A 57,671-nucleotide genomic window follows, 5' to 3' on the forward strand; every position below is an offset into this window, starting at 1 on the left:
GCCACAGCTCCCAGCCCAAAGGCATGCTGGCCAAGGCCTAGAGACTCATTATCGCAACCTCATATGCAATCCGATATTGCGTCGCTGAGTTGCAGTTCGTCAGACGCTGGATCAGCACTTTAAAGGTGCTTCCTCACTGTCGAGTTCTTTGCCATCCCGCTTGCTTGAAGGTCTGGCTTAGCACACTATGCCTTTCACTTATAGCAAGTTGCCAAGGCCGAGGGGCTACTCAAATGAGCCCTTTAGGATTGTTTGCAGTCTTACGCGATGGTTCGATATGACACAGATGAGCGAGTGATCAAATGTCATAAGCGATGGCCAGCCAAAGCCTGCAAGGCATACTGCAGACGAATTCCTTACCGCGTCACTGCGGCGCAAAAGACGGCAGGATAGTTTAGGGCAGATAATCATTGCGTTCGCTGCAGCTGAACTCCGTGCATAGCAGATTGATGCAGCGCCACGTTGCTTTGAGTGCCTTAAGTCGGCAGAATTGCGGCAAACGCATGTACACATGACAGGAAGGACACATGCAACAGCTCTCCAAGTGGGCGCAGGTTTTTTTCGCCCTTGCGGTCCCAACCTTGGTTTGGGCTGAGACAACGGTGGGTGAAGTAGAGCGGCTTTCGGGCCGAGCGACTGTCGTCCGGCAGGCCAATACGGTAGATGCCATCACCGGATTGGCACTCTTTCAGGCTGACAAGCTTTCAACAGGCCCCGCGTCAACAATTTACGCCAGCTTGTTGGACGGCTCTAAGCTCGTACTAGGCGCAGACTCTGAATTAGTCCTTAGACAAGTCATCTACGATGCTGATCGCCCCCAAGATGGCCGTGTTTCCTTATTGCTACGACTCGGTGAGCTTGAGATGACTACCGGGGACGTTGCCGAATCGGGTGGACAAGTCATTCTTTCCACGCCCTTTGGAGATATTTACGCGAGCAATACCACCTTCCAAGTGTCTCTTAATGAGGGAAACGGTGGCCCTGTGCTAACAGTATCGAATGGGGCAGGCCAGCTGGAGATTCGGCGGGATGGGGTGGTGACCACGATCCCAAGTAATTCAACGCTAAGAGTCAATGATGGAGGACCAGTAAGGGTAGAGGCGGGTCCTGAGCCCAGAGATAACCTATTCTTTGATGCCGGCCCCGATACCTTAGATCGCATTGAGGCGGTGCCCACTCAGGCCCCAAGCCCTACAGACCCTCCCGGCCCCTCACTAACGCCCACACCCTCACCAACGGCATCGCCGTCACCGTCGGTTACGCCCACGCCTGCGCCAACTACATCACCGTCGCCTTCGCTCACGCCTACGCCTGCGCCAACGACATCACCGTCGCCTTCGCTCACGCCTACGCCTGCGCCAACGACGTCACCGTCGCCCTCACTCACCCCTACACCTGCACCAACGACATCACCGTCGCCTTCGCTCACGCCTACGCCTGCGCCAACGACATCACCGTCGCCATCGCTCACCCCTACACCTGCACCAACGACATCACCGTCGCCATCGCCATCGCCACCACCGCCGACAACAACCCCAACGCCACCAAGCCCGTTTTAAAAGGGCATTAGGTCTAAAAAGTTTGTTGGTTTGAATAAATTTAAAAACACGCCCGGAGGTTTACGTCGGTGATGCAACACTCTCGTATCGTTCATCTAGCAGTGGCAGTGTGGTGCTGCACACCGCTTACAGCCTTCTCTGCCCCGCCCGTAGATTTGGATGTAGCGCTGTCTTCTGTAGCGGTGGTCAACGACAACTTCTACAGCCGCGACATCAACTCTCAGAACGTAACAGGCGCGATCGTAACTCCGACTATTCGCTTACTACGCGCTGGCGCTCAGTTCAATAACTCTCTCCTGCTCAGTGCCAGCGGGGGAGCTTTCAATAGCTCGAGTGAAGACAGCTTTTTAGATTACTTGGCAAGTGCCAATTCTTTGTGGAGAGGCGGCTACCAATCAGTCGAAGTCAATGCGGCATATCAACGCGGTCACGACCCTTTTGGGGAGGTGCGCACAGAGGGAGATGATTCTGAGAACCGCCAGCTTGACCTTTGGACGGAGGCCAGGGGCCGGCTGAAATGGCGGCGAGACGGTCAAATCAGGGGAAGTGCATTTACTGAAGTCGATCTCAGTTTTTTTGAGAGAAACTACACCACAAACGAAGAGATAACGGCGTTTCTCAACCGCGAGGGTTACACCGCCGGAGCAATCATCGGTCTTAACTTAACGGCAAAAACAGGCGTCTTCACCAACCTGACCTATAGCGCTCTTGACTTCGAAAATGAAGTAGGTCAGTTTTTACGCTCGGGTGACACCACTGCCGGCCTACTCGGAGTTCGGTGGCAAGCGACCGCGCGGACTTCGGGAGATGTTCGCCTGGGGTATGCAGAACGTTCAGATGACTCTGGGTTTTCCCTAGAGGCGAGCTATTGGAGCGCAGAGATAACCATTCAACCCACGGCCACAGACTCGGTCCGTGTCGCTACGAATCGCACCTTCGATGCAAGCTACTTCTCTGGAACCGCATTTTTCGACTCCATGAACCATCAACTTTACTGGGAACGGAACTGGAACGAACGCTTTGTAGTCACTTTAGGTGGAGAGTTCAGAGAGCGTGAATTTATCCGTAGCGGAACCAGTGATGGAGACGATTTACTCCTTGCACAGTTCCGTGCTGAGTACACGCTGGATCGCGGCTTTTCCGTTTTCGGTCGGGTGCGGTATGTGGAACGTGAAGCGACTGCAGACACCCGCGATTTCGACGCCAGTCTTGTAGAACTGGGTTTCGACGTGAGCCTTAATTAAACTAACGCCGCCCAACACACAATAATGCAACTCGAGCATCCTATTGCGAGAGCACTCATGGCTTTGGCTCTTATAGCTTTGAGTGCCTGCGCAGACACACCCACTTTGCCGCAAGACACCGTACTTCGGTTGGCCACGCCATTCAGTGCTACCAATTACCTCATATCACCCACCGATACAGTACGAATTGACGTCTATCGGGAACCCGACCTCAGCGGCGAGTACTATGTAGACCCTTCGGGAACGATCAATTTTCCTCTGCTCGGGAGGGTTGGAGTTGCTGGCGAGACAGTCTCTGCGCTTGAAAATAAACTCAGGCTTTCATTGAGCCAAGGCTACCTTGTTGATCCCGATGTTCGGGCTTCAATAAGTAAGTTCAGGCCAATCTATATCACAGGGGCAGTAGCCAAACCTGGAGCCTACCCGTTCACACCAGGGATGACGGTCCAGCAGGCGATCGTACTCGCTGGCGGAGAAACTCGGTTTGCCGCCGACCGCTACTACCTCCAACGAAACAACGACTCCACGGACAAACAGCTCCGGATTAGTAATCGTAGCGTGCTATTCCCCGGGGACGTCATCATTATTGGCGAGCGTGTTTTTTGATTAACTCCGGACGACCTCCACGGCCAAGCGAAGATCTTGGAGGCTTCTCGGAAGACCTCCCAGGCACCGTCAGCTTATCTGACCTACTGGCGATGGTGCGGAGGAACCTCGTTCTGTTAGCGGGACTTCCTCTTCTTGGTGCATTTGCACTGACCTATCATGCGATCTCTCAACCAAAGCTTTATCAGGCCTCGGCCCTATTACAGCTTGACCCTCGTCCGGCGAAAGTACTCGCGCGTGATGATGAATTGTATGATCCAGGGTATGAGTCTATTAGTTACTACGGAACGCAGCGCAGGATATTAGAAAGCCGTAAACTGGCATCGCAACTAGCAAAACGGCTTGATTTGGCTGAGCTAGAGGAATTTGGTGGGCCAAAATTGCAAGAGCCTCCTAAGTGGTCAACATGGCTTAGCGCACTCCCAGGTCTCCCGGACCCGCCAGAGCCAGAGCCCGTTTCCGAGGACAAGCGCTGGGAAAGAACGGTTGCCAGGGTGCAAAATGCAATCTCGGCGCGGCTTGCCCCAACGACCACCTTATTTGAAGTCAACTTTAGCTCCCGTAGCCCTGAGCTTGCCGCACAAGCTGCGAATGCCCTGTGCGACCTCTATGTAGAAGAGCTCCTACAGGCTCGACTGGATATTTATGCCAAAGCGAATAGCTGGCTGAACAGCAAGCTAAACACGGTTCAGGGCGACCTTAGTGAGGCAGAACAAGCCTTACAAAGTTTCCGAGATGCCCGCGACATCGTCAATGTCGGAGGTAATCGTGGACTTATGGAAAGCGAAGTCACGGATGCTACCCGGCGACTTCGAGAGGCGGAACGAGAGCGTCAGAGACTTGAGAACCTTTACCGAGAGATTCAACGGCTTACCCAAGAGGGTGCAGACTTAGGGGGGGCAGAACCTCTGCTTGCAGACCCTGCCTTGCGGCAAGCAGGTCGAGCGTACCTGACTGCACGCGCACAACTCGATGAGCTTGAGTCCCGCTACGGCAAACGTCACCCACAATACCTTGCTGCTGAAACACGCTACGAGTCGCTTGAAACAACGTACAAAGAGCAGCTCGCCTCGAATGCCAGGGGCGTGCTCGCTGAGTTAGAGAGCGCCCGGAATACCGAAGCCCAGCTCCGACGTCAGAAGAGGGAGGTGGAGCAAAAGCTGCGCTCGCTCGACCGGTCGGAGTTTGAGCTCAATATGCTCGAACGAGAAGTTCGGAGCAACCGCCAGCTATACGATGCCTTCTTAACCCGTTTCCAGGAAACAGAGAGCAACTCCAGCTTTTCAGAAGCGAACGCACGAATCGCAGATCCTGCTGTACCACCGCGGGGGGCCTATGAGCCAAATGTACGCAAACAGGCCTTGACGGGCTTTGCTATTGGAGCCGCGATCGCCCTCTTACTAACACTGTTCCGTGAGACGCTTCGCTTTAAGATTGAGTCACCAGATGAGCTTGAACAACTCTCGACAGCGCCACTATTGGGTGTGGTCCCGCACTCCAGGGCTCGCCATTTGGATAAACATCTCGTGCAGCATATGCATGATGATGCGCGCTCACCTTTTGCGGACGCGGTGCGAAGTTTAAAAACAGCCATACTGATGAATAGAGAGGCCGGCGATAAATGTCTTTGTCTCGCCATCACCTCCACAGAACCCGCCGAGGGCAAATCAACGATCACCACGGCAATGGGCTGTGTATTCGCTGCTAATGCACGCGTTCTCCTCATCGACACGGATCTTCGCAGGCCGAGGTTGGCACGAATTTTCGGAACTAGCAGTTCGAAAAATCCCGGACTTGCTGACATCCTTCAAGGAAAGTCCAGCTTCGAAAGCGCTGTTCAAACTGACGAGCTGAGCGGTCTCAGCTTCTTACCCGCTGGGCAGCCCCCCCCGAACCCCGCGCTTCTGCTTGAGTCGACCGCGTTCAAATCTTTAGTGCAATACGTGCGTGAGAGGTATGACTTCGTATTCTTTGACACTCCTCCAGTCTTGGCGACGAGCGACGCACTCCACCTTGCTGACAGCGTGGACGGATATGTAGTAGTCGCAAGAGCAGAACGCACACATAGAAAAGCTTTCGCTGGAGCACTGAAGCGCTTAGATGGGTCAGCAGCTCTCGTACGAGGCACCATCTTGAACGATGCCTCGACCAAGAGAAGTGCTTATGGCCAAGGCTACTACTACTATGGGTCAAGTTATAGATATTAAGCTTGGTGCAACATTCGATGGTTTTCCGCCTCACTGAGCATGCTCTTAAAAATTTATGCCCTCACTATGGTGGCCGCTGCATGCTTTTGGAGCTACAGCGAGATTTTGGAAGCGCAGGAGATGCTTGCCTGGCGCCAGCCGGCAACCGCTCCTCATCCCATGCAGCTCTCGCCGCTACTAGATGGGCGCCGAATGGCAAATGTAAGCAGGGAAGCGCTTTACACCAGACTTGATCTTGCGGTTCAGGCGCTGGAAGTCGCGCTGCAATCGGACCCACTGAATCCAGACCTGTGGAGTCTACTCTCGCAAGGATATTTTTACTCCGGCCTGCTTGATCAAGGCAGTATGGCCAGCGAGCGGGCACTGCAACTCGCTGCGGGCAATAGGATTATCGCCTTGGAACAAGGCGTAGTCGCAGCCGACTTCTTCACAACGGTGAACTCCAGCACTCGGCGGCTATGGTCGCAGAATGTGAGCCGCTTGCAGGATGAAGTACCCAATCCATTCCTGCTGCGGCTGATTGGTACCAAAAGGCTAGGGAAGGCTTGTCAGCACTTTCCTCCGCACGCCAACTTTGCCAAGGCATGTGCAAGAGTACAACGAGAGCTTTCTAAATGAGTCGGCGTGTACAACACAGCTGGGCACTTGGAATGTTGGCACTGATCATCCTGAGCCTGTCCCGAGGGGGAATGACAGACGCCTCGCAATGTGGCGCAATGATCTTATGCGCTCTTAGCCTCCTGATATGCCCGCGGCCACAAAGGGGGTCAATCGACCCCTGGCTTACAATCGCCCACCTTTGCTGGGCCATATGGCTTGCTTGGCAGGTCACCACACTTGTCCCCCTTACAGACGCATGGCTTCGCACACTGTCACCGTTCAGTTATCAAGCCTGGCTTGACCTCGGCACACGGGTTACATCGGATAATCCATGGAACAGCATCAGCGTGCGACCCACTGAGAGCATGCGGTATTTGCTTTTGTCTGCCAGTTATTATTGCCTCTGGACATCATTCAACTGGCAGCTTAGACAAAGCCCGCAAGTTCTCAGGTGGACACTGACGGCAATATCCGTCTTGGGTTTGTTTCATGCCGTCTACGGCACTTTGGCGCATAGCGGGGTGGTTAGCTGGAATTTATTAGAGCCAGCAGGCTACGTCCACAGCCATTCCGCCCACGGTACATTCGCGAACCGCAACCACTACGCTGCATTTCTAACTCTCTGTGCCTCAGCAACGATCGCAGCGATGCTGGGCAACCGACGGCATGACCGCTCTAGCAGTCGGTCTCTAGTCCGCTCAGCCCTGGACTTTCTCAATCAACCCAGCTGGCTATTTCGAGTCGTGTTACTCACCATTGTCATTGGAATCGTCCTATCACGGTCCCGCATGGGGAATACGTCGTTCGCGATCGCAGCGGGCGTGTTCGGCCTCGCCTGGCTCTTACAAACCACGACCGTAAAAGAGTTTGTCCGCGTCGGCCTTATCTTCACCAGCATCATTGTCGTTGACATACTAATAATCAGTGACAAGTTCGGACTAGATGTTGTCGTACAGCGGCTGGAGTCCACGCAACTCGACTCCAGCAATCGTGCGCAAGTGCGAGAAGTCAATCGTGAACTCCTTGCCCGAGCTCCATGGACTGGCACCGGATTAGGCAGCTATTTTGTCCTCGAGCAAGCAGAACTCAAGCGCTTTGAAGACTGGTTATATATCTACGCTCATGACGACCACACCCAGCTCAGGCTTGAGGCCGGCTTGCCCGGATATGTGGTCTTAAATTTACTCGTCCTGTGCCATCTCGGCATGGCCGCACGCACATTACGCTCGCGAAGACGGGTCTACAGGGCATCGTCTGCGGCAACCTTCATGGTGGTCACTGCAGCAGCCATTCATTCCACTGTTGAGTTCAATGCATACATTCCCGCTTGGGCCGCACTGTTCGTTGTAATTCTTGCATTGACAACTGCGCCCCCGTCACGGAGAAGATCAAGACGGCCAAATAAAACCATAGACTATAGTGAGGGGGTCCAGCGGCGCGTAATGCCTAAGCCGGCTTTTGGAACACCAGGATAATGGTTCTCAAAAGAATCCTCATATCCAGCGCTATCGACCAATGTTCGATGTACCACAGGTCAAATTCAAGCCGCCGCTTCATCTGCTCTGAGCTCCGCACTGGCCCACGGTGACCATTGATTTGGGCGAGCCCGGTCATTCCCGGCAGCACGCGATGCCTGAGCCTGTAACTAGAATCCAAATCTGCAGCGGCCTGGTTCATACTCGACTCATGTGGCCGGGGTCCAACGAGGCTCATTTCTCCTCGGATGACGTTCAGTAGCTGCGGTAGCTCATCGAGCGACCAGCGACGAAGAAACTCCCCGACTCGCGTGAACCTCGGATCGTTTGGCCGAACCTGACGCATTCTCGTAGCCTCAGGAGCATACCTGAGGGTTCTGAATTTAATGATGGAGAAGATTCGGCCATTAACTCCATGGCGATTCTGGCGGAAGAATATTGGCCCAGGACTATCCAAACGAACGGCGATAGCAATCATGATCAGAATAGGAGAAAGCGCGATGACTCCTAGTGCGGCGCAACACCGATCAAAAACAAGCTTGAATAATCCTCTCAGGCCACGTGCGGGCTGAGGACTCAAGCCAATAACAACTTGAGTCCCGACATGCTGAATGGCATCGGATAGCACCGTGTAACCGTCTAAGTTGGGAATAAAGCAAACATCGAATAATTCCAAGTGGCTAGAGTAAAAAAGGTGCTGGAGAACAGTATCTGTAGAAGGTGATTGGAGCACCCAAACTTCGTCGACAGCGTCTACGAAGTCTTTGTTGAGTTTGGAAACCGCCTGCTCTGCTGTGCCTGAGGACGACAGTCCCGCGACTCGCGAAGCAGGCCCGAAATACGCCACAAAAACGACTTCTTCACCCACGCGTTCGCTAACTTGAGCGATGACGCTGCGAGCATGGGTAGCTTCGCCTATAAGAGCTACTCGGCGTACTCCCACGCCTTGGCTCAGCAGCCATCTACGGCAGTAAACCAGCAGTCCCCTAAGGCCCAAAAATCCGAAACATGCACTCAAATACCAAGTGCCCATCCAAAGACGGGAAAATTGAGCAGAGACCTTGAACATCACGGTTAGCACTAGGGCTGCCGCGAACAGAAGCGACCATCCCACAAGTGCGGTCGTAACTATTCGGTAATCTTGAGCCAAGCCACCAACGTGATATCCACCAAAAACGAAAATACACAGCGGGCTCGCCAACCCCACTAGCGTAATCAGTACGCTGTATTGATCGCGCCCAAGGAGAGCGTGGTCGTGTACAAACTGACCGAGTAGCCAGCTGCCCGCATAGCCCGTGGCGACCACCATGAGTACGTCCAAAGCGGCTAGGCCAAACATCATCCCTACAATGAACTGTTCGTAACCACTGCGGCTGTTGCGCCGCCCAAGCGTTTGCGAGCTACGCCCAAAGTTCTCAATTGCCTCTTTGTGGCTAGTCATTGCTATGACCCATTGACACTAAGGACAAATAGCCGAGAAAGTTTGGCGTGTCATAAGGGACCTTTACCTGCGGATTTGATATCAGGGTTGACTCGTGCACAAGAGGGGCGAGTCCTATCGGCGATAGCGCTATTTGCGTAGTTGGCGACCTCACAACACCGAGATAGACCCGTCCAAGTGAGCGGCACTCGACAAGAACGCTTTAGCGACCGAAGACCCAAGACACTCACGGGAAGAATGACGAAGAGACACGCATGTGATCCCTGTGCCTTGACTATGTCTATGCCTGCCTTAGTCACGAACGGAAACTTCTCCGCTGGCCTGGAAGTACCTAGACCAGACCCAATGTTCGGATGGGGCACCATGGCCATCTCCGACACCCCTCTCCCACTAGTTCAAAACTTTCACTTAAGTCTAGCTCTTTTGACAATGCAAGGGTGCATGCGCAATAGCGTGACCATCTTCCTGTGACTGGGCTATCCAGTGCTATGACAACAGTACTCGGGGGTTCGAGCACCTGCCTAACGTTTTTGACTTCAATGCTGAAGTGCATTTTTCCGGCGAGTACGCGAGCACTTTGCACTCAACACGCGGTGACAACCCACTCTGTTAAACAGCTTCCTCACCAGTGAGGATCAACGTAATCAACACCACGGCGAATATTGATGCTAAAGCGTCGCAGAATCAGCAATCAACTCGGTGAGTGGCGAAGTACGAAGAATACCTGTGAGTTAAGCACGCCATGAAACCATGGAAATGGTGAAAATTGAGTGTCGATCACCGAGAACCCGCTGGCTTCGAACTTTGGCCTTAAGCTCTTATGCGAAAACCCGATATGGCTCGGAATATAGCTACAGTTTGCAGGCCCTGGAAATCGCCCCACCGGCATATTGAGAGCGGACTTCAGTATATTCGGCCACGTCCCCCCGTGATGTGGTTTTCGGAGCATCTTTCGTATGCAGTTCTTCAGCAATCCACTCACGCCAGTTTCAATGGGTACCGAAATGATGAGGACACCCGTCGGCGATAACAAGGATTGTAGTTCTTCCAGTGACCGCAAAAGTATGCGCTCGGGCAAGTGCTCCAACACTTCTAAGCAGAAGATCAGGTCATACTTCGCCACGCCCAAGTTCGAGTATTGCCGCTCGGCGATGATCCTTCCGCCAGAGATCTCGTCGAGCGCATTTTGCCTGAGCTGTTCGTGCATGTGCCCCAATGGCTCATAAGCGGTGACTTGTGGGGCTTTGCTCAGTAAACGCTTAGCAAAATGTCCGTCACCAGCCCCGTAATCTAGCACCTCCAAACCCTTGTAGCGGGTTGCCAGTGCAAGAGCCGTCTCAAATCGAGTGTTGTGAGCATGCCGCTTGACCCAAGAGCCGCTCTGCGTTGTTATCTTGCTGTACATCCTGGCACCAAAGGTTTGTTCGCTCGAGGTTCACACGTTCCGCGAAAACGAAGTTGCCGCCAGCACGGTCAAAGACATAGACACGTGACCACCCAAGATGTTGTCTGCATCATGGCGCCTCCTTCCCCAACATTGTCGCGGCTCAAGCGCAACTATAAGACAATCAGCAATTTAGAACGCCGCCATAATCTGCAGACGTGGTCTTGTTCCCGAAGGAGCCACCACAGATGTCATGGGATTTTCATTCAACAGAGTGATCAGGAGTCTCAGCGTCTAGCATCGTTAAGGCTTAGACCAGCTCAGGTATGCCGGAAACCGTCAAAACAGTGAGCTCCTTCTACCGAGATTCTGGAGCATCGGTCGGCGCGTTCTACTAGTGGCGGAACCAGTTTGGGGGTCTACACGTCAACGCGGCCAAGCAGCCGCTTGCATTCCAGGCGATGAGTCTAGAGCTCAAGGTTTCGCCTTCCCCATTTCATGGGGCAGCGGCACTATGCATGCGTTTATCCGGCGAGCATCCATTCAAACTCGGTCCCCTTGAGGTAGCTAGCAACCTCGCCAAAATTCATGATCATTGACGACAGCGGAAAGGGATTGACTCTTCGCATGCGTAACTCATATCGCTCGGGCGAGATGCCCACATGCTCGCAGACCTTACGGTAAGCGCCTTCCACCCCTGGCTCTATGTCATTTTCAAAAACGAGCTGAAGCAATTGGCTTTGGGGGAGCGCCTCGATCATATTTCGCTGAAATTCGAGGTACCACCGGAGTACAAAAAGAAGGTCTCCATTCCCAGGCCCACTGGGTGCCTCAATATCTACCTTGACACTGCGCGGCAGCTCCAGGGCACCGTCATGCGAAAGCTCTTTCCGACCTTGGTGATACACAAATAGACCAGAAACCAAGGCGCGCAGGGCATTTCGACGAGTAAGTAGGATGTAGTGAGTGCAACCTAGTTTTTGCAAAAGCTGAACGTACTCTTGTGGCGTTTGAGGCACACAGCGAGAGCTGAAGTGCATGGCTTTTGTTTCAAACCCCATGACGCCGCTTGAGGCTGCGCAAACCGAACGCCGAATGACCTCTTCAACCCACGGCCGAGTTGGCTCAAAGCCAGGGCAATAGCTGCGAACTCCATCAAAGATCTCACCACTCCAGCGCACTTGTGAATGTTGCCGCAACACGTCGGCGAGAAGCGTACTTCCGCAGCGACCACTATGGAACATGGCCACCTGAGAAATCTTCGGCGTCCCCCAGAGTCGTTGACGACAATTATTCGCGAACCGCAGGCGACGTAGATCGGCGCCCAGCCATGGCCCTATGTGTTTGGACATTCGGTGTAATGGCACTAGTGCGTCGATTCCAATCTGGATGTTTTCGGTGGAGAAGAGATTCTCGAAGCAGAATAAGTTAAGGCGTCTGCAGTGACTTCAGGCTCATGAGAAAGTCGCCCAGAATCCTATCAATATTTAAGTTTTCCTCGGCGTACGCGCGCGCACGCGATCCAAGCCGTAACCGCAGGCTAGCCGAGGCGGCAAGGTCTTGGATGGCGCGCACCAAAGCTTGTTGATCTTCTGGGGGCACGCAAACGCCCCCACCAGACTTGGAGATAGTTTCCGCAAGGGCTGTGCCCGCTTCTGCAGTCACAATACTGGGTCTAGCCGCCGCAAAAATATTGGCCAGTTTGGATGGCATAACTAGATCTGCTGCGGCACGCTGCTGAAGAACAACATGTATGTCTGCAGCCGCTAGTATGGAAGGAAGCTGCTCTCTTGGCTGTAACGGGAAGAACTTAACATTGGTCACTCCGAGGTCACTGGCTTGCGCCTCGAGGCTTGCTCTCGCCGCGCCTTCACCAATCATCACGAAAGTAATGCGTGCATCGTTCTGTAGAGCCTGAGCAGCTTCTAGCAGCCCACCAAGGCCTTGCTTAAAACCCATATTCCCCGCGTACAGCACAAGTACTTGATCTGAACGGACCCCTAACCTACTGCGCACCTTGGTGCCATCCTCTTGCGAAGAGATTTCTTGCAGGTCCGCCCAGTTGGGAACCAACAAACATTGTTGTTGGCTCACGCCCTTTGCGACGATCTTATTGAGCATGGCTGGACTCACTGTTGACACCAGTGCAGCCCTCTGAAGCAGCTTCTCCTCCAGGAAAAACAGCAGTCGCCGTAGACGCCTACCGCTAAGCATACCGAGTTGAAGAGCGGCATCAGCCTGCAAATCTTGGACATGAGCCACTCGTGGAACATTCCGTAGCGCGCAGTACAGCCACGGCCAAATCATTGCTTGCAGAGGCGGAACAACGACGACCATAGCGTCTGGCTTAGCTCGAATAAACAGCCGCCGGAGCCAATACATTACGCCGCGCAAATTGAAGCTCGTTTCCAGGGCAATTCGGCCCTTTGCCCCAAGGTTATGCTCGCGAGGAATATAGTGCGGAATCCTTTCAACAGGAACACCGTCAACTGTCTCGCACAGGACTCTCCAGGGGGATACTCGCCCCTCATACGCCGGATCGAGGCGCCATGCCGGGTAATGGGGAAACCCACAAACAACGGTCACCTGCAACCCTCTTTGCACAAACCAACGGGCCATATCAGCGGTGAATTTCCCAATGCCGGTCGGCTCGGGGGCATAGTTCAAGCTGAGGATTTCAATCCGCATTCGCCCCTCAGTTTTCTTTGGTCTTCCGTCACCCAGAGAGCTGTCAGACATAGCCCAAGTAGCCATCTACGCCATTAGCTAACATCTGATATTTTTCAACCTGATCAAATGCGAGCCAGTTTCCAGTTTCCCGCATCCCAGGCGGCTGGAACACTAAGTGGCCAGGCTGGAAAAACCCAAAATGGGGTATGTTGAAGTAGTAGGCCAAATGCACGAAAAAACTATCCGGCCCGATATAAAGATCACCAGCAAGCAGTGCCTGCACGGCATCGGCTAGCTTAGGCTTGGCTAGGTATGTGTCGACTCGCCCGGAGTACTGCAAATACTGACCACAAGGGTCGATAAGAGTTATTTTCCAGCACCGCTCTTTAGCGAGAAGCACGACGTTATCAATGACTTTGGAGGACAACCATCGTTCGCGATAACGTGCACAGGGGTTGATGACGACTCGACGCACCGAATGCTGCGGTAACCGCAATGAAGGCCACGGGCACTGAACGCCCAGCAAACTCTCCAGCAGTATGCGGCGGTCTTCGTACACACTTCTCCCTGTGGGTGTGTAACAACCTTGACGCCCAGGCCAGACCAAGAGCCGATTACGAATACCATCACGTTCAAACACAAGCATATCGCCAGGATTGGTTTGACGCCCCAATCGCCACCACGCCAACCCTAAGTCCCTTACAGCCGCGAGCACCCCTCGCTCTTTAACGGTATTGAAAGCCGCCTTATCTGGAAGAATAGAGTGAATGGGCAATGGAAAACGCATCTGCTCAGAGACTTGCCGCGTCAGACCAGTTCCTATGATATTAAATTGAGCTCCCTGCTCACGCGCGCGCTCCAAGACTGACAATGTGATCAGTGCATCGCCAAAAGCCATGAGCGTAACGATGTGAATCATACTGATTCGCTAGCGTAGCGGCGGAATACGATAATTGTTTCAAAGCCATACAGCGACCAAATGAAGCTGTTGACACGCATAGCCCCCCCACAAAGTCTTCGCGGAAGTTGAATTACCCAGTGCGCCAGTCCCAGGCAAGCGTACACAGGATGCCTGTAGCGCAAATGAACCGACTCTGGAGTCAAGTGCGCCTGTTCCAATTCCCGATAAACTTCGGCGGCGCTGATCACATGACGATGTGTAGGATCATCGTAGAAATTCAAAGTGCCCTCGGCTGATGGAAAATGCACGCTCGCCTTGGTCGGGAATGATGCGTAGATCACGCCGTTCGTCGACAGGCATTCAGAAACCACTCGGAGCACACCCAGCGGATCATCGACATGCTCCAAGACATGCTGGAGGATGATCAGATCGAAGGTCCTCCCATCTAGGCTCTGCTTGAGTGCACTTGCGTAACGATCTTTAGGCAAGATAATGACCTCAGCAGCCATCTCGATATCGTGCGCGTTGAGGTGGAAATACTCTACGTCGACTCCGGTGTAGTGCACATCCGGCCTGAGTGACTTGACCCGCGTAGGTGAGTGATTCCCGCAACCAATATCAAGAACTGCTGCGCCCCGTGGTGCGTCGAACAGCCATCGACAATGCGCGGGCCGCAACGCACGCAGTAAAAAGCGTCGCAAAGATCGTTTAACCATGTGTTCGACTGTCCGGTTCAAAGGCGCCCGCAGTTCGAGCACGCACAGATCGAGCGAGATTGACATAGGCGACGAAGGCCCGTCTTCCAGCCCACGAAACCAACCAGTTCAACACACTGCGCGGATGCCCTGGCCTTGCGCTCCAAGCATGTTTGAACCACCGCCGCGCGGCCTTAGCACTACCCTCTTTGCATAGCGTCTGGCCGAGTAAGTTCGCGTAGTGAGAATACGCCATGGCCGAGGGACGGATAACTTCCGAATGACGAACAAGAATTCTCTGCAAGCTCGCCGCGTAACCGGCCTCGTCCGCCAAAAGGCTGTCAGCACTTTTGTGGTAGCGGACGAGGCGGGCAGGCAACCAAAGAACCTGACCCTTCTTCGCCAGCTTTATGATGAATTCCCAGTCTTCAAAACGACTTAAATCCTCAGAAAAGCCACCCACAGACATTGCTGTGTCTCGTCTGACCATCCAGCAAGACGCCCCCGGTACACGCCACGGAATCCACGGGCCTAAATCGATTGGCGTCATTTCACCATGAGCCCTTCCGTAAGAGCGTGACTCATCTTGAGGGCACTCGCAGCCGCAGGCGATGGCAACGGCCTCTGGCCGCAGCTCAAAAGCGTCGTAGGTAAGACTGAGACGTCCTGGCATCCACTCGTCATCGCTATCTAGAAAAACCAACACCTCTGAATTTGCCGCATGAATCCCCATGTTCCGCGCTTTTGCGGGCCCCTCTCGACATGTCGTTGACATATAGCGGATGCGAGCGTCTTTCACCCCACGCACCAGCTCGGATGTCTCATCCGTGGATTGGTCGTCGATGATGAGGACTTCGTCATCAACACTCAGCTGCGGCAATACACTCGCAAGCGCCCGACGCAAAGCACGTGCCCGATTGTAAGTTGGGATAATGACGCTCAATCGAGCCTGACCACTAGCGTCTTCCATCGGGATGTCTGGGCTACCTTTGCTGGCGATTCCGGCCAAGCCTGAAAATAAGATTCTCTAGCCGACGTTAGAAGTGTATGTCATGGGTCGGCGGTTATGGGATCGCAGCCTATCACCCGAGGTATTAGGCTCTAACTCGTGACCGCCAGCTCAGCACTGATCATTGCGCAAATGCAGCCATTACCATTGGCTACGGGTTAATGTCCACGGCATATCGACAACAAAGCCTCATCATCATTGAACCAGACTCACATGTTGACGACCGCAGTTTTCCACTCCAAAGCCCTCCGGGCTAGCGCTCGCTTGCTTCGCGATATTGCCAATCCCGGCCGGCTCGTGGCACATCGACATCGGCGCAATCAACCAATTGTTCTGGCCTGCTACCACAAGTCGGGAACGGAGCTGTTAAGCAAAATTTTCGCTGCTGTATCTCGGCGTTTTGGTTGGCGGTTTCGTACGCTGCATGGCTACAAAACAGGCCTTGCTCCAGACGCGGAGGTCATGCTGTATGCCCACTCATTAATTGCACTGGACCAAGTCACTGAACCTTATGTGGGCGTGCATCTCATTCGCGACCCCCGAGACATTATTGTTTCGGGCTACCTTTATCATCGGCAAACCCAAGAAGGATGGTGCACAAATGTTCCGCCATCTCCACCTTTTCCAGACGACATCGATTTTCCCTTAGTGCCCTACTCTCAGCGCCATCGCGATGAAGCGTGGAAGAAGTCATACCTTCGCACACTCGCCGGCCTTTCGTACCAGCAGACATTGTGTCAACTCAGCCGTGACGATGGCCTCATCTTTGAGATGGATCACTATGCAAGGTGGACTATCGAAAGCATGAGAGACTGGAACTACACCAACGAAAAGGTGTTAGAGGTACGCTTTGAAGACTTGAGAGACAATTTCGATCAGGGCTTCAATAGGATTTTTTCTCATGCAGGACTGAGGGACGACGAACAAACGGTTGCGATGCGCATTGCTCGTAAACATGACCTTAATCGAAAGAGCACCCGTGAGCTGCGTCGCATGACACATGTGACTGGTAATGAGCCTCAGAAGTGGCGGCGGTATTTCACCCCCGAGTTGAAAACAGCCTTCCTGAGCCGATTTGGCGACATACTTATTGACCTTGGTTACGAAGAAGACAACAGGTGGTAAGCCGAGGACCATCCAACGCTCAGTTGTATCCGTATCTCCTAAGTAGCGGTCTGCAGGTTGTCGCCAGCACCTGATTGGGCAAAGACGGCGTTCGTTGCGGCCACGGATCACTCACCTTAATTTCCGTTGGCCCGGTCTTGAAGGCGTCTGGGTTGCCCACTACTCCATGATAATTTTGGATATCCACAGTGCGGCTATCTTCTGCAAGAGGAGACGCATAACTGACACCCAGCCAGTCACATATACCTTCCAGACTAACGCCCGGGTTGTGTAGAAAGTCCTCAAACCGCATGAGCCGATAATGTAGCGCGCTGTGACCCAGCACCCGCTCCGCCAACACATTCGAGATGGCCCACTCCAACGCAATGCCCATCCACCCGCGCTGTTTTAGCCACTGCTTGTCGCTACGCCATGACATAGCGACTCCTCTGACATCACGGACCAAATGTAAAACCCACAGCTCGACATTTGGCAACATTGACAGCGCCGTACCATACGACGCCACTCTGGACGTCTCTACGATGATCTTGCCGCCAGTCTGCTCAGCAAGTCGGAGATACAGCTCGTCGAGTCGTCCGAGGTATTCATCGAAATCTGGCCTCGCGCGTGTGCGTCCGGAGTGGAACATCAACTCCGGACGTTGGGAGAATCGAAACTTCTGGCGCCACTCATGCATGGCCTCCGGCTTCCATCCATCAATCAAACAGCCATTGGGGTAAAAAACCCTCCCCCAGAACTCGCACTCCTGAAAACTATGTCGACACGCACAATGCCCACTTCGCAGGAAGTTCCTAGCCCAGGTGTCATGGAGCTCCCCAACGGGGAAAAAGTTCTTCATCTGACCTAGCACTCGGCCGATCAGGGTTCCACCACTACGGCCGGCTCCAGCAAGGTATAGAACCCGAGCTTTTTCCATTGTTAACTCACTTCACTCCAAAGGCGCCCCTCTTCCGCAGAACGCTGCAACACTAGCCTTATCGCCCCAAGTAGCGTCAGGCCAAACAATACACCTACGGTTCTACTGAACAAGCCTGAGTGCGCCCAAAACACGGACCAGTAGGCGACGTTGGCAGCTATCAAACCCATATAGAAAGTATCTGGTGCAGACATTTTTCGCCATGCAGAAATGACGATCAGATACATAAATGCCATTTGGAGGGCAAAACTGAAGCACATCACTAAACCACCGGCTTCTAAAAGCTCTAACAAGCGATGATGGGCTTGCCCTATGGTGTGGTATCCGTTGCCCAGTACAGGCCTTTCCCAAATATCCTCCCACGACTCGGCCTGACGAACTGCCCTTCGATAATCGGAAACTACAGATGAGGCTGCGCCGGAAAGACGGCTGTATGCAGACTGTGAATCTGGGGCGGGGCCTCCCCGAATGAGCACAGGAGCCAACGCTACGCAAGCGCTTACGAGGATTAGCTTATAGACATGGCTCCAGCGGAAATGACGGCTCCATAATGAGAAGCACACCACAAAAACTAGGCCGACCACTGGCGCCAAGAGGCTACTGCGCGACCCTGAAAGGTTTGCCGCTGAAAAATTCACGTATAGGACCAACAGCCACACCAAGCTACCCATCCAGCTTCTACTTCGAATGAAGAGTACCGATGTTGCCGCCAAAGCCATTGACACATTGAAGCCCAAGCTAGTCGAGTGCAGTGCCATCCCGGCGAATCTACGGCCTTCATCTTTCGCGTAAGCATCCAGAAGATCTGGCCATAAACCGTTGGCATCCATTACTGCAACAAGAGCACTCAAGGTGCTTCCAAGGATCCAGGCCGTCACTAACTGCGGTACCACTCGCGGACCACTTGAATACCATTGCACGATCACGAGCGGCACCACGATGTGGATATAGCTGTACACAATGTACTGAGTGACGTTTTGGCGGTAAGTCGATGAGTTGAGCTCCAATTGCCACAATGCCGTGACCAAACCCAGTATGAGCGCGACTACCCAAGGCAACGGTAGCCACATCCGACTTGTACTCGCATCTTGCCCGAGAAATTTGACCGCAATCGCTAAACCGATACACAAGTCTGAAATACTCAGCGCCCCACTGACGCGTAATGACTCGCAAGGAGCGAAAAACACTCCCAGAAAGAGCAACCAAGTTGCTGCCGCGGAAAAGTCAACATACTGCTCCGCGGACAGTTGTTGCGTTATGCCGGAATAACTCGTGGAGCCTGGATTAACCACGAGAAACTAGATGATGTGAACTCAGCTGACGCCACAAGCGCCCATGCTCAGGCAGGAAGACCCCATCGAATTGGAGCGTGGCCCCATCAGAGCGCCGCCGGTGCAGCGAAACAATATCGACTAAGCGGAAGCCCTTGGCAGCCATGAAATCCATAGCCTGGTGCACAAGCGGGGCAGCATTGTTGTACGGCAGCAGGCCAACCTCCATGACAATACATTCCGCATGACTCAGGACATGCTCTGCCCCTGTCAAGATTTCAAGCTCGCTCCCTTGAGTGTCAAGTTTGAGCAAACATTTTCCAAGGGCAACGCTGCCAAGTTCCTTGTCAAGTGTGCTGGTGGTCATTAACTGGCAGCGTCTCGAAAATGACGTCAGCTCCTCCTTGTATGACGACCCAGAGGCCATTTTATAGAAGGTCACTTCGCGGCCTTCCGTATCCGCTAACAAATCGGAACGAAGCGTGAAGCGCTTCCCTCGAAGGTTCTCACGAATCAGCCCATGTTTATCTGCTTGAGGCTCAAATAGGAAGAGCTCTGCCTGAGGAAAGATGCTTGACACTGACCGAGACCACTGCCCCTCAAACGCACCAACATCAACAATGGTGTCCGGAGCCAGGCCATGGCGAGCTAAGAGCTTCAGCCCATTACGCAAATCGGGGACGCCAGCGTGGAAGAAATCCACTTTTGCGGCTGCCCTACGCAGCCCTCGTGCCAGCAGTGAATTGATTCTCGAGGCCGACATCCCAATTCCCACCATCAAACCATCCCCTCCAAAGTCGTCAAGAACTCTCGAGCAACGGCGTGCTTACGATACTTCGCCACGCCGTCTAGCCCGGCAATGTTTGGACCTTGCTCGCCGTAGCGGTTACAAGCCGCCTCCAAAGCTTCAGCGAGTTGCCGGGAGTCATCTGCCGAGAAATGCAAGGCAGTGTCCCCACCGGCCTCCCGTAACCCGCCTCTGCCACTGGTTACGACGTAGCATGCACAGGCCAAACCCTCAATAACCGTGATTCCGAAAGCCTCTTCGCCTCGAGAGGGTGCCACCAATGACTTACTAGAGCGCAGTACTTGTGCTAAGGCGTCACCTGTCAACTCCCCTAGAAAGCTCAGATTCTCTGTCACCCCTAAGTCGCTATTTAGCTGCTGGAGTCTTTCGAGCTGAGGGCCATCACCAATAATCGCCACGCGAACATCCGGCCGGCTTTGCCGCCAGATTGCGACAGCCTTGAGCAGTATGTCGACGCCCTTGAAGGGAACTAGTCTGCCCAAGAAAACCGCATCATAAGAACGCGCTTCGACTTTTGGTGGATAGAAGATTTCATCATCGAAAGGATTTGGGAGCACTGTTGCGCCACTCGGTACCCGCTGCGCTACAAACTGGCTAGGTGCCGAATTTTCGACCAAGCTACACAGCCACCGTTTCGAGATAGAACGCACAGATTTGCGCTCCGCACCCATCACAGGATGATTGATCATGATTGGCTTTCCCATCAACAGAGGCAGCCAGAGAAACCGCCACGTGGTGCTGAATGACAAAACCACATCAGCCTCCCAGATCACTCGTACGAGCCTCGGAAGCGAGGGATTTCGCAGTACCTCTGGGCCATTTGGTTGTGGCCCAGGATATGGCGTGACAATGGTGACACCGTGTTTCTCGACCCGGAATTGGGTCGCCAACAAATTAACAACAGTCTCTACACCACCCAAATGTGGTGAGTACCAAGGTGTGTACATCACAATGTTCATTGAGCTCAACACTGAAGCGCTTACCAATGGATCATCGGGAGTCTTGAAGCGCGCCGGTTTAACAGCCCGCTCACGAAAGCTGAGCCCCCCAATGTCATCGCAAGTAACAACCATAGCTTTGGCAGCCGCGGGTTCCTTACAAGCGCCTGCCGCAGTCGATACCGAGCCGCAGAGGCATTCCCTGCAAAAAGATGCACCTTGGCTAAGTCAAACAAAATTGACGTGGCATAGTCCGGTCGACCCAAAAGTAAGCTTTTGTGCTTGTCGAGCAGGTACGAGGTCGACACCTCTTTCTCCGCCCAATTGGTTGAGACACCATCATGACTCTCATGGGAGAAAGCCAGAACATCATCACAAAACCTTAATCGTCCAGCACTCAACAAACGCAGTACCAACTCGTAATCGCTACGAGTCCGGAGTTTTGTGTCAAAAGCACCGACCTCTGTCACCACGGAGCTACTGAGTAGCAAGCTTTGCAGATAAGCTGTCAGACCCTCAATCGTCCTCGGGGCTTCCACCCAAACGCCTTGCGAATCGCGCGGCCATCTGATGAGCTCGGCTCCAGCTTTGCCATAACGCAGCAAAGTGCTCACTACTCCGACTAGCTCAGGGTCTTCTTCTTGCTCGCGTATCACTCGCAGCTGGGTTTCAAGCTTGTGCGGTAGCCATTCGTCGTCGCTGTCTTGGAACGCTAGCCATCGACCGGTGGCCCTGGCAATACCGGCGTTACGAGCAGCAGCACACCCACTGTTTCTTTCCAATGCGATGTAGCGAACACGCGGATCAGCCCATCTTGCAACCACACTGGCCGTACCGTCTGTGGAGCCATCGTCAACAATGATTAGCTCTATCGACGCGTGCGTTTGCTGCAAAACCGAATGTATAGCCCGGTCGATAGTATGAGCGCGGTTAAAGGTTGGCATTATCACGCTCACGAGCGGCGTAGTCATCGCGTATTCACCCGCTCTCTCCAACGCCGCAGAAACATCGTTGTTGACTTCGTGAAACTCTGTCCAATGTAACTGAGGAGCAGCGCAACCCAGGCTTTGATCTGAATTGGTCGCACCCTCAAAGATTTCTTGATCATGTCCCGCCCAGCTCCAGGACGGTCGTCGTACAAGCTCTCGGCGCGACCTATGACGTAGTAGTGCCTCGCCATCACATCCGGTCTACCTGTCCACATTGCCCCGTGCTTCACAAGAATCAACCGCATATCGTCAGCCCGCGCCCGTTCCGCTTTCGTCAATCCTCCTCCGTCAACGCGATCTTGAATCCAGAGTGGCGCATTGACATGCACAAAGTCTGTGTGATTACGAATGCGCAGACTGAGCTCCCAGTCATCCCACGAATGAATACGCTCGTCAAAGCCACCGACCTCTCGAATTAACGCAGTTTCCACTAACCAGTTTGGCGTAGTGATGAGACTCCACTCAGGACCGCCATGGCCAATCCCACGGGTGTAATCCACCTGCTTTTCGTAAAAGGACCCACCAACATACACTGCGCCCTTTGCCGTCAGACGCACATAAGCTGCTAGGCACCACCGTGTGCCGGGGCTCTTTTCAAGTGCCTGCAGCTGACGCTGGATCTTTTCAGCCAGCCAATAATCGTCATCGTCCTGGAAACAGAGATATTGTCCACTAGCAATCGCAATGCCTTTGTTTCGCGCTGCTGCAGCACCGTGATTCTGAGTGTTTCGCAGAACGGTGAGGCGCGAGTCGTCGATCTTCCCCAGCACCTCCGGCGTCGCGTCGGTGGAGGCATCATCGATGACGATTAGCTCAATATCACGGTGTGTTTGGCCGAGCACACTCATAACAGACCGGCGCAGCAAATGCGCTCGATTATGAGTCGGGATAATGACTGTGACCTTTGCCTGCTCCGGAGGAGTCATCATGAGCTGCGCACCGACGCAGGTCCTGATCGATGTTTGAGTTGGCGCAATTTTTTCATCCAGCGCCTATTCAGATCAGCGCCTACATAAGTGAGCGCTAGAGCAAGCCAGTAGCGCCAATACAGAGGACGTATGGAGAGTGCTTTGCGTAGCTCTTCTCGCCCCGCAGGCGGCGGCTCATGAACACTCAGAAATCGACCGATTAGGTACCAGTGATGGCTCAACACCTCGGGACGATTCGCCCATATCTCTGCATGCTTACGCATGATTACGCGGATATCAAACGCCCGGGCGAGCTCCTGGCGCCGCACTCCTCCACCAGCAACTAGATCCTGAACAAAGAGTGGCTCATCGACGAAGACAGGCGGCGCCAGTTGGCTGAGCCTCAAACCCAACTCCCAATCATCGAATGAGCGGATGTGGGGATCAAAGCCACCAACAGAACTCAATGCCTCGCGGCGAACGACCCAGCCTGGGGTAGCAACCATGCTCCAGTCGTTGCGGCCATCCACGTGACCACGGGAAACCCCCTCGGAATAGTCAATTTGAGCTCGATACTTAGGGCCTCCAACATAACGTGCGCCGCTTGGCGCCAACAGTAAAAACCCCGCTAAACACCATACGGCGTCAGGGCATGAGCGAAGCACCGCAACCTGACGTTCCAGCTTATGGCAAAACCAGAAGTCATCGTCGTCGTTGAAAGCGACGAACTCCCCTCTCGCCTCGTCTATACCCGTATTCCTCGCGACCGCTGCGCTGCAGTTTTCCTCCCGCCGAATGACCTTCAAACGCGAATCAGAAAATTCCCTGAGTACCTGTTGAGTGTGGTCTGTAGAAGCATCATCGACGACGATCAGTTCTAAGTCAGTGAACGATTGCCCCAAGACACTCTGAACCGATCTACGCAAAAGCTCTGCGCGATTGCGCGTTGGTATGACTACGCTAACCACTGGCACTGACATGCTCAATGAACCTCAAGAGTGGAAGATCTACCAATGGGCGGCTTCAACACCACACCATGTAGCCGGGCGCGTGAGCGGTGGAGAGCAGCCCATAGTAGAGACACGCGAGACCGCCATTGCTCTCCGCCACCACCCCTCAACTGAAGGGCTTGGTGAACTGCCTGTTTATACTGTCCTTGCAGGCCATAGAGACGCGCCAACTCTAACTCCCAGTACACGCGCCAACGAGGGTACTCGGTGAGCAATCGTATATGGGTCAGCAACACTCCCTGCAAACCTTCGACACGCTTATCTAACTCCGCAAATAAGCTATCGCTGCTGCCGTAACGCATTAGCACGATATCTCTAGTCACCCCCATCCTGTAGACGCTCTTTAGCCGGAAAAGCAGCTCCCAGTCCTCCAAGCATGGCAGAGATTCGTCGAACCCACCAAGGTTCTCCAGCACGTTCCGCCGAACTAGCCAACTCGGCGTCATTAGTCCCGCCCCGCGCACTACTGCATCGTGACGGATTTCGGTATAGCCCTGCGGCGCCGTCCACCTCTCAGTCACGACTCCACCATCGGACCACGTCACAATAGAGCCACCTACCCAGCTAAAGCCTCCCGCCTGCGCAACGAATAATTGTTTATCAAGCTTATCCAACACCCATTCGTCGTCGCTATCTTGAAAAGCTATCCACTCCCCTCGGGCTTGCTTTACGCCAAAGTTACGAGCTGCAGCGGCGCCTTGCGAAGACTCTAAGCGCAAGTAACGTACCCTCCGATCCCTGAGACTGCTAACCCACTCCTGTGTGGCATCTGTGGAGTGGTCGTCCACAATGATGAGTTCCCAATTGCGGTAGCACTGACCGCAGACGCTAGCAACGGAACGAGGAAGAGTAGAAAGACGGTTTTTTGTTGGCAGGACGATACTGACGAGTGGCGGCGCAGTCACTTAGCCCTGACTCCTAACCGGCGAAGTAAGGTCCTCATGCCAGGCACTAAAGTCGCTTTATCACGTATTGCCCAGAAGCTTGGTGGATAGATAAAGAGTGCCTGCCACAGGCGCCACCTGAGTTGCCATGTAGAGTGATTTGGATTGTACTCTTGCAGAAGAATTCGCCAGCCAGCCGCCGCTGCGCACCTCAATTGCCAGGGGCCTCTGCGAACGACATTGGCCTCTTGCAGCATCCGTGTGTAGCTGGAATGGATTCGGCCGCTTTGATTATTTCGCTGATCTGGATGTTTTCTCCACCCAGACCACAGCCCAGGAATCTGCAATGCGGTTGTGTGTTCTAGCATCCGAAGCCACATATCAACGTCCGCCACGAAATAATCTGGTCTCCAACCACCTACCTGCCGTGCCAGCTCCAGCCGAAAGAAAGCACTGTTCTGCATGATGAAGGTGCGGCCGCACAGAAGACGCGCCAAACTGTATGACTCCCAAGCTGTGGGAGGATATCTGGAACCGTCCTGACGAAGTGGGTAGCAGTTTGAATAAACAATTCCCACCTGAGGATTCATCAAGAGCGCCTGCACAGCTGCGCTCACAGCCCCGGGGAAATAAACATCATCTGAGCTTTGAATCGCCGCAAACTCCCCCCTAGCTCGCCGCAAACCCTCGTTAACGGCCTCGGCCACTCCGGAGTCTGGTCGTGACCACCACCTCAGACGACTATCACGTTGCTGATACTCGCGGAGTACTTCAACGGTTCCGTCCGTTGAAGCTCCATCGATGACCAGCACCTCTAAACTACCGTAATCCTGTGAGGAGATCGACTCAAGTGTCGCAAGGATGTATTGAGCTTGGTTGAAGCTCGGCACGATGATACTGACTAGCGGCGTCACGAAGCCTTCCATCTGATGATCGGGTCCAGCCGTTGCTACAACTGACATCCCACAGTAGTCGAAACTACCACAGCATAAACGGAATGCATTACCGGTTTAAGGATTGACTTCGAGCTCCCTAAACCATTGCCCAGAGAAGCCGTCCACGCGTGGCCACCTGACACTGCAGTATTTCAAAGGATCAAGTGAACTACTGATCAGAGGCGAACCGATGCTGCAAGTTAAAGGCCAACTCACAAAACTCAGCTCCAGAGCCAACCGATCCCTCCGCAGCCTGCACCGGTTCAACCGTGATAAAGCCTCGGTCATCCCAATCATGAACCGAGGAGCGCATCGTTGAGGAATTAGCAGCCGGTACCACAGCTTGTCCGATTCGAAGCGGCCGCACACCAGAAGAGCATTCAAAAACAACCTTGACGCACGAATCGAGCGCCTAGCGGTCATCAACGATGATGAGCGCCTCATCTTAAGCCATTCTGTAGCTGAAAGCGCTCACTACGGATACACTCCTGACGTGGCACTAGCAAGGTCTCGTCAAAGGACGTCTCCAGCGCTCCTCCACTTCTTCGTATTGAGGACACACCTCTAATCTCCATCATGACATACAAAAAAGCGCTGGAACGTATCAAGCGAGAAGGCCTTCTTGCCACTATGAGGTCTGTACCTCAATACTTGTATCGTAAATATCGAAGAAGGCAACACCGGAAAATGCTCGCGTTACCGTCTTTAAGTGAGCGCTTTTCCGCAATCTATACCAACAACCTATGGGAGTCAGCGGAGTCCAAAAGCGGCCTGGGCAGTGAAATCACTTTCACACTGGCTCTTAGAAGCTGGCTCGTCGAAGCCATCCCGAAGCTCAGTATCAAAACAGTGGTCGATGCACCTTGCGGAGATTTTAACTGGATAAAGGAGCTACTGCCACATACTAATGTTCATTATATCGGGCTGGATATTGTAGGGTCACTCATAGAAGAAAACAATAAGAACTTCGCCTCAGACCGAATACGTTTCGCCACGGCTGATATTTGTAGTGACACCATACCCCAATGCGATTTGCTGTTGATACGAGACTGCCTATTTCACCTGTCCATTGCCGACATAGACAAGGTTCTCAGGAACCTTGCCAATACAAACTACAAATACTTATTGACATCTACACATATCAACACCTCGGACTTCAGGAATAAGGATATTGTTTCGGGAGGGTTTCGCCGCATTGACTTGTTCGCTCACCCTTTCAATTTCGACGAGAAACATGTGATTGAACGTGTCAATGACTCTCCTGAAGGGTTTGCCCATCCTCGACAGATGGTACTTTTTCGTAAATGCCATGTACCATCAGCCATTGCAATGACGTAGCCTCGCAACATGTAGTTCGCAACTCATTTTCGAGGTGCCTTCCACCAGCTGCGACTAGCGTGAGTAGTCACGATTGCAATACCCTCTTTCTGAGGTTTTACCATCCCCCGTGAGGGCACAACGAACCACGAACACTACGCATAACGACAACCCGAACACCACCGAAGTTTATGCCCTTTAGCATATGTAAAAAGGACGTATTGCCAGTTATACAGCCACAATCCAGCGTGTTCAGCTTAGCTACGCCAGGTTTTGGCGCCGGTTATTATGCCTGACGTTATACATCCTTGTGGGCGATAAACAATGTGCAGTCCTACGCAGCGCTCCGGGGCGACGCCAAATGCGTCGAAAGCCAAAAAACCCCTAAACTCGCAGTCCAACAGCAACCAAATATATACTTCCACACTGACATCGCTGAGAGGAATACTTGCTGTATGGGTCGTTGCGTTTCATTTTAGACACGCCCTAGAAACACTTTTCCCAGCGCTTCAACACATTGCACCAATTACGGCAAAAGGGAACTTAGCCGTTCCAGCGTTCTTCATACTGAGCGGTTATATTTTAGGGGAGGCGCATGGAGGAGATTTCTCGCGCATATCGAAACAGGCGGTTACTAAGTTTTACCTTCTCAGGCTTGCGCGCATCTATCCAGTACATTTAATCACAATGCTGCTATCTGGATCCATCGCATACACACTCTTGCATTTTGGATACCTGGAAAGCCTCTCTGCGTTTTCGGCAAAAGATGCCTTATATAATATTCTGTTGATACATATGTGGCACCCCGTAGCTCAGTTGAGCTGGAACTATCCCTCTTGGTCAATAAGCTCAGAGTGGTTTGCCTACCTTCTCTTTCCGTTCTTTGCGATGATGACAGCACGCTTAGGGCATCAGGCAAGACCTGGATTCATTCTGCTTGCTTCCCTAGGTCTTGCTTTGGCTGGCAGCGAGTATTACACCCGTGGTCATCAGCAGCCGTTCTTTGGAATGGTGTGCATCATCCCTTATTTCCTCTCGGGCTTGCTCTTTCATCAGTTTCAGAGGTACCACGATCATCGCTCGATCAAGTTACCCCGCGCTCTCCTTCACTGCTGCACGGCAGCAGTGCTAGTGGCACCATTCTTTCTCGATGGCGATGCGGTTAGTATTGTGTTGCTATTCGTCCTCACTTTGATGATATTTTCCCTTGCCCTTTCAGGCACCGACAGTGCTAGAGGCTGGCAGCATCCATGGTTAGTATCTTTAGGAGCGCGCAGCTATTCACTTTATATGACCCATGCGCTGGTACAGATTGCCCTGTATCGAATTCTCCCAGCTGCAGAGTTCGCTGAGGGCGCCTTCTATGTTAGAGCGGGCATTTTCGGTATATACCTCACGCTAATCTGGCTTGCGTGTAGCTTTTGTTTCCGATACTGCGAACAGCCAAGTCGTACACGCCTGAAAAAACATATTCTGAATCGGCTTTAGATCGCATGAAGTTCACCACGATCGTCTACAACTAGAGCACGCCCAATCCGTGGGACTTGCCCGTACAACGGGTTTCACCAACCCTCACCCTGGTGAAGGGGCATGGAGTTTCATAGATCACCCGCGCAAAAACTTCGCATGCGTCAAGCGACGACGGGCATCACCATCGCGGAGCTTGCAGAGCTTCAGCTGGTAGGAATCGCTCACAGTCAAACTGTTCTGTCACACCAAAAAGCCCGACTCTGCGTTTAGCGCTCTGTCCTCTTGAGTAGTACAGCCTGCATTACTGTCAGCGAGCGCGATAAGAGCGCCGCAATCCTCTCACTCCACGTGATCTTATTGCCATTTACACTGCCCCGCCGGCAGCACCCCCTTGCCCCCTATTCTCGACGGGTCCCATCAGGGCAGCTGGAGGGAGACCACTATCAGCATTGGCTTTGATGTGACGACGCTAGCCTCGACAAAACCAGCGTATGACATCACCACCACAACCTGACCACTCCACAAAGTGGTTGCATACGCTTCGTGGCCTCTGTGGGAGTGACTGGGCTGTGCAAGCTACAACCACACTCAATTGTTCTGCAGTGCCAACTCACAACAAAGGCGAATGTCGCTCACTTTGCGGCTACGCCTACCGGCTCGCGCTCCATTTATTCCTTTCGCCTATCACTGTCGTCAGTCGCACGCTTTGAGACAGACGTCGGAAACAACCTCTTTAGTCGCATGGCTGGACCTTCGATGAGCACGCCCGATAAATGAGCTGCGATCAGAATAAGGGCCAGCACAATCGCAAAGCTTGGCCATCCCTTTTGCTCACCAATGAGTTGATTTACACGTGGCTCAACAAATGTAAGAAATGGCATATGAAATAGGTAGATCGCATAGCTTAAGCTACCAAGATACACGGGAACCTTTGACCGCAACCAGCCCAGCCACCACCTGGGTGGGCTAGTCACAATGAGTGCGATTAGACCCATGAATAACACAGCCGCCTGGGTCCATAGCAACGGCCTATGGAGAAGCTCTAAATCCGAAAGCCTTCCTGAATATCCAGCAATTAAATATGGAAGCAAGGAACCCAGGGCGGATAACATAGAAATCCACCCGAGGCACGCTACCTTCATGAGGTTCCTTGTTGATCCAGTTGAACCGGCGGCGTAGTGAACAGCAACTGCCAACCCAACACCTAGTGCCAAACAGTCTATCTGACTCAGCAATAGCACTGGCGCCAACACCTGTGTCTTCAGATACAACCCGACGACTAGAAGACCGACCAAGGCCACTGATATACCGATTAGGCCAAAGCGGGGGACAATCAGCAAGAGCAACAGCGGAAGGCATAGATAGAACTGCTCTTCAATTGCCAGAGTCCATATTGGCAGAAGGCCAGGAAGGAATTCGAGAAAGGAAAAGGGGTGATCCGACAGATTGAAATACAACGGTGTGAACTGAAGGTACACCATCGAAAGCTTCCATTCCGTGAAGCGAACTGTCGCGAAAAATTCATCACCATAACGAGACAAACTGTAGACGAGGTATACGACCAGCACAAAGTAGTATGCCGGCCAAACACGCAGAGCTCTTCTTATATAGAAGTTTCTCAGTGAAAATCTGCCGGCAACCAAGTCAATCAGGATAATACGCCCAATTAGATAGCCTGATAGCACAAAAAACATGGGCACCCAGCACCACGCCCAGAAGATATAGGTTGGATCCCAATGGTAGAAAACAACCATTAAAGCCCCAACACCACGGAGCCCGTCTAGCTCCGATATATTTTGAATTCTTTGCTGCGCCATTGGTTTTACTTTATTGTGGGCAGCAAGTCGTTTTGGACCAGGTTGTGGTCTATCTCCGCAACCGATTTGGTGGTCAGCATTGCATACTGCCGCACGCTCGAAGACGACAAGCTCAATACCTCGAATTGGTTTGTCTGACTCACCCTTGAACCTAGCCGACTGATGGCGCTGCTTTGAACACTCATTGGCTGCGGGAAGCCTTGATGCGGCGCGCTGTTCTCAGAGCGCGCGCGAGTCTCCCATACCGCCACCCAATGTGCGATCGCTGAATCGCCAGGGTGTCATGGACATCCTCAATCAACTCGTAATCCAGGCTATCTAATAGTTCGTTACATAGATTCTTGTCAGCGTCTGCGAAATGCTTATGCTCGAACAGGACAACGGCCGGGCGAAATTCCAACCCTTGAATATCTTTGAGTATTTCAAAGTCATGCCCCTCCGCATCAATATGCAATAAATCCAGGTTGTCTAAGTCATGTTTCTTACATAACTCTTTGAGGGTAATACACCTCACGCTCTCTTCCACAATGCGGTCGGCAATATCAGGGATGTACTCCCTATGCTTCATGAGATGCGCCAGGTCGAATGAGCCTATCTGGTCATACCAGGGTGGCAGATACGGATCGGAGCTATGGCGCAAGTAGTAAAACGTGGCTTGCTTTTCAGTGCGCGTTACCGCGGCTCGCTCAAGCTCGAGTCGTTTGTTGTTCCCGTAGCGCTGCTGTAGGCGCTCAAAGACATATGGGACGGGCTCTACCAGAATGCCGGACCACTCCCGGTTCGAGACATAGCTCTGCAATGGGTCGTCACAAACAGCATCATTGGATCCAACCTGAAGGAACTTAATGTTACTGCGAGTGTACGCAAAGGCTTCGAGGACATGGCGAAAAGGGCTTCGCCTCGGAGGCGCGTTTCGCAGGGTCCAGTAAACGTCACGCAACCACGCACCTAACCAGTTCTCTGGTGTACTGGACCAACGCAGAAGGTGAGTTTTGATGCGTCGCCTGATTGGTGGCCCCGCCATAAAACGCTGCCAACGCCACTCCACACCGGCCGGCACCATGCCAATAAGGCCGTTCCGTACGGTGCGGCCCACGATCGGGCGCGTCTCCCACGGTGTCTGTGCGAGCACATCGAAAAATTCGCGCCGATAGGGATTACGACAGCGTTGATGCCAAGCCTTAAAAGGGCCGATGAAGTGCACGATTCGTGGCGATTGACGCGCCTGATTTATGTGTTTCACCGCATAGGGCAACGCCGAGTATGGGGCCGTGAACAGAACTGTCATCGCATTCCACTTCGGCTCCAACTGCAGCCAGCGACCTCTAAAAACTGCATTCAGTGGATCTTGATCAGCCCAAGGCATGGGTGCACGCCGCTCCTTGATAAAGTCGATAAGGGCGTCAACACAGCCATCTTTTCGCATACGCTCAAGGTCCATGAGCATAACGCCACTATTAAAATACGCCTCAGGTGTTGATACTCCGAGTTGTTTGACGCGGGAAAACTCAGAAGGCAGCAGAGGCTGACTTACGGCTGCGAGCAAGTGCTCGCCTAAGTCCACTTGCCACAAGGCAGCCAGGTCCCCCCTGACGAGGGTATCAGCATCAACGTACAGAATTCTGCGTTGATTCGTGAGCAGTGTTGGAAGCAGGACTCGGTACCATGCCGACAAACCGAACCGTTGAGTTCTCGGGAATATTGTGCACATCTCAGGGTGGACCCTTGCAGGGCACCATGAAGCGCCGTGGCCTTGAACCACCCGCTCCAATGTCGCTAAATCTTCAGGCTGGCTGGCGTCGTCATACAGAAAGTGAATGCTGACCTGATGAGTCTTATTGTGGCTGAGCAAAGAGCTAAGCATTACGCCACAATCGACGATCAACCGGCTGTCGGCTGAGCAAGCGATGTGCAAGTGTTCGGTCATCCAGGCCCACCTTTGGGTTTACGCCACCACTTCAATGACGCTTTCAATTGTCGCAGGCGCCCCCACCACAACTCTAGGAAATAGGCCCAAACAGCGGGTATCCTGTGTAATACCCAGTTGGGGAAGCTCTCTCCAATGACCGCACAATCAGGCCAGTCAGTCCGCCGGCGATAGCGAAAATATTCTTTCTTATATGGAACGCGGCACCGGTAATGCCAGGGTTTAAAAGGCCCGCTAAAATGTACGATCGCCGGTTGGGTCCGCGCCTCATAGATTTCAGAGGTAGAGTATGGCAAGTAGCGGCGTGGAAGTTGGAAGTAGGCGGTTTGGGCATTCCAGCGCGGCTCTAAGTCGACTCTACTGTCCGCATAGACGATGTTCAGCGGATCCTGGTCAACCCAGGGAAAGCGCCCTCCTTCGCGCCGCACAAGTTCGAGTAACCGGCGTGCCCGGCCGGTTTCTCGCATGGCCTTCAAGTCCATCAGTAACACGCCGCTATTAAAGTAACGATCAGGCTCATTTAAGCCTAACCCATCGCGAATCCTAGGCACCATGTGCGAATACAAAGGATTTGTCACCGCAGCAAGGCAATGACCGTTGAGAGGACGTTCCCATAGGGACCAAAGGCTCTTCATCACCACGATATCTGAGTCTAGGTAAAGGACTCGCTCTAACGGCGCCAGTAAATCTGGTAGAAGAAGCCTGAAACTTGCACTCAGACCGTATCGCGGTGAGTCCTGTAGATGAGCGATCAAGTGATGCGGAACAGCCAACGGCCGCCACTCTCCCCCAGCCCGGGCCACAGAACTAGCGAGCCCTGCCATTACGGGTGCAGGCAACTGCTTGTCGTGCAAAAAGTGTATGACAACACGGTTAGGGTCATGCTGGCTCATCAGAGAAACCAGCATGGTTGCGCAATCCGCCGCAAAGTCTGCATCAGCAGCACAAGCTACGTGCAGTTCATTGGGAATCGCGCCGCTCATCCACCCAGATCCAGTATTTTTTCAGGGAGTAGCCTGCGCAAGCGTGGCCGTAGTTGGTCTCGCCAGTACACTAGCTTGCGATGCAGGTAGGGGGGGTCTATCAGATCAAGTAACCCATGCTTTTTCTGCGTCGCGTACAGATGGTTAGAGTCAGAGCGACTCTTTGGCTCCTCAATGTTCAGAAACGCACTCAAAAAGCCTTTCGACTCCCCTAGGTCTGAGGTGCAAACCACTATCCTCCTGGATTCAGGAATTGCTTCCAGGACTAGGTTCAGGTGTGCGGCCCAAAAACGTAGATATCCATCGAGTGGGAAAAGGCCACGATTCTCAAGTGGTTGTTCGTCACCGGCGCATGGGCGGCTGAAGCCGGAAAAATAATAGTGATAAACCGACGCCCAGAGAGGCGCTTGCGACTGAATCCACTCACGGGCATTCAATTGGTCATCAAGCATCGACCCAAGCCACGCTCGTGGAGACCGGACCGTAATGATGAACTTGGCGTGAGGAAATAGACTCACCAGAGTGGGGGTAAACGCGGCCAATAAGTGGTTGGACTCGAGCTCCCAACTGTCCTGCTTATCTCGCCAGTAAAGCCAGCTCCGGTAATCCTGCTTCAACTCCGGAAACCTCCGGCTTTCTTGGATCGCTCTCAGTAGTGGCTTACTAGTTGGCTCGTGCTGAACCTTCAGGCATGACTCAAACATACCGGCCACTGAGTGCGTACCGGTTTTTGGGGCGCCAACACAATAAGCATGCACGCGACGCTTGCCTCGCTGACGCTCAGCCAAGAGAAGGCCAGCCCGGTCTAGGTAACGGTAGGGGTGGGCGCTGGTCACAATACCCAGCCCCTTCTTGCCATCCTCTTGTACACAGGGAACTGCCAGGAAGGAGGGAGACATCGTACCGCTCTCACTAGGCCAGTATTACCAATCCAAGGGGTACGACACCAAGGGGTTGATGACCATGATTCTCTAAATTCTGAGGTGTAAGGGTGCTGACACATCACATGCCAGGGCTTGGCGTGACCCGGCCCCTCAAAATGAACGATGCCAGGAGCGTCAACAGCCTCCCGCAAAGCACTTTCTCCAAGAACCTCTCGCGCGCGCTGCGGCCAAAAGAAAAACGAATTCTGGCAATTCCAGCGCGGGTGCAAAGCCAACCTTCGGCCTCCAAGCACTTTGTTGAGAGCATCTTGATCCGGCCACGCGAGCTCGGCCGCCCTCGCACGACCAAATGCTGCTAAATCTGCGACGACACCATCGGCACGCATCAGCTCAAGATTGAGCAACAGGACACCGCTGTTAAAGTACCTTTGCCCAGGCATTAGGCCCAGCTTTACTGACCAAGATGCCATTGATTTAGGCAGAACATTATCAACTGCTGCGAGATAATAATCTTCCAGCGACATCTGCCACACCGGGGTAAGGTCCGAGGTAACGAGTGCATCACAGTCTAGGTAGAGCACCTTCTCGATGCCAGACAATAGTTCTGGGAGATATATTCGGTACCACATTAACGCAGGAATGAATCGTAAACGCGGCAGGCCTTTCAAGCGATCGGATGAAGCGACATAGGTATGCAGGCTACCGCCGCTGAACTCAATCATTTCGGCCAGTCTAGAAACATCCTCTGGGCTAACGTCGGGGGTGTGTAAAAGGTGTACGCGCACTCTGTGAGATGGAGAGTTACTGAGAACAGAGTGAATCATCGCTGCGCAGGGAGGCAGGTAATTGGCGTCAGTAGCACATGCTAAATCCATGCAACCATCCACTTGTTTGGCATGAGCGCAACCACTTCATCCTGTAGTAGTCCTGCCAGACCAGAGCACCGCCTCGCTGCGCGGCACAAAAACCCAGTGAACACCAATGTATTTATTGTACGATCGTGTGATGTTCTAAATATGTGGCCATTGAATCTGAACAGCTCCCCCATATTGCGCCGAACGCCTTCTGCCTCACTGAGACTCGGGTTATGCAAAGGACTCAAGCAAGCGCTGGCGCCGCGCCTTAAGGCGACCCCATTTTTTCCATAAACGTTCAGATAATAGCTGCGACTGCACACCCCACGTATCAAGCCCCTCCTCATTCAAGTCGTAGCCAGCAGACTGTAGCAGCAACATACATTGTTTGCGATCGGTGCTTGATAAATGGTGGTGCTCATAGATTACCAAGCGAGGCTTCAGGGTAGAAAAGTCGATTTGTTTTATGATCTCAAAGTCATAACCTTCGGTGTCAATGTGCAGCACATCAACAGTCTTAATGTCATGCTTCGAACATAGAGACTCAAAGGTCAAGCAGGGGACCTCACTACAGACAATTCGACTCTCAATGTCCGGTATGAATTTGGCATGCCGAAGTAAAATCTCTCGAGAAAACGACCCCAAGCCATCGTACCAAGAGGGCAGCTCTTCATCTGGGCTGGCCTGAGGTAGGTGGTAAAATGGCATAACGCCTTCTTCCTGAGAAATAGCGACGTTTTCTAGCGCGAGTCGCTCACAGGTGTTATACCTGTTAAATAATCGCTCAAAAACGTAAGGGACTGGCTCCACCATTACCCCGCTCCATGCTGATTTCTGAATAGCATCATGGAGAGGGTCTTGCTGGAGGCCGTCGTTTGAACCAATTTGAATGAATGTTGCTTGCGGGTAGGCTCTTGCAAATGCGAGCATGAAATCAGGTCCCACCAGCCTGCGCAGCCTACGCCTCTGCCTCCATATGCGCCGTGCATGCTGGAGTATTCCTTCACCATTTGAAACTCTCGAGAAATACAACCAGAAGCGATGAAGAAAAGTCATTACTTATCCCCGAAAGCCTAAAAGCTGACTCAGTTGCTGACGGAGTGGTCTTTTCTCACGAACTCTAAGGTTGTACTCGTGCCGGTGGTGATAGCGGAAAATGTCAGGGTACTGAGATTTCAGCCCTTCGTATTCACGGCCGTCAAAGTACTCCACAAGGTATGAGCGCCGCTGCCTTACGGAGGTGTTTTCAAAGCTACAGTGCAGTAAGTCGCGATGAATCAACAGAGCATCCCCCCTCTGCATAGCAACCGGCTTACACTCAGCGACCTTGGGGTCAACTTCGTAAAATTGATTGAGCTGATTATCAACTCGGGTTGTCCCGTTTGATTTGCGTACGATACCTGGACTTGAATATCCCGGCTGGTGGCTTCCGGGAACGACCGTGAGGCACCCATTCTGTGCATCCACGTCGTCTAAGGGCATCCATACTGTGAAAACCGGCACCCCCAGGAAAAAGTCACTATCCCTATGCCAGTAGGTAACGCCTCCCGTGCGCGCTGGTTTGTGATAAAGCTGGTCGTCTAGTAGCCGCACGTCAGGCCCGAGAACGGCCTTAGCTGTGGCAACGATTCGAGGGTCGTGAACGACATCTAGAAAGGCCCTGTGATATCGGAAGGCATGCTCAATATGCAATGACGCCTTGCCGTTCACGTCGGCCAGGTTACCGTCTTCCCAAGTCAAAATGTTCTTTATAACCGGATACTTCCTCGTGTCCGTCTGCCCCTTATGACGGATAGCCTCCTCACTCAAGGCCTCCCAGGCCTTTATAAGCAGTTCTACTCGTCGTTGATCAAGTACTCCCGGAACGACAAGGAAACCATTCTCAGAGAACTGCTCCACCCCTGGGAAGTTGCCGAATGTATTCATATGTTAGTTCTCTGGCTTGATCAACAATCGTCCACACTCGTCGATACGGTGCAGGTAGGAGCCGGGTTTCTCCTTGGTTAAGTATTCGTCTACTGCCAGCCGGACTCCGGGAAAGCAACCATAATCATCCAACAACAGTACGCCTCCAGGACTTAAGCGAGGATACAAGTGAACCATTTCATGCCTCGTTGACTCGTACCAGTCAGTATCCAGTCGGCACAGTGCCAGTTGATTCGGGGCGTTCTGCGGTAGGGTCTCTTCCACCATACCTTGAACAAATCTCAACCTATCTTCTGGGTACCCCGTGCTTTTAAGGAGTTGGACAACCTCAGCGAACGGAAGATAATCGAATGCTCCACACTCCAAAGCAGCCTCGTAACCTTGTGCAGGCGATGGAGCCTGGCCAGTAAAGTCTTTCTCACCTGGAGGCGGCATGTGGGTGAATGTGTCGCATAAGACCAGCTCTCGGTCGCGAACACCGAGACTAAGCAAAGTCTCTGCCACAACCAGCATGCTGCCCCCTCGCCACACTCCGCATTCTAGGATTGCGCCGGGGACATCTTTGGCCACCAAATAGCGAACCGAGTCAACGAGTGCAATGATGCGCTCATTGCTTGTCAGCGTGTAGGGGCGAACTCGACCGATCAACCGACGGGTAAATTCGTCACAGTCCGATGGAAGACGTTGCTTCCGAGGATAGGCTGAAATGTCATATCCCAGACGGCGTATCCCCCTCTTGATTAACCCTCTCATGCTAAGGCCCCAACCATTCGGTATGTGTGAGATCGACTCGGCTTCGCAGGCGAGTTGGCCAAATGACGCTTAAGACCCACCTCTCAAGCTTTAATGACCAAGCGAGCAGCATAATCGATACGGGTCAGGAGCACAGGTTCGGCATACTGAGAAAAGTACTCATCAACCGCTTGCTTGCTGCCATGCCAATGACCGTAGTCATCTAAAATCAATACTCCACCATGCGCCAGCCTCGGGTACAAACACAACAGCTCGTGCTTCGTAGATTCGTACCAGTCGGTGTCCAATCTGAGTAGGGCCAGCTGCTCCGGTGCCTGCGTAGGAAGGGTTTCTTCAACTGGCCCTCGAACGAAATGGATACGGCTTGCGGGGTAGCCGGTCTGCATGAGCAGGTCGCGAACATTGTTCTCGTTAAACCCAGACTCTTCGAAGAACTCCTTCCATGGCCTCTCACCCCTGCCAATAGAGTTTTTCCAACTGTCTAAAGCTGGCCGCTCATAGGGTGAAGTATCGTTATTTGAGGGCATCGTCATGCCCTCGAAGGTGTCGTATAGAAAGATGTCCTTATTATCAACGCCCATCTCTTGTAGAGTCAGAATCATCGCAAGGATGGACCCTCCTCTCCACACCCCGCATTCCGCGAAGGCCCCGTCTAGGTCACGCTGAACACAGTAGCGCACCGCATCAAGTAGTGCAGCGATCCGCGGCAAGCTAGTCATCGTATATGGTCGTATCGCTGAAATGATGCGATGGTCTGTTTCGGTCAGAGATTGACGCAGACGTGCGTGCGGATGTTCTTGAGGACTGCGACCCAGTGCCCGTCGTAACCGCCGAATCACGCAGCACCCTCAATACGGGCCAGGGTCTTGAGCCAAACCCGCATCATTTGAGCAGTTTCCCTAAGAAACTCCTGACCTCCCTGATCCCAAATGAAACCATGCATTCGTGATGCTTGAAGCTCCAGCTCATCCGCCAACACGGCATAAGCTTCGGTGTAGGTACTGGCTTGAAGTTTTAAACCCTGAAGCCAAGGAAGCAGATCCTCCACAATCACTTTACCCGCAAGCTCGTGATACAAGTCCTGAAAAAGGTTATGCGGCGAGCGTCGATGCTCAGCAATAGGGGACCCAAAGCATATGGCATCTCCAAGATGCTTGACACACTTTTGTAGAAAATAACCGGACAGGATGTCGCCATATCGATCAATACGCATCCCCTGGATGGGGAAACCCATCCGCACATAGTAATAGGCCGGAATCGCATCTCTAATCAATGCGGTGTTCTGGGTGTTAATGGGGCTCCATGTTGGAGTATCTAGCAAAACAGCAGTCGAGTTCGCCGAAATTACTCGCGGGCCCTGAACCAATCTCGTAGCGGCGTCAACGTCGGGATCATCGGTCCACAGTCCTGCATTAACGGCGACGCGTCTATCGGTTGAGCCTAAAGGCTCAAGCGTGGCCCGTTCTGAAGCGCCACGCGCTGCGTAAGGGAACCCGCGCGCATAAAAAGACGCACAGTTTTCTGCATGAAGGTTTTCACAGACGTTGTACCACGGCGCCTGAGATGCAAGCATAGCTGAGCCTGGCAGAGTCGTTGTCGCAGACCCCACGATGCCATGAGCATCTATGAAGGATTCCCCTTGCAGGCAATAGTTGTCATCATCGATGGATATGAGCGCTCTTGCCCCATGCTCCCAAGCTCGTAGAAACCCAATATTGCGACGGTTATCAGAGTTCCAGGGGATAAAGTCGGCCGGCAAACCCAGTTTTTTTAAGTAGTCAGCCTGCTCATCCAGGCTCGGGCAGTCAATATGAAAACCCATTTGCTGCGCTTGGGCTGCGGCCGCATAGACTTCCTTGGGAGTTTTTTTGTCACAAATTATTCTTAACGTGACTTTGTCACACGCATCATACTTCTCAAAATTCTCCAGGTAGCCTAATAGCCACTCAGGAGAAAATATCGTCGTTACAACGATGTCAAATTCTGTCGGCTTCATATCTCGGGTCGCTCTCCGCTATGGCTGGTCGACTGCGGCCACCAGATGGAAACATAAAGGCCGCTAAAATGAAGAAAAAGACGCAGCCAATCTGTTTGCCCATCTAAAACCTCATGTACTGCAGATCGGTTCCCCAGCAAAGCGGGATGCCCATAGTCCTCGCAAACAAGGACACTGCCAGGACTCAGGTACTGTTGCGGTATAGCGCGCAACAGGTACTCGGTCGCACGAAAACTGTCACAATCAATAAATGCCATCGCCAACTTTTCAATCGGCGCGCTGTCTAATGTCTGAGTAAAGTCACCTTGAATGAGGTGTACTTTCGGCATTTTCTCAAATTTCTTTTGAACCTGAGAAAAATCCACATGGTGCGTATTTCCCCAGAAGTAATCAACACCACGTTCTTGGGGAAAGCGATCAAAGGTATCGAACAGGAAGACGCGCTTATCAGACCCCAGCAACTCCAAAGTCCGCGCAATAAGCCAACCACTGTGACCCTGGTAAGAGCCGAACTCTGCGATGTCCCCAGGGATATTCCTCTCTACAACCAACTTGAGTAGTTGGTAGAGATCCAGAAAATCACGCAGGCCGCACTTCTGTTCAAACAGGCTCAATGACTCTGCATAAATCTCGTGTGGCGTCGGCTTATCCAATAACGCGGGCGAAACGAAAAAAGTTTCCCGGTATTCGTCATGCGCAGAGAAAAATGGCTGGGCAGCGTCCAAGCCGGCAACATACTCAAACGGAAGCTGAGAAAGAAATGGATGGCGCATCACGGCCCGTGCCAACTGGGTTTGCCGCGATGCATCTTGAAACAAGCATAGGACAAGCCTGCACTTTTCCAAGTCATCATCCGTGTCCGTGGCAATGGCTGCAATATCAGTCTCGCGAACCCTAAGACCGTTTGCTCTCAGGCGAATCAAGACACCACGATGGAAACCATCCTTAGGCCCGCTACACAGCACCCAGGCACCAGTATTAACTGCCTCTGGGGGAAGCCGTTGCAAAACCTGCTGCACCAGTGCAGTGGCTCCTTCTTCTTGTCCACGAGCGCCATGCCAGCGCACGCGCTGAGCAATCGACGAACGACCTAGATAGCCAGCAACGCGGCCACTAATTTTTCCAGAGCGCCAGCGCCATACCCAACGGCTCCACAACAGCGCTGCTGCCCTAAACACGAACGTTTTTCCCCAAGTTCCGCAGGCTCCGACCCGCCGCGTCCTCGTCTGGAAACAGACTTGAGTAATCGCCTGTGCGGACAATCTTGCCATCATTAACGATGAAAATTTGATCGCAATCCATCACCGTCGCCATACGATGAGCGATGACAATGACCGTCTTGACGTGGGCCATTTCCATAATCGCTTGATGCACCGCTCTTTCGGTGTCCTGATCTAGCGCGCTGGTTGCCTCATCCAGCACGAGCACGTCCGGGTCATGGTAGAGAGCACGGGCTATACCTAAACGCTGCCTCTGCCCCCCCGACAGGCGAACACCCCGCTCCCCCACAATAGTCGCATAACCATTCTCCATATGAGCACAAATGTGCTCGTGGATTTTTGCAGTTTTGGCGGCTCTATAGACCGCTTCAATGTTCACCTCCGACGGTGGTACGCCGAAAGCGATGTTAGCGATGACTGTGTCATCAAGCAGGTAAATATCTTGGGGAACGTAGCCCATATTCGCTTGCCAGGCGTGCCGGTTCTCTTCGGTTATCACCTGGTTATCGACGATCAGCCCCCCTTTCTGCGGTGTCAGTAACCCAAGGATGACATCGACAAGCGTTGTCTTTCCCGCACCTGTCGGGCCAACAAAGGCGACAAAACTACGCTTTGCAATATCTACACTGACATCGCTTAGCGCCTTTTTCTCAGATCCGGGGTAGCTGTAACTCACATGGTCTAGACGCAGACCATGTTCCATGGGCATTCGAGGAGGGTTGGGAGCTCTCCCTCCCTCAGGCCATGTCTGCGTGAGCTCCAGCGAAATAGACTTCAGCACGGGCGCAGTGTATTTCAGCGTTGTCAAACCCCGATAGATCGACTGGAAAGCGGGCAACATACGGTAGCCGGCGAATGCAAACGCACTGGCCAATGGCAGGAGCGCAGACAAGTTACGGTCAGCAGCAACAAAGTAGAGCACAACACTTAATAGTGCGCCAAAAGCCAGGGTCTCAATAAAATAGCGCGGGATCATCCCCAGCAAATGATTCGAGATCACCGAGCGGGAAAACTCTAATGCATGAGGCTGAAATGCGTGCACGAATGCGTCCTCACGCCCTAGTACCTTGACTTCCTTCAGCCCTCCAAAAGCCTCGTTAACAGCCTTAAGCCGAGCCTTGTTGGCGTCCAGCCTGCGCTGACCCAGACGCTCCATCCGCCGGCGAAGAACAACATACATCCCACCATAAATGACTGCGAACACGGTGGCTACAAGCAAAACCGTTACCGGGGAAAGCCAACTCAAGAAAAGCAACATGAAGATGACCATCACGCCCGAGCACGACAACCCTAAAATGATGGCAATCACACCGTGCGTTACCTGTAAGGACTCATTGACAACTGTGGTTGCCAAATCCGCTGAGTTACTAGCGATGAAGTCAACATAGGGCCGGTGGATGTAATTATGCAGTAGCGTACCCGACAACCTTCTATGAAAGTCATAACAAAACTTCGTTATCCACCATTGACTCAACATAGCCAGGCTATTGGCCATGATCAGCATCACAAGGATCAGACCCCCAAAAATTAGAGTGAAAGTCTTATGCGAATCAATACCGGCCAGGTTTGCAAACGATGCAAGCCACCTATTCTCCCAAATCATTTCCGGGCGGGTCAGCATGGAGATGAAGGGAACCACTGAACCAATGCTCGCGACTTGCACAACGCCGAGTACAGCGGCAAACGGCAAGATCAAAGCAAACTGTTTACGCTCACTATGGGTAAGTAGCAAGCGCAAGTCGCGCACCATAGACTTCATGTCGTATTACGCTTGAGGGCTCTTCTCAAGCACACCTCGAAAATACGCAACGGTATGCCGTAAACCCTGCTCTAGGGCGACATCGGGCATCCAATGCAGATTATCTTTTGCGTAAGTGATATCCGGCTGCCGCTGCTTGGGATCATCTTGGGGAAGCGGCTCAAAGCTGAACCCTCCACTCATGCCGGTGAGCTGCTGCACCTTTTCCGCCAGCTCCAACATGGTGAATTCAGCCGGGTTGCCCAAGTTGACCGGCCCAGTGAGATCATCGGCGGACTCCATGAGCCGAATTAACCCATCGACTAAGTCACTCACGTAGCAAAACGAACGTGTTTGCTGGCCATCTCCATAAATGGTTATGCGCTCGCCGCGCAAGCTTTGCACAATAAAGTTCGATACGACCCTGCCGTCATCTGGATTCATATTTGGACCATACGTATTGAAAATACGCGCTACTTTAATTCGAAGACTGTGCTGCCGGTGATAATCGAAGAACAGGGTCTCTGCACAACGCTTACCTTCGTCATAACAAGATCGAGGGCCGATTGGATTCACATTACCCCAGTAGCCCTCGACTTGAGGATGAATGGTGGGGTCGCCGTAGACTTCGCTTGTCGACGCCTGTAGTATTTTAGCGCCGACACGCTTTGCCAAGCCCAGCATATTAATAGCGCCATGCACGCTAGTTTTTGTTGTTTGCACAGGGTCGTGCTGGTAATGAACAGGGCTTGCCGGACACGCGAGATTATATATCTCGTCCACTTCCACATAAAGTGGAAAACATACGTCATGGCGAATGAGTTCAAAGTAAGGGTTCGTCAATAGATGAGCAACGTTCCGCTTAGACCCAGTAAAAAAATTATCCAAGCACAGCACTTCATGGCCGTCACTGAGTAGCTTTGCACATAGGTGGGAACCAATGAAGCCCGCCCCCCCGGTTACCAATACTCGCTTCATTGATGTCAAGTCCCACTTAAGTCGCTGTTAGGGAGTAATTTACTCACGCGCACTCGAAATAGTGTAGCCGTGCTTACGCAACAATGCTTCACGCTGCGCGAAGACGCGATCGGCGGCAACCATCTCACGACAGAGTTCACGAGCCGAGCATTGCGGCTCCCAGCCTAGTTGCTCGCGGGCCAGACTCGCGTCCCCAAGCAAGGACTCGACTTCTGCAGGGCGAAAGTAACTGGGGTCCACGCGTAGGATGATCTGTCCGACTGTCACGCTCGGTGCGAGTTCGACATCGACTTCCATCACAACTGCATGCTCCTGTACCCCCTCGCCACGAAACTCAATTGTTAGGCCTAGATCTGAGGCCGCCCAAACCACAAAATCCCGAACGGTATGCTGTTGGCCGGTCGCAACGACGTAGTCGCGAGCAATCTCCTGTTGCAGCATCAGCCACTGCATCTCGACGTAGTCGCGAGCATGCCCCCAGTCGCGCTTCGCGTCCAGGTTCCCCATATAAATACAGTCCTCTAAGCCATGGGCCACTTGGGCTAAGCCGCGAGTAATTTTGCGCGTGACAAAGGTTTCACCACGTCGGGGGGACTCATGGTTAAACAGCACGCCATTACAAGCATACATTCCGTATGCTTCTCGATAGTTGACTGTTATCCAGTACGCATAGAGCTTGGCTACAGCATACGGGCTACGCGGATGAAATGGCGTCTTCTCATTCTGCGGAGTCTCGTGCACCAAGCCATACAACTCTGAGGTTGAGGCTTGGTAGAACCGCGTTTTTTCTTCCAGCCCCAGAAACCTGATCGCTTCGAGCAGCCGCAAAGTACCTAAAGCGTCTACATCGGCGGTGTATTCAGGGCTTTCGAAGCTGACGGCGACATGGGATTGTGCCGCAAGGTTATACACCTCATCGGGTGCAGTTTCCGCGAGGATTCGCGTCAGGTTGGAACTATCGCTGAGATCGCCATAATGCAAAATTAAGCGAGGGTCATCGTGGGGATCTTGATAGATGTGATCGATTCTTTGAGTGTTAAATGATGATGCTCTACGCTTGATTCCATGTACTGTGTAGCCCTTGGAAAGAAGCAATTCCGCGAGGTAGCTCCCGTCCTGCCCCGTTATGCCTGTTATGAGAGCTGATTTGTCTTTCATAGTAAATCTGAACTCAAGAGCGAATAGCTTCGCGGTGGTCCCGGTACCACTTCAGGGTCGAATCAATTCCTTCTTGGAGTGATATCTTGGCACCCCATCCCAGTGCCTTCATTGCCGACACGTCAAGCAATTTTCTTGGGGTACCGTCGGGTCGTGTCGCGTCAAATCTGACCACTCCAGAATACCCTGTTGCCTTAGCGAATAGGTCGGCAAGTTCTGCGATGGACACATCCTTTCCAGTACCTACGTTCAGGTGGGATTGCATGGGCTCCACCGCAGTCTCGTATACCTCTCGTGGAAGTCCGAGAACATGAACGATAGCGTCCGCAAGGTCGTCAACATGCATAAATTCTCGGCGCGGTCGGCCCGTCCCCCAAACTTCAACCTCGCGGGCTCCCAAGCGGCGGGCCTCTTCAAAACGCGCGAGTAAAGCAGCAAAAACGTGTGACTCCAGGGGGTGAAAATTGTCTCCAGGTCCGTACAGGTTGGTTGGCATGAGGCTTCTAAAGTCCGTTCCATACTGACGGTTGAAGCTCTCGCACATCTTGATTCCCGAGATTTTCGCGATTGCGTAGGGCTCGTTTGTCGCCTCAAGTTCTCCGCCTAGGAGCGCGCTCTCGGTGATAGGCTGGGCCGCAAATTTTGGGTAAATGCACGAACTACCCAAGAAAACCAAGCGCTCTACATCATGTTTCCACGCCGAATAGATGATATTCGACTGAATTTGTATGTTTTCGTAGATAAAGTCGGCGGGATACGCATTGTTCGCATGGATGCCCCCCACTCTTGCAGCCGCAATCACAACCAGTTCCGGCTTTGTTTGAGCAAACCATTGGTCAACGCTTGCCTGGTCAAGCAAATTGAGCTGTGAACGCGAAGCCGTCAGTACCGAATAACTCCCACTTTGGGCATGTCCATGTCCGAGGCGTCTACAAACGGCGGACCCGACCATGCCAGCGTGGCCTGCAACGAATACTTTCTTCATGGAGTCTTGTGCGCGGTTCGGTCCCGTATCCCTCATCGGAATGTATCACGCTTCTTCAGGGGTCGACGCCAACCCGGACCTCCAAGGCAACAGACCGGCGTCGATGGGCTGCTCGGCAACACATGCCTTGTAGATTTCACACAACTCTGATGCCACTAGTGCAAGTAGCCTGAGCTGCCAGCTCGTTCTCAACAAGGCCTTGACAACAAATGTGTCAGTTCTTCGTTATAGAAGTCCTAACGTGAGCAGTCATCTCCCGACGAGCATTTGCGCCTGTCCAGGTTGGCTCATCCCCTAGCACAGCTTGGAATGTATCAGCGTCTATCACACCATAAACAGCAAGTGATGCAGAGCGAAGAATCGCCCCATTATCAACAACGAATTGTCGACCTGACGGCGTAGACACCAAAGCCGCAACGTGACAGGCGCCGGTCCGGCGGAAAAGGAAGTCCGGACATGAGTAAATGTCCTCGACAACCCAGGAAGGCTCCCTCAGCAAGCTGCTCTTCACTGCTGCAACGTGCTGCTGACAGTTCATACTTGCGTCAAAGTACAGAGTACGATTTATTGCGGCGAGCCGATCTAACTCTGGAGTTGCGGCGCAACCAACGATGAGCAGGGCAAGCACAGCGATAGATACCTTATGGATTGTCGGACCCATGACCGGGCTCACGTCGCGACCAGAAGCCCCAGGAGATATCAGCCGCCGTCAAGGCAACGTAAATAATCGAGCCACATTCAATGTTGAAGAGCTCGGAAAGTGGTGCATTTCTATCGACTGACTCGTGGCTCGCTCAAGGGTTCGAGCTGTCCCTGCCGGCCCCGCCCGAACAATATGGTCAACCCAGACGCTGGCTACCCAACCCCCTGAGCCTCATTCATCGACCAAAGTCGACTATGTACTGGTGTCCTATGATCGCTACCATGGCGCTCATGAAAGCCATTGCCTTGACTTTAAGCTGGGCGGCCATTTGGATGCTGCTGAGCCTCCCAGTGACTGGCGTTCATCTGCACCTCGACACCCATACCTCGTCGGAGCATTCCGCTCCTTCGCACCAAATGGTGCGCTCAGAACCAAGCTCGTTACACGTTGTTCACGCCTTCGATGCAGAGCATTCCCACGGTCTGAATGTTGGCGAGCAACAGGATGTCGAGCCCGAGATCACCCCCTTAGGCAAGTTTGCTGCTGCAATCCTTATAGCAATTGCCGGCAGCCTATTGATCCGCACACAAAGCCCAGTACGCTCGCGGCTGCGGACATTGAGCGCCCCCCGCCCACCTCTGCGCTACAGCCAGCCTCCAGCCCAGGCCCCACCAAGCCCCATCTGATCCCCTACACCGAAAGTGCGTGTGCCTCATTGTGCACGCGTGCCTGGATCAGCCCTGGAGGCTTTATGACAACAGCTTTTCCCCTGGCAGCCGTAGCTGCGGCGGCGCTACTAGCGCCTGCGGCGCTTGCCATAGCCAGTCCCCTGGTTAGCCACGGTTCTTTGACCTTGGAGCAAGCCACTGCACTGGCTTATCAACACCACCCCCGACTGGCGGGGTTTGAGCCTCAGTGGCAAGTCCATTCAGCCTTGGCGGAGCAATTTGCACAGCCTCCCGCCACACAAGTAGAGCTGATGGCCGAGGACTTTCTGGGCCAGCAGCGCACCCGCGACTGGGATAATGCTCAAACTACCATCAGCCTGAGTCGGGTGATGTGGTTGGGGCAAAGGCGCGAAGCTCGCGCCGCCGTATCTCAGGCTGAAGGCTCCCTGCTGAGACGCGAACAGGATGTGCAGCGCCTAGATGTGCTGGCGGACTTAAGCTTGTCCTTCATTGAAGTGCTGAGCGTGCAGCACAAAATTGCGTTGGCCCAAACCGGCCTCGGCTTTGCGAAGCAGCACGCTCAGTCAACGCAGCAGCGCGTGCAGGCGGGCGCCGAGCGGGCAGTGTTTGCAGCTCGTGCTCGCATCCAGGTGGCCGAGGCGGAACTGCTGCTGGAAGATCTAGAGCATAGCCTGGTCACTGCACGCCAGGCCTTGATCCGCCACATGGGCGAGCCGGAACTCAAGCCGCAACAGGTGCAAGGGCGGCTCGCGATCCCCGCTGCAGAGCCTGCATTGCAAGCTGTGCTCGACACCCTGGAGAGCAGCCCTCAGCTGCGGGCTTTGATCGAAAAGCAACGCGTGCAAAGCGCACAGCTACGCCTAGAACAAAGCCGAGCCCGCGGACAAATCCAGGCCACGCTAGGCCTGCGACGGCTAGAGGGGCTGAACGATACTGCCTGGGTTGCAGGTATCAGTCACCCCTTGTTTAGCCAGGCCCGCGCCCAACCCAAAATCAAGGCCGCGCGCGCCGCGACGGCCACAACTCAGTTCCAGCTCCAGGACCTTAAGCAGCAACTCCGATTACAGCTCACCGCCCATATTCAGGAGCTGCGCCATGCCCGGCACGTGGCTGCTGTACTGCGTTCATCGATCCTGCCAGAGCTAGATACCGCTGTGGCTCAAACCGAGTCCGCTTATCGCCGGGGCCAGGCGGGCTGGCAAGAATTAGCCAGCTTGCATCGCGACTGGCTCAGCGCCCAGCTACGCCTCGTCGACACCCAGCAACGCTACCACCAGCACGCCATCGATATTGAACGGCTCAGCGGCCACAGCCTGCAGCTCAAGGAGTCTCGGCCATGAACACCCCACAACTCTTGATGCGGCAGCTTCGTCCGCTGTGCCTCGGATGTCTACTCTGCGCAGCCGCCCTCAGCAATGCAGCAAGCCCAGACCCCAGCGGCCCCCACGGCGGCCGAATCCTCACACAAGAGGACATCGCCGTCGAGCTTAAACTGGTAGACGAGGCCGAGGGTACACACATGTATGCCTGGCTATACACCGACAACGCGGCTTTGTCCGCCGACGCTGCGACGCTCACTGTTGCTTTAGAACGCCTGGATGGTCAGGTCAACCCGCTCAGCTTTTCCCACCATCTTCAGGGGCTACGAAGCGTCGAAAGCATTGCTGAACCGCACTCCTTTACGGTCAAGGTCCGTGTGGAAAAGGCTGGAAGCACTTTCGACTGGAGCTACGACAGCTTTGAGGGGCGGACGCATTTGCGTGCTGAAACCGCAGACATTTCCGGCCTGAAAACCAGCCTGGCAGGACCGGCGACCGTGCGTCAGACGCTCAGGCTCAGCGGGCAGATCCATCCTTCGCCCACCGCTGAGGCCCGAATCTCTGCCCCCTATACGGGGACCATCCAGACGACCCAGGTCCAACCTGGTCAGCAAGTCCGCCAGGGCCAAACCCTGGCCCGTGTCCAAAGCCTGGATAGCCTGCAAAGCTACGGCCTCAATGCCCCCTTCGATGGATGGGTTGTGCAGCACCAGGCCCGTGTCGGTGAGGTCGCCACCCCCAACACCCCCCTCTTTGTCATCGTTGATTTGGATCGGCTCTGGGTTGAGCTTGCCGTGTTGCCTGCTGACATTCCTCAGCTACGCCCCGGACTTCCCGTACATATCGAGGGTCTCCATGGTCGGCGGCAAGCGCAGGGCCACATTCAAACGATCTTGCCCAGCCAGCAGCCCGGCGGCGTGCACTACGCCATGGTGGAGGTAGACAACAGTGATCGCCATTGGCATCTGAACGAATTTGTGGACGCCCAGGTGGAGCTGAAATCTGAAAGGGTGCCATTGGCGGTGCGCCGTGAGGCCCTGCAAAGCTTTCGCGGCGCCACGGTGGTCTTTGCGCAGTTCGGCCAGACCTATGAGGTACGCCCGCTGGAGTTGGGCGCGCAGGATGCGCAATGGGCCGAAGTTCGCAGCGGGCTTGCGCCAGGCACCTCTTATGTCACGCAGAACAGCTACTTGATCAAGGCCGACATCGAAAAGTCCGGCGCCGCGCACGACCATTAGGACAGGCCCATGCTCAAAATCATTCTTGACCGGGCGATTCGTCACCGCGTGAGCATCCTACTGATGACGCTGGTGCTGAGCGGGCTGGGGCTATGGAACCTGCCGAAACTCGCCATTGATGCCGTCCCGGATATCACCAATGTGCAGGTACAAATCAATACCGACCTACCCGGCTACACCCCGCTAGAATCCGAGCAACGCGTCACTCTGCCTCTGGAGTGGGCGCTGGGCGGGCTGGCTGGGTTGGATTACATTCGCTCCATCTCGCGTTATGGGCTCAGTCAGGTCACCGTAGCCTTCGATGACCAAACCGATCTTTACTTTGCCCGCCAGCAGGTGGCTGAACGCTTACAGACCCTGCGTAGCCAACTCCCCCCTGGGGCTGAACCGCAGATGGGCCCGGCCGCGACGGGACTGGGCGAAATCAGCATGTATGTGCTGGATAAAGAGCCCAGCGCCGATGTAACACCCATGCAGCTGCGCGAAGTACAGGACTGGATTGTCCGCCCGCAATTGTTACGCGTAGATGGTGTCGCAGATGTCAACGCTGTGGGGGGCTACCGCAAACAGTATCTGGTGTACCCCGACCTGCGCCGCCTGCAGGCCATGCAGCTCAGCCTGGAGGACCTGGCCGACACACTCGGCCGCAACAATCTTAACCAAGGGGCGAGCTTTATCGAAGGAGGTGGCCAGCAAGTGCTGCTGCGGGTGCCCGCGCAAATTGCAGGAGGTAGCACGGCCACCCTAGAGGATATTGGCGCGCTCACCATCAGCACGCATGCGGGCGCGCCCATTCGTGTGAGGGATGTGGCTGAGGTCGCTATTGGCTCGGCCTTACGCACCGGAGCTGCTACGCAAAATGGGCGCGAAGTGGTACTTGGCACCGTATTGATGCGCGTGGGTGAGAATAGCCGCACGGTCGCGCGAGCGGTCGCCGAGCGAATCGACGCCATTCGTCGCAGCCTGCCACCCGGTGTCAGCATCGACCTAGCCTATGACCGCACCCGGCTGGTGGACAAAACCCTGGCCACCGTTCAGACCAACCTCCTTGAAGGAGCGCTACTGGTCATTGGCGTGCTTTTCATCATGCTTGGGAATCTCCGTGCCGCCTTGATCACGGCCATGGTCATCCCTCTGTCGATGTTGCTCACAGTCACCGGCATGGTGCAAACCGGCGTATCCGCCAATCTCATGAGCCTGGGAGCTTTAGATTTTGGGTTGATTGTAGACGGCGCAGTCATCATCACCGAAAACTGCCTCAGCCGTTTGGCCGCACTTGGCGTTGTCGGCGTGGTGCCTTTACGGCAAAGATTGCAAACCGTATTTGTCGCCACCCACGAAGTGATTCGTCCGGCCCTCTTTGGCGTATTCATTATCACCGTGGTGTATTTGCCGATCTTCGCCCTGAGCGGTATCGAGGGCAAGATGTTTCACCCGATGGCACAGACGGTTGTGATGGCTCTGCTGGCTGCCATGCTGTTATCGATTACGGCGGTTCCTGCCGCGATTGCCATCTTTGTGCGGAATCCACCATCAACCCAGCATAGTCGCCTACAACCTTTGCTCGCCCAGGGCTATGCAGCTGTGCTGCAACGGAGTTTGCAGTGGCGGCGCAGCCTGCTACTCATGGCCCTTGGTCTGGTGCTCATCAGCGCTGCCAGCATTCGCAGCCTGGGTAGCGAGTTCCTGCCCAGCCTGGACGAAGGCGACATTGCCATGCATGCACTGCGCATTCCTGGCACCGGTTTGCAACAGTCGGTACAGATGCAGGAACACCTGGAGGCCGTCATCAAAACCATGCCCGAGGTGGAGCGCGTGGTGGCCAAAATTGGGACGGCCGATATCGCCTCGGACCCCATGCCTCCATCCGTGGCCGACAACTTCATTATTCTCAAGGATCGTAAATACTGGCCTGACCCCCACAAACCTAAGGATCAGGTCGTTGCCGAACTGGCCGCACTGGTAGCCGACGTGCCCGGTAACAACTACGAGTTCACCCAACCCATACAAATGCGCTTTAACGAATTGCTGTCTGGCGTGCGCGCGGATTTGGCGGTGAAAGTGTATGGCGATGATCTGGAGCAACTAGCGACGCTCGGAGCTGTGCTACAAAAAATCGTAGCCGGCGTACCCGGCGCTGCTGATGTCAACCTGGAACAAACCACGGGTCTGCCTGTACTCAGTATCGAGCCACGCCGCGAGGTTCTACGTCGCTATGATCTGGACGTTGCCGACCTGCAGAATGTGGTGAGCGCCGCCTATGCTGGACGCCCGGTCGGGCAAATCTTCACTGGCGACCGCCGTCACACTCTCATGATTCGCCTGCCTGAAGCGCAACGCCAAAACTTGGATGACATCCGCGAGCTGTTAATCCCACTGCCGCAGGGGGGCTATCAACGCCTGGGCCAACTTGCCACCATATCGCGCACCTTAGGGCCCAACCAAATCAATCGTGACAACGCAAAGCGCCGAGTTGTGGTCACCGCCAACGTTCGCAACCGCGATTTGGGTAGCTTTGTCGCCGAGCTTCAGGCCGCCGTGCAGGCTCAACTTGATGTACCGCCAGGCTACTGGATTGGGTATGGCGGCAGCTTTGAGCAACTGCAATCGGCGAGCCGGCGTCTGGCCCTGGTGGTGCCAGTGACCCTAGCGCTGATTATTGGTCTGCTTTGGATGAGCTTTGGCGCACTCCGTGACGCACTCCTTATCTTCAGTGGGGTGCCTTTGGCAATGACCGGAGGCCTCGCCGCCCTGCACCTGCGTGATATTCCCTTTTCCATTTCTGCCGGGGTCGGCTTCATCGCCTTATCCGGCATTGCCGTGCTCAATGGACTGGTGATGATCAGCGTCATCCGCCAACGCCTACTCGACGGGCAGACTATGGATGCTGCCATATTGGAGGGCGCACGCAGCCGTCTACGCCCCGTGTTGATGACAGCACTCGTAGCCGCGCTAGGCTTTGTGCCCATGGCCCTCAACACCGGCATTGGATCCGAAGTACAGCGTCCATTGGCCAGCGTGGTCGTCGGCGGCATCCTGTCGGCCACCGTACTTACGCTACTGGTGCTGCCCGCGCTATATCGGCAGTTCGGGCGCCCTCCGAAGGTGAACACAGAACCGCATCAAGACCAAGCCCTTTACGCCGGCAGCCCCGGCTAAAGCCATGGTACTGGCCCCAGGTGCACAACCTATTCCGGCTGAAGGTGTAGGGTTGTGCGAAACCTCGCATCTATCTTGCCGTCATCATGTCCAAAACCGATAAGTTGCTCGATCTTCTGATGTTTGTTGAGGACGGTCGCTGGCGTATTCCACGTCGACTGGCGCAGGTGCTTTTGCCGCTGTTCACAGTACTGGTCGGCTGGGGCATGTTCATAAGTCAAACGCCACCAGTGCCGGCCAATTCCAGCCAGCCTCAAACAGCGGCAGGCGTCGCGACCGTGGATGCGGGCATCGCGGTGGCCAGCACCCTGCTTGATAAGCGCGGCGGTTATATCTCCAACGACATCACACCGCCGTCCTGGTGGCTGGACAACATTCAGAACTGGGAATTTGGGGTGCTCAAAATGACGCGCGACTTCGCGAGGGTGTTGCGTAACGAAATGTCCCGCTCGCAAAGCCAATCCACGGAAGACCCGGCTCTGGCCCAAGCCGAGCCCAAGTTCTCCATCGACCACGACTCTTGGATGTTTCCGCGTGCAGAAGGCAAGTACCGTGAAGGCATTTCGCTGCTGCAGGATTACCGATCCCGGCTACTGGCGGCCGATAGCAGCGCGCACTTCCATGCCAATGCCGAAAACTTAGTGGATTACCTGCAAGTTGTGGAGAAACGGCTGGGCAACATGGTGCAGCGGTTGGGCATGAGTGTGGGCAAAGTCACCGTGGACGACGCCAGCCTGGAAGCATTAGCAGCAGCCGGAAATGACCATCCACGCCCGGGTGCAGCCGGCGAATCTGTAGAGCGCACCAGCTGGTTCGCCATTGATGATGTGTTCTTTGAAGCCCGTGGAACGGTATGGGCCTTACTCGCCATACTCCAAGCTGCGGAAACCGACTTTGCAGCGGTACTCACCGACAAACAAGCCTCCATTCAATACCGGCAAATTCTGCGTGAGTTGGAGGCGGCCAATGCCCCGCTGCGCACCCCCATGATTCTCAATGGTGGTGGCTTTGCCATGTGGCCCAACCACAGCCTGGTCATGGCCTCATACCTGGGTTCCGCGAACGCGGCCCTCGCCAATTTGATCGGCCTGCTGGAGAACGGTTAAGCCGACCGCGAGTAAGCATACGTCCCCAAATCCAGGCTTCAGGCTGAAGACTCTCATCCAAAGGTCTGATTCCGATCTCGCCAGCGGATGAGGGCGCGCAATTTGCATTGTTGATCGCGTATTTTTTTGAACGACGGGGATGCGCGAGGCACGCATGCACCACAACTCTGGCATTGAACCGCGCTTGGTCGCCTTTGCCCTCTTGCTGACTCTGCCAGCCATGCTGGCTTACGCCTTACCACCAGAACTCGGACTATGGTGGCCACTGAGCGCCGTTGTACTTTGCACAGCGCGAATTTTCTTAGGCATCAGTTGGCTTGGGTTGCTCATCAGCTTTGTCGCAGGGCATGCGCTTGCCGCCTTCACCCATGGCACCCAGTGGGAAGTGGCCTTGGCCATTGCCGTCTGGCATCTGCTCTTCGCCCTCACTAAAACCCGGGTCACTGCCTTCAGCCTGCAAAGCCTAGGATTTGGCCTGCGCTTGGGACGCTTGAGTTACTTCGCCTTAACAACGACCATCTTGGTGCTGTTGCTGTCCGTAGGCCACTGGCTGATCAGGGAGACCCTGCAGACCAGCGTATTCGACGACAACCCCGAAACCTTTTTACTGCTTCAGCTTCTCACCTCTTTGGGCGCCGTCTTTGTGAGCGACATGGTCTTGTGGACACTCTGGGGACGTCCCCAGCGCATGTGGTCGCGCGCAGGGTTATCTACGGCTTACGCCATTGGCGCTGGTTTGGTGCTGGTAGTGACCTTGGCAAGCTTGCACTTCGCCCACAGCCGACATCAAGCGCAGACCGCTGTTGCCCAATCAGTCCAGCAGGTCAGCACGCGCCTGGATGATGTTCTGCTGAAACAGCAACAGCTCATGTTTCATACGGCAGCAGCCGTCCGCGAGCATGGTGACTCGCAAACTGCGTTTGAAGACCACCTCAGGCAAAGTGAGTTTGCCAATACAGCCGGCCTATCCAGCCTGCTTTGGGCACCGGATTCCGTGGGCGGCCTGGGCACCATCCAGCTAGGTTTTCCCGCCGCCAAGGCCTTCCATTTGCTCGGCACGACGGTGGCAAACACCCCCGAACTAGGGGACGTAGCCACACGCGCCAGCAACCAAGCCGCAGCCGTATCTCCGCCATTTCGCATCGGGAACAGCACACCCTTTTATGCCTTTGCTCTGCGCACCCAATCACCGCGTGGATTGGTTCTGGGGCTGTTTCGTGCAGATGAGCTCATTCAACATGCCCTTGCCTCCCTCAATGACCAGGGTTCGCCTGCGTATTTAGAGATCCGTGGCCAGTACACTGGGCGCATCGCCTACCAACATGGCTCCATCCCAGAAGGCCGAGATTGGCCTCGGGCGGCAACCCAGATTGCCGTCGCCGACCGAGGCGCCCTGATCACCGCCGCTCAATCGCCGGTGCCGGCTATGGATAGCATCGTGCATCCATACCTCACAACCACGCTTTTGATGGGGCTGCTCACCCTAGCGGCGGGCGTTGCCGCGCAGCGACGCCTATCCCAGCCACTGCCAACCAAACACCAAGATGTCAGTTTGAGGACCGCATCCGGCTAAACCCGTTATTGCGCGCCCACTGTGGCGGATATCAATTCCGCGAGCAGCGGATTGGGAAAGCGTCTAGAGACAGTCACTGCGTAAAAGGTTTCCACAATCTCAGGTAAGCGGGCGAACTCCGCAACCTGCCCGGCTAACAGCTCGTCGCGAACCACAATTGGAGGCATGATGCCCAACCCCAGACCTTCGGCAGTCAGTAAGCGCAGCATGGCCATATCGTCCACCTCAGCGGCAATTTGCGGCCGGATGTTGTGCTGCGAGAAGTAGGCGTCCAAAGCCATGCGGATGCCAGCCTGAGGCGGAGGCAGCAGCAATGGAGAGGCGGTCAAAATCTCCACAACGCAGGCTTGCTTAGCAAACTGAGGCCTACCGATAACGCTCACGCTTTGCTCGGCCATGCGCTGCGCCACATAGGCCACGCCGGTATCCATAGGCGGCGGCTGGTTGGTGAGCACCACATCCAAGCTCAGGCTCTCCAAGGCATATAGCAGCTCCGCCAAAGCACCCGAACGCAGGATGACCTCCACATCTGGACGACTCAGCACCGGCTGCAAAAATTGCAGCTGAAAATTGCGTGATAGCGTGGCTAAAGCCCCTACACGCAGGGCCTGACGGCTACGACCTGACTGCTGCAGGGTGCTAATCAGCTCCTCACCGGTCGCGAAAATGGCGTCCGCATGATCCAAGCCAATACGCCCAGCTTCCGTGAGCACCAGGCTCCGCCCCCGACGCTCAAATAGAGCGTGGCCTAAACGATCTTCCAGCTGCTTAATCTGCACCGATAGCGCCGATTGCGACACATTCAAACGCCGTGCAGCCCGGGTGAGATTGCCCTCATGAGCGACGGCCCAGAAATATCGCAGGTGCTTGTAGTTGAGCTGGGAGATTGTTCTATTTTTACAAATGGTTTGATCTGAACATTGTATTTCCTAAATGTTTTTCACTCAATTAGCCTTAAGCGCTCTTCCTCGCCGCGACTGCTTATGCTTTGGGAATATTTCAGCCTCATTGGCCCCGGCTTACTCATGCTTGCCGCCGCCTTGGCCTTCGCTCGGCCAGGCTTGCGTCCAGGCCCAGTGCCTAGGCTGGCCGAGTTAGCGGCTCTTGGCGCCCTATTCAGCAGCGTAGTCAGCAGCGCGGCCATTTTTGGTCCGGCCCCTCTAGACCTTCAGCCCGCCTTAGCCAGCCTGCTGTGGTTAGACGGTGTCAGCGCTTGCATGTTGCTGTTGGTGAGCTTCGTGGGTTGGGTCGTGCTCCGTTATTCCCGCAGCTATTTGGATGGTGAGCAGCGCCAGGATGCCTTCACCGGCTGGATGTGCTCGACGCTGGCTGGGGTCTTGATCTTGGTCCAAGCCGGTCATTGGTTGCTGTTTATCGCCGCCTGGATTGGCGTCAGCATGAGTTTGCATCAGCTTTTGGTGTTCTACCCACAGCGCCCCGGAGCCCGCCGCGCAGCGCACAAAGCCTTTCTCACAGCGCGTGCGTCTGATGCCGCCTTAGCAGGTGCCGCGATCATCCTGTGGCAACAATCCAGCACCAGCCACCTAGAACAGCTGAGCACTTGGGCGACCACTGCTCCAAGTAGCGGCTGGACCCTCACCGCAGCTTGCCTCATCGCGACAGCCGCAATCCTGCGCTCTGCCCAATTTCCAGCGCATGGATGGTTGACCGAGGTTATGGAAACCCCCACACCTGTGTCCGCCTTGCTCCATGCCGGCGTCATCAACGCCGGAGGCTTTTTGCTGATTCGTCTGGCCGACAGCATGCTGCTAGCGCCGGGCGTACTCGCCGTACTGGCGATGGTTGGCGGTTTCACAGCCGTATTTGGCGGATTGGTCATGCTGACCCAGCCTGCCGTGAAGACCTCTTTGGCCTGGTCGACCGTCGCTCAAATGGGTTTCATGATTTTGCAGTGTGGCCTGGCCCTATTCCCCCTGGCTCTGCTCCACATCCTGGCCCATTCGCTGTACAAGGCGCATGCCTTTTTGGTCTCTGGCGGCGCTGTAGAAAATGTTGCAGCCATTGCCCGCCCAGGACCTATTGCCGTTCCCAGCGGCAAAGCAGTGGGACGCGCTTTTATTCTGGCGCTCACCATTTACGCCTTGGTGGCTACTGCCTTTGGCCTGGAAGGGAAGTCCCCACAAGCCATTGCATTAGGTGCCATCTTGATTTTCGGCGTTGCCTATTTGCTCGCCCAGGGCTTGGCCGACAAGGCTCCCAAAGTGCTTACCCAACGCACGGCCCTGTATTCAGTGGCAGCGGCGGTGGGCTATTTCGCACTGCAGCGCGGCATTGAGGCCTTGCTGGCCGGCAACCTCCCGGCGCCGCCCGCACCAGGCCCCTTGGAGTGGGCCGTGCTGGTT

Annotated in this window: 48 protein-coding genes (1 of these 48 cut by a window edge); 16 read left to right on the forward strand and 32 right to left on the reverse strand. The window is 54.2% G+C overall.

Annotated features, from left to right (window positions below; translation table 11 throughout):
• Positions 1-527: 527 nt before the first annotated feature.
• The 6 genes from KI787_11830 to KI787_11855 all read left to right on the forward strand — a co-directional run bounded on the left by KI787_11830 (position 528) and on the right by KI787_11855 (position 7,691).
• Positions 528-1,559: a FecR domain-containing protein gene (locus KI787_11830; GenBank protein MBV6630641.1), complete on the forward strand. Its 1,032-nt coding sequence runs from the start codon at positions 528-530 to the stop codon at positions 1,557-1,559.
• A 68-nt stretch (positions 1,560-1,627) separates the two neighbouring features.
• The gene (locus KI787_11835) at positions 1,628-2,803 is read left to right on the forward strand and encodes an outer membrane beta-barrel protein (protein ID MBV6630642.1); all 1,176 of its coding nucleotides are present in this window, start codon (positions 1,628-1,630) and stop codon (positions 2,801-2,803) included.
• Between the two features lie 57 nt (positions 2,804-2,860).
• A complete protein-coding gene (locus KI787_11840; protein MBV6630643.1) occupies positions 2,861-3,409 on the forward strand; it encodes a polysaccharide export protein in 549 nt (182 codons plus the stop codon).
• The gene (locus KI787_11845; protein ID MBV6630644.1) at positions 3,406-5,616 is read left to right on the forward strand and encodes a polysaccharide biosynthesis tyrosine autokinase; all 2,211 of its coding nucleotides are present in this window, start codon (positions 3,406-3,408) and stop codon (positions 5,614-5,616) included. Before KI787_11840 ends, KI787_11845 begins: the two co-directional genes overlap by 4 nt.
• 39 nt (positions 5,617-5,655) lie before the next feature.
• Entirely contained in the window at positions 5,656-6,234 is a 579-nt protein-coding gene (locus tag KI787_11850) for a hypothetical protein (GenBank protein ID MBV6630645.1), read from the forward strand.
• A gap of 347 nt (positions 6,235-6,581) precedes the next feature.
• A complete protein-coding gene (locus KI787_11855) occupies positions 6,582-7,691 on the forward strand; it encodes an O-antigen ligase family protein (protein MBV6630646.1) in 1,110 nt (369 codons plus the stop codon).
• Here the strand turns inward: KI787_11855 and KI787_11860 are convergent.
• From KI787_11860 to KI787_11890, 7 genes are all read right to left on the reverse strand, one after another.
• Positions 7,663-9,132 (reverse strand): exopolysaccharide biosynthesis polyprenyl glycosylphosphotransferase, encoded by a 1,470-nt coding sequence (locus KI787_11860; GenBank protein ID MBV6630647.1) that lies wholly within the window; start codon positions 9,130-9,132, stop codon positions 7,663-7,665. The two genes, KI787_11855 and KI787_11860, sit on opposite strands and share 29 nt — an antisense overlap.
• Before the next feature lie 691 nt (positions 9,133-9,823).
• The gene (locus KI787_11865) at positions 9,824-10,537 is read right to left on the reverse strand and encodes a class I SAM-dependent methyltransferase (GenBank protein MBV6630648.1); all 714 of its coding nucleotides are present in this window, start codon (positions 10,535-10,537) and stop codon (positions 9,824-9,826) included.
• Between the two features lie 503 nt (positions 10,538-11,040).
• Positions 11,041-11,766, reverse strand: coding sequence for a hypothetical protein (locus tag KI787_11870; protein ID MBV6630649.1), 726 nt, complete (start codon positions 11,764-11,766; stop codon positions 11,041-11,043).
• Positions 11,767-11,944: 178 nt separating this feature from the next.
• The gene (locus KI787_11875; GenBank protein MBV6630650.1) at positions 11,945-13,204 is read right to left on the reverse strand and encodes a WcaI family glycosyltransferase; all 1,260 of its coding nucleotides are present in this window, start codon (positions 13,202-13,204) and stop codon (positions 11,945-11,947) included.
• A gap of 43 nt (positions 13,205-13,247) precedes the next feature.
• On the reverse strand, positions 13,248-14,084 hold the full coding sequence (locus KI787_11880) for a glycosyltransferase family 9 protein (GenBank protein MBV6630651.1): 837 nt from the start codon (positions 14,082-14,084) through the stop codon (positions 13,248-13,250).
• A gap of 17 nt (positions 14,085-14,101) precedes the next feature.
• A complete protein-coding gene (locus KI787_11885) occupies positions 14,102-14,803 on the reverse strand; it encodes a class I SAM-dependent methyltransferase (protein ID MBV6630652.1) in 702 nt (233 codons plus the stop codon).
• The gene (locus tag KI787_11890; GenBank protein MBV6630653.1) at positions 14,796-15,752 is read right to left on the reverse strand and encodes a glycosyltransferase family 2 protein; all 957 of its coding nucleotides are present in this window, start codon (positions 15,750-15,752) and stop codon (positions 14,796-14,798) included. The genes KI787_11885 and KI787_11890 overlap by 8 nt, the downstream gene beginning before the upstream one ends.
• Before the next feature lie 252 nt (positions 15,753-16,004).
• Between KI787_11890 and KI787_11895 the strand changes: the two genes are divergently transcribed.
• Positions 16,005-16,916: a sulfotransferase domain-containing protein gene (locus KI787_11895; protein MBV6630654.1), complete on the forward strand. Its 912-nt coding sequence runs from the start codon at positions 16,005-16,007 to the stop codon at positions 16,914-16,916.
• A 19-nt stretch (positions 16,917-16,935) separates the two neighbouring features.
• Here the strand turns inward: KI787_11895 and KI787_11900 are convergent, their stop codons facing one another.
• The 9 genes from KI787_11900 to KI787_11940 form a co-directional block, all read right to left on the reverse strand.
• A complete protein-coding gene (locus KI787_11900; GenBank protein ID MBV6630655.1) occupies positions 16,936-17,832 on the reverse strand; it encodes a sulfotransferase in 897 nt (298 codons plus the stop codon).
• Positions 17,833-17,834: 2 nt separating this feature from the next.
• Positions 17,835-19,124 (reverse strand): hypothetical protein, encoded by a 1,290-nt coding sequence (locus tag KI787_11905; protein MBV6630656.1) that lies wholly within the window; start codon positions 19,122-19,124, stop codon positions 17,835-17,837.
• Positions 19,117-19,884, reverse strand: a complete 768-nt coding sequence (locus tag KI787_11910) for an FkbM family methyltransferase (GenBank protein MBV6630657.1) — start codon at positions 19,882-19,884, stop codon at positions 19,117-19,119. Before KI787_11910 ends, KI787_11905 begins: the two co-directional genes overlap by 8 nt.
• Positions 19,881-20,600 carry a glycosyltransferase family 4 protein gene (locus KI787_11915; GenBank protein MBV6630658.1) on the reverse strand — a complete coding sequence of 240 codons (720 nt, stop codon included), beginning with the start codon at positions 20,598-20,600 and terminating at the stop codon, positions 19,881-19,883. The genes KI787_11910 and KI787_11915 overlap by 4 nt, the downstream gene beginning before the upstream one ends.
• 290 nt (positions 20,601-20,890) lie before the next feature.
• A complete protein-coding gene (locus KI787_11920; protein MBV6630659.1) occupies positions 20,891-21,820 on the reverse strand; it encodes a glycosyltransferase family 2 protein in 930 nt (309 codons plus the stop codon).
• The gene (locus tag KI787_11925; GenBank protein ID MBV6630660.1) at positions 21,817-22,767 is read right to left on the reverse strand and encodes a glycosyltransferase family 2 protein; all 951 of its coding nucleotides are present in this window, start codon (positions 22,765-22,767) and stop codon (positions 21,817-21,819) included. Before KI787_11925 ends, KI787_11920 begins: the two co-directional genes overlap by 4 nt.
• On the reverse strand, positions 22,764-23,672 hold the full coding sequence (locus KI787_11930; GenBank protein MBV6630661.1) for a glycosyltransferase family 2 protein: 909 nt from the start codon (positions 23,670-23,672) through the stop codon (positions 22,764-22,766). The genes KI787_11925 and KI787_11930 overlap by 4 nt, the downstream gene beginning before the upstream one ends.
• Before the next feature lie 56 nt (positions 23,673-23,728).
• A complete protein-coding gene (locus KI787_11935; protein ID MBV6630662.1) occupies positions 23,729-24,661 on the reverse strand; it encodes a glycosyltransferase family 2 protein in 933 nt (310 codons plus the stop codon).
• On the reverse strand, positions 24,658-25,566 hold the full coding sequence (locus KI787_11940; protein MBV6630663.1) for a glycosyltransferase: 909 nt from the start codon (positions 25,564-25,566) through the stop codon (positions 24,658-24,660). The genes KI787_11935 and KI787_11940 overlap by 4 nt, the downstream gene beginning before the upstream one ends.
• A 585-nt stretch (positions 25,567-26,151) precedes the next feature.
• Here KI787_11940 and KI787_11945 point away from each other — a divergent pair.
• Both KI787_11945 and KI787_11950 read left to right on the forward strand, forming a co-directional pair.
• Positions 26,152-26,913, forward strand: coding sequence for a class I SAM-dependent methyltransferase (locus KI787_11945; GenBank protein ID MBV6630664.1), 762 nt, complete (start codon positions 26,152-26,154; stop codon positions 26,911-26,913).
• Between the two features lie 303 nt (positions 26,914-27,216).
• Positions 27,217-28,380, forward strand: coding sequence for an acyltransferase (locus KI787_11950; GenBank protein ID MBV6630665.1), 1,164 nt, complete (start codon positions 27,217-27,219; stop codon positions 28,378-28,380).
• Positions 28,381-29,030: 650 nt separating this feature from the next.
• On the opposite strand, the gene KI787_11955 is transcribed toward KI787_11950, so the two are convergent.
• From KI787_11955 to KI787_12025, 15 genes are all read right to left on the reverse strand, one after another.
• Positions 29,031-30,179, reverse strand: a complete 1,149-nt coding sequence (locus tag KI787_11955) for an acyltransferase (GenBank protein MBV6630666.1) — start codon at positions 30,177-30,179, stop codon at positions 29,031-29,033.
• Between the two features lie 181 nt (positions 30,180-30,360).
• A complete protein-coding gene (locus KI787_11960; protein MBV6630667.1) occupies positions 30,361-32,106 on the reverse strand; it encodes an FkbM family methyltransferase in 1,746 nt (581 codons plus the stop codon).
• Entirely contained in the window at positions 32,103-33,089 is a 987-nt protein-coding gene (locus KI787_11965; GenBank protein MBV6630668.1) for a glycosyltransferase family 8 protein, read from the reverse strand. The genes KI787_11960 and KI787_11965 overlap by 4 nt, the downstream gene beginning before the upstream one ends.
• Positions 33,086-33,877, reverse strand: a complete 792-nt coding sequence (locus KI787_11970) for a hypothetical protein (GenBank protein MBV6630669.1) — start codon at positions 33,875-33,877, stop codon at positions 33,086-33,088. Before KI787_11970 ends, KI787_11965 begins: the two co-directional genes overlap by 4 nt.
• 44 nt (positions 33,878-33,921) lie before the next feature.
• On the reverse strand, positions 33,922-34,848 hold the full coding sequence (locus tag KI787_11975; GenBank protein MBV6630670.1) for a glycosyltransferase family 8 protein: 927 nt from the start codon (positions 34,846-34,848) through the stop codon (positions 33,922-33,924).
• Between the two features lie 210 nt (positions 34,849-35,058).
• Complete coding sequence (locus KI787_11980; protein MBV6630671.1) at positions 35,059-35,757, reverse strand: FkbM family methyltransferase; 699 nt, start codon at positions 35,755-35,757, stop codon at positions 35,059-35,061.
• A gap of 129 nt (positions 35,758-35,886) precedes the next feature.
• Positions 35,887-36,753 carry a phytanoyl-CoA dioxygenase family protein gene (locus tag KI787_11985; GenBank protein MBV6630672.1) on the reverse strand — a complete coding sequence of 289 codons (867 nt, stop codon included), beginning with the start codon at positions 36,751-36,753 and terminating at the stop codon, positions 35,887-35,889.
• 3 nt (positions 36,754-36,756) lie between these two features.
• Positions 36,757-37,506 carry a class I SAM-dependent methyltransferase gene (locus KI787_11990; GenBank protein MBV6630673.1) on the reverse strand — a complete coding sequence of 250 codons (750 nt, stop codon included), beginning with the start codon at positions 37,504-37,506 and terminating at the stop codon, positions 36,757-36,759.
• An 83-nt stretch (positions 37,507-37,589) separates the two neighbouring features.
• Entirely contained in the window at positions 37,590-38,345 is a 756-nt protein-coding gene (locus KI787_11995; GenBank protein ID MBV6630674.1) for a class I SAM-dependent methyltransferase, read from the reverse strand.
• A complete protein-coding gene (locus KI787_12000) occupies positions 38,342-39,502 on the reverse strand; it encodes a hypothetical protein (GenBank protein ID MBV6630675.1) in 1,161 nt (386 codons plus the stop codon). Before KI787_12000 ends, KI787_11995 begins: the two co-directional genes overlap by 4 nt.
• The gene (locus KI787_12005; protein ID MBV6630676.1) at positions 39,499-40,680 is read right to left on the reverse strand and encodes a class I SAM-dependent methyltransferase; all 1,182 of its coding nucleotides are present in this window, start codon (positions 40,678-40,680) and stop codon (positions 39,499-39,501) included. The genes KI787_12000 and KI787_12005 overlap by 4 nt, the downstream gene beginning before the upstream one ends.
• Positions 40,673-42,472, reverse strand: a complete 1,800-nt coding sequence (locus tag KI787_12010) for an ABC transporter ATP-binding protein (GenBank protein MBV6630677.1) — start codon at positions 42,470-42,472, stop codon at positions 40,673-40,675. Before KI787_12010 ends, KI787_12005 begins: the two co-directional genes overlap by 8 nt.
• Positions 42,473-42,487: 15 nt before the next feature.
• On the reverse strand, positions 42,488-43,438 hold the full coding sequence (locus KI787_12015) for an SDR family oxidoreductase (GenBank protein MBV6630678.1): 951 nt from the start codon (positions 43,436-43,438) through the stop codon (positions 42,488-42,490).
• Positions 43,439-43,477: 39 nt separating this feature from the next.
• Positions 43,478-44,596, reverse strand: a complete 1,119-nt coding sequence (gene gmd / locus KI787_12020) for a GDP-mannose 4,6-dehydratase (GenBank protein ID MBV6630679.1) — start codon at positions 44,594-44,596, stop codon at positions 43,478-43,480.
• A 13-nt stretch (positions 44,597-44,609) separates the two neighbouring features.
• A complete protein-coding gene (locus KI787_12025; GenBank protein MBV6630680.1) occupies positions 44,610-45,581 on the reverse strand; it encodes a GDP-L-fucose synthase in 972 nt (323 codons plus the stop codon).
• Positions 45,582-46,505: 924 nt separating this feature from the next.
• Here KI787_12025 and KI787_12030 point away from each other — a divergent pair.
• The 6 genes from KI787_12030 (at position 46,506) to KI787_12055 (ending at position 55,308) form a co-directional block, all read left to right on the forward strand.
• On the forward strand, positions 46,506-46,910 hold the full coding sequence (locus KI787_12030; GenBank protein ID MBV6630681.1) for a hypothetical protein: 405 nt from the start codon (positions 46,506-46,508) through the stop codon (positions 46,908-46,910).
• 65 nt (positions 46,911-46,975) lie between these two features.
• On the forward strand, positions 46,976-48,253 hold the full coding sequence (locus KI787_12035) for a TolC family protein (protein ID MBV6630682.1): 1,278 nt from the start codon (positions 46,976-46,978) through the stop codon (positions 48,251-48,253).
• Positions 48,250-49,470 carry an HlyD family efflux transporter periplasmic adaptor subunit gene (locus KI787_12040; protein MBV6630683.1) on the forward strand — a complete coding sequence of 407 codons (1,221 nt, stop codon included), beginning with the start codon at positions 48,250-48,252 and terminating at the stop codon, positions 49,468-49,470. Before KI787_12035 ends, KI787_12040 begins: the two co-directional genes overlap by 4 nt.
• A 9-nt stretch (positions 49,471-49,479) precedes the next feature.
• Positions 49,480-52,629 (forward strand): CusA/CzcA family heavy metal efflux RND transporter, encoded by a 3,150-nt coding sequence (locus KI787_12045; GenBank protein MBV6630684.1) that lies wholly within the window; start codon positions 49,480-49,482, stop codon positions 52,627-52,629.
• 119 nt (positions 52,630-52,748) lie between these two features.
• On the forward strand, positions 52,749-53,735 hold the full coding sequence (locus tag KI787_12050) for a DUF2333 family protein (GenBank protein MBV6630685.1): 987 nt from the start codon (positions 52,749-52,751) through the stop codon (positions 53,733-53,735).
• A gap of 154 nt (positions 53,736-53,889) precedes the next feature.
• Entirely contained in the window at positions 53,890-55,308 is a 1,419-nt protein-coding gene (locus KI787_12055; protein ID MBV6630686.1) for a hypothetical protein, read from the forward strand.
• A 5-nt stretch (positions 55,309-55,313) separates the two neighbouring features.
• Here KI787_12055 and KI787_12060 read toward each other — a convergent pair whose 3' ends face one another.
• The gene (locus tag KI787_12060) at positions 55,314-56,195 is read right to left on the reverse strand and encodes a LysR family transcriptional regulator (GenBank protein ID MBV6630687.1); all 882 of its coding nucleotides are present in this window, start codon (positions 56,193-56,195) and stop codon (positions 55,314-55,316) included.
• A gap of 96 nt (positions 56,196-56,291) precedes the next feature.
• On the opposite strand from KI787_12060, the gene KI787_12065 reads away from it, so the two are divergent.
• Positions 56,292-57,671 carry the 5' portion of an NADH-quinone oxidoreductase subunit L gene (locus KI787_12065; protein MBV6630688.1) on the forward strand. Its footprint extends 186 nt past the window's final position, so only the first 1,380 of its 1,566 coding nucleotides appear in the window; the start codon lies at positions 56,292-56,294; its stop codon lies off the right edge, out of view.

Origin of the sequence: Oceanococcus sp. HetDA_MAG_MS8, assembly GCA_019192445.1 — a bacterium.
Classification (GTDB): domain Bacteria; phylum Pseudomonadota; class Gammaproteobacteria; order Nevskiales; family Oceanococcaceae; genus MS8.

What these genes read in the sequence shown, in the direction of transcription:
- gmd (MBV6630679.1), bottom strand. Translation starts at nt 44,596, where the DNA reads ATGAAAGACAAATCAGCTCTCATAACAGGCATAACGGGGCAGGACGGG.
- KI787_12045 (MBV6630684.1), top strand. Translation starts at nt 49,480, where the DNA reads ATGCTCAAAATCATTCTTGACCGGGCGATTCGTCACCGCGTGAGCATC.
- KI787_11840 (MBV6630643.1), top strand. Translation starts at nt 2,861, where the DNA reads ATGGCTTTGGCTCTTATAGCTTTGAGTGCCTGCGCAGACACACCCACT.
- KI787_11975 (MBV6630670.1), bottom strand. Translation starts at nt 34,848, where the DNA reads ATGGATTTAGCATGTGCTACTGACGCCAATTACCTGCCTCCCTGCGCA.
- KI787_12025 (MBV6630680.1), bottom strand. Translation starts at nt 45,581, where the DNA reads ATGAAGAAAGTATTCGTTGCAGGCCACGCTGGCATGGTCGGGTCCGCC.
- KI787_11850 (MBV6630645.1), top strand. Translation starts at nt 5,656, where the DNA reads ATGCTCTTAAAAATTTATGCCCTCACTATGGTGGCCGCTGCATGCTTT.
- KI787_12040 (MBV6630683.1), top strand. Translation starts at nt 48,250, where the DNA reads ATGAACACCCCACAACTCTTGATGCGGCAGCTTCGTCCGCTGTGCCTC.
- KI787_12035 (MBV6630682.1), top strand. Translation starts at nt 46,976, where the DNA reads ATGACAACAGCTTTTCCCCTGGCAGCCGTAGCTGCGGCGGCGCTACTA.
- KI787_11950 (MBV6630665.1), top strand. Translation starts at nt 27,217, where the DNA reads ATGTGCAGTCCTACGCAGCGCTCCGGGGCGACGCCAAATGCGTCGAAA.
- KI787_11945 (MBV6630664.1), top strand. Translation starts at nt 26,152, where the DNA reads ATGACATACAAAAAAGCGCTGGAACGTATCAAGCGAGAAGGCCTTCTT.
- KI787_12055 (MBV6630686.1), top strand. Translation starts at nt 53,890, where the DNA reads ATGCACCACAACTCTGGCATTGAACCGCGCTTGGTCGCCTTTGCCCTC.
- KI787_12015 (MBV6630678.1), bottom strand. Translation starts at nt 43,438, where the DNA reads ATGAAGCGAGTATTGGTAACCGGGGGGGCGGGCTTCATTGGTTCCCAC.
- KI787_11920 (MBV6630659.1), bottom strand. Translation starts at nt 21,820, where the DNA reads ATGACTACGCCGCTCGTGAGCGTGATAATGCCAACCTTTAACCGCGCT.
- KI787_11960 (MBV6630667.1), bottom strand. Translation starts at nt 32,106, where the DNA reads ATGACCGAACACTTGCACATCGCTTGCTCAGCCGACAGCCGGTTGATC.
- KI787_11860 (MBV6630647.1), bottom strand. Translation starts at nt 9,132, where the DNA reads ATGACTAGCCACAAAGAGGCAATTGAGAACTTTGGGCGTAGCTCGCAA.
- KI787_11890 (MBV6630653.1), bottom strand. Translation starts at nt 15,752, where the DNA reads ATGGAAGACGCTAGTGGTCAGGCTCGATTGAGCGTCATTATCCCAACT.
- KI787_11885 (MBV6630652.1), bottom strand. Translation starts at nt 14,803, where the DNA reads ATGGTTAAACGATCTTTGCGACGCTTTTTACTGCGTGCGTTGCGGCCC.
- KI787_12000 (MBV6630675.1), bottom strand. Translation starts at nt 39,502, where the DNA reads ATGAAGCCGACAGAATTTGACATCGTTGTAACGACGATATTTTCTCCT.
- KI787_11965 (MBV6630668.1), bottom strand. Translation starts at nt 33,089, where the DNA reads ATGAGCGGCGCGATTCCCAATGAACTGCACGTAGCTTGTGCTGCTGAT.
- KI787_11895 (MBV6630654.1), top strand. Translation starts at nt 16,005, where the DNA reads ATGTTGACGACCGCAGTTTTCCACTCCAAAGCCCTCCGGGCTAGCGCT.
- KI787_11925 (MBV6630660.1), bottom strand. Translation starts at nt 22,767, where the DNA reads ATGATGACTCCTCCGGAGCAGGCAAAGGTCACAGTCATTATCCCGACT.
- KI787_11980 (MBV6630671.1), bottom strand. Translation starts at nt 35,757, where the DNA reads ATGCTCGCATTTGCAAGAGCCTACCCGCAAGCAACATTCATTCAAATT.
- KI787_11900 (MBV6630655.1), bottom strand. Translation starts at nt 17,832, where the DNA reads ATGGAAAAAGCTCGGGTTCTATACCTTGCTGGAGCCGGCCGTAGTGGT.
- KI787_11955 (MBV6630666.1), bottom strand. Translation starts at nt 30,179, where the DNA reads ATGGCGCAGCAAAGAATTCAAAATATATCGGAGCTAGACGGGCTCCGT.
- KI787_11940 (MBV6630663.1), bottom strand. Translation starts at nt 25,566, where the DNA reads ATGGAAGGCTTCGTGACGCCGCTAGTCAGTATCATCGTGCCGAGCTTC.
- KI787_11990 (MBV6630673.1), bottom strand. Translation starts at nt 37,506, where the DNA reads ATGAGAGGGTTAATCAAGAGGGGGATACGCCGTCTGGGATATGACATT.
- KI787_11855 (MBV6630646.1), top strand. Translation starts at nt 6,582, where the DNA reads ATGCGGTATTTGCTTTTGTCTGCCAGTTATTATTGCCTCTGGACATCA.
- KI787_12010 (MBV6630677.1), bottom strand. Translation starts at nt 42,472, where the DNA reads ATGGTGCGCGACTTGCGCTTGCTACTTACCCATAGTGAGCGTAAACAG.
- KI787_11880 (MBV6630651.1), bottom strand. Translation starts at nt 14,084, where the DNA reads ATGGCTTTTGGCGATGCACTGATCACATTGTCAGTCTTGGAGCGCGCG.
- KI787_11830 (MBV6630641.1), top strand. Translation starts at nt 528, where the DNA reads ATGCAACAGCTCTCCAAGTGGGCGCAGGTTTTTTTCGCCCTTGCGGTC.
- KI787_12030 (MBV6630681.1), top strand. Translation starts at nt 46,506, where the DNA reads ATGGCGCTCATGAAAGCCATTGCCTTGACTTTAAGCTGGGCGGCCATT.
- KI787_11985 (MBV6630672.1), bottom strand. Translation starts at nt 36,753, where the DNA reads ATGAATACATTCGGCAACTTCCCAGGGGTGGAGCAGTTCTCTGAGAAT.
- KI787_11915 (MBV6630658.1), bottom strand. Translation starts at nt 20,600, where the DNA reads ATGATCAATCATCCTGTGATGGGTGCGGAGCGCAAATCTGTGCGTTCT.
- KI787_11875 (MBV6630650.1), bottom strand. Translation starts at nt 13,204, where the DNA reads ATGCGGATTGAAATCCTCAGCTTGAACTATGCCCCCGAGCCGACCGGC.
- KI787_11865 (MBV6630648.1), bottom strand. Translation starts at nt 10,537, where the DNA reads ATGTACAGCAAGATAACAACGCAGAGCGGCTCTTGGGTCAAGCGGCAT.
- KI787_12050 (MBV6630685.1), top strand. Translation starts at nt 52,749, where the DNA reads ATGTTTGTTGAGGACGGTCGCTGGCGTATTCCACGTCGACTGGCGCAG.